The organism is Bradyrhizobium sp. HKCCYLS3070 (assembly GCF_051167575.1).
Classification (GTDB): Bacteria; Pseudomonadota; Alphaproteobacteria; order Rhizobiales; family Xanthobacteraceae; genus Bradyrhizobium.
This window is the reverse complement of the sequence record NZ_JBNPTI010000001.1, coordinates 56648-113548: the sequence shown is the minus strand read 5'-3', so window position 1 is coordinate 113548 and position 56901 is coordinate 56648. Positions and strand designations below refer to the sequence as shown.

At 65.6% G+C, this 56901-nt stretch carries 51 protein-coding genes (1 of these 51 running past the window's edge); 21 read left to right on the top strand and 30 right to left on the bottom strand.

Features of this window, described 5'->3' with window-relative positions; translation table 11 throughout:
* Both ACQR03_RS00500 and ACQR03_RS00495 read right to left on the bottom strand, forming a co-directional pair.
* Positions 1 to 1182: the 5' portion of an amidase gene (locus ACQR03_RS00500; protein ID WP_315749204.1), read on the bottom strand. The gene continues 171 nt to the left of window position 1, outside the view; 1182 of the gene's 1353 nt are visible here — the first part of the coding sequence; it begins with the start codon at positions 1180 to 1182; its stop codon lies off the left edge, out of view.
* 6 nt (positions 1183 to 1188) lie between these two features.
* Positions 1189 to 1512 carry an AtuA-related protein gene (locus ACQR03_RS00495; protein ID WP_315749203.1) on the bottom strand — a complete coding sequence of 108 codons (324 nt, stop codon included), beginning with the start codon at positions 1510 to 1512 and terminating at the stop codon, positions 1189 to 1191.
* A 191-nt stretch (positions 1513 to 1703) separates the two neighbouring features.
* Here ACQR03_RS00495 and ACQR03_RS00490 point away from each other — a divergent pair, with 191 nt between their 5' ends.
* The 4 genes from ACQR03_RS00490 to ACQR03_RS00475 all read left to right on the top strand — a co-directional run bounded on the left by ACQR03_RS00490 (position 1704) and on the right by ACQR03_RS00475 (position 5709).
* Positions 1704 to 2117: a Zn-ribbon domain-containing OB-fold protein gene (locus ACQR03_RS00490; RefSeq protein ID WP_315749201.1), complete on the top strand. Its 414-nt coding sequence runs from the start codon at positions 1704 to 1706 to the stop codon at positions 2115 to 2117.
* Positions 2118 to 2121: 4 nt separating this feature from the next.
* A complete protein-coding gene (locus ACQR03_RS00485; protein ID WP_315749200.1) occupies positions 2122 to 3261 on the top strand; it encodes a thiolase C-terminal domain-containing protein in 1140 nt (379 codons plus the stop codon).
* A gap of 234 nt (positions 3262 to 3495) precedes the next feature.
* Positions 3496 to 4410 (top strand): SDR family oxidoreductase, encoded by a 915-nt coding sequence (locus ACQR03_RS00480; protein WP_315749198.1) that lies wholly within the window; start codon positions 3496 to 3498, stop codon positions 4408 to 4410.
* A 420-nt stretch (positions 4411 to 4830) separates the two neighbouring features.
* Positions 4831 to 5709, top strand: coding sequence for an SMP-30/gluconolactonase/LRE family protein (locus ACQR03_RS00475; protein ID WP_315714998.1), 879 nt, complete (start codon positions 4831 to 4833; stop codon positions 5707 to 5709).
* A gap of 63 nt (positions 5710 to 5772) precedes the next feature.
* On the opposite strand, the gene ppc is transcribed toward ACQR03_RS00475, so the two are convergent.
* The 3 genes from ppc to ACQR03_RS00460 all read right to left on the bottom strand — a co-directional run bounded on the left by ppc (position 5773) and on the right by ACQR03_RS00460 (position 11226).
* Positions 5773 to 8556, bottom strand: a complete 2784-nt coding sequence (gene ppc / locus ACQR03_RS00470) for a phosphoenolpyruvate carboxylase (protein ID WP_315749197.1) — start codon at positions 8554 to 8556, stop codon at positions 5773 to 5775.
* A 138-nt stretch (positions 8557 to 8694) separates the two neighbouring features.
* On the bottom strand, positions 8695 to 10239 hold the full coding sequence (locus tag ACQR03_RS00465; protein WP_315749195.1) for an acyl-CoA synthetase: 1545 nt from the start codon (positions 10237 to 10239) through the stop codon (positions 8695 to 8697).
* Positions 10240 to 10416: 177 nt separating this feature from the next.
* Positions 10417 to 11226, bottom strand: coding sequence for a crotonase/enoyl-CoA hydratase family protein (locus ACQR03_RS00460; RefSeq protein WP_315749194.1), 810 nt, complete (start codon positions 11224 to 11226; stop codon positions 10417 to 10419).
* Between the two features lie 102 nt (positions 11227 to 11328).
* On the opposite strand from ACQR03_RS00460, the gene ACQR03_RS00455 reads away from it, so the two are divergent.
* Together ACQR03_RS00455 and ACQR03_RS00450 are read left to right on the top strand one after the other, a co-directional pair.
* On the top strand, positions 11329 to 12204 hold the full coding sequence (locus ACQR03_RS00455) for an SDR family oxidoreductase (RefSeq protein ID WP_315749193.1): 876 nt from the start codon (positions 11329 to 11331) through the stop codon (positions 12202 to 12204).
* Between the two features lie 132 nt (positions 12205 to 12336).
* The gene (locus ACQR03_RS00450; protein ID WP_434841563.1) at positions 12337 to 13917 is read left to right on the top strand and encodes a fatty acid--CoA ligase; all 1581 of its coding nucleotides are present in this window, start codon (positions 12337 to 12339) and stop codon (positions 13915 to 13917) included.
* Between the two features lie 189 nt (positions 13918 to 14106).
* Here the strand turns inward: ACQR03_RS00450 and ACQR03_RS00445 are convergent, their stop codons facing one another.
* Positions 14107 to 15381 (bottom strand): acyl-CoA dehydrogenase family protein, encoded by a 1275-nt coding sequence (locus ACQR03_RS00445; protein ID WP_434841564.1) that lies wholly within the window; start codon positions 15379 to 15381, stop codon positions 14107 to 14109.
* A 166-nt stretch (positions 15382 to 15547) separates the two neighbouring features.
* Here ACQR03_RS00445 and ACQR03_RS00440 point away from each other — a divergent pair, with 166 nt between their 5' ends.
* On the top strand, positions 15548 to 16327 hold the full coding sequence (locus ACQR03_RS00440) for an enoyl-CoA hydratase-related protein (RefSeq protein ID WP_315749190.1): 780 nt from the start codon (positions 15548 to 15550) through the stop codon (positions 16325 to 16327).
* A 244-nt stretch (positions 16328 to 16571) separates the two neighbouring features.
* Here ACQR03_RS00440 and ACQR03_RS00435 read toward each other — a convergent pair whose 3' ends face one another.
* Genes ACQR03_RS00435 through ACQR03_RS00425 form a run of 3 tightly spaced genes read right to left on the bottom strand, consistent with a single transcriptional unit; the run spans position 16572 to position 18738 of the window.
* Positions 16572 to 16958, bottom strand: a complete 387-nt coding sequence (locus tag ACQR03_RS00435) for a DUF6285 domain-containing protein (protein ID WP_315749189.1) — start codon at positions 16956 to 16958, stop codon at positions 16572 to 16574.
* The gene (locus tag ACQR03_RS00430) at positions 16958 to 17947 is read right to left on the bottom strand and encodes a phosphotransferase family protein (RefSeq protein ID WP_316170574.1); all 990 of its coding nucleotides are present in this window, start codon (positions 17945 to 17947) and stop codon (positions 16958 to 16960) included. Before ACQR03_RS00430 ends, ACQR03_RS00435 begins: the two co-directional genes overlap by 1 nt.
* Positions 17944 to 18738: an enoyl-CoA hydratase/isomerase gene (locus ACQR03_RS00425; protein WP_315749186.1), complete on the bottom strand. Its 795-nt coding sequence runs from the start codon at positions 18736 to 18738 to the stop codon at positions 17944 to 17946. The genes ACQR03_RS00430 and ACQR03_RS00425 overlap by 4 nt, the downstream gene beginning before the upstream one ends.
* Before the next feature lie 178 nt (positions 18739 to 18916).
* Here ACQR03_RS00425 and ACQR03_RS00420 point away from each other — a divergent pair, with 178 nt between their 5' ends.
* Together ACQR03_RS00420 and ACQR03_RS00415 are read left to right on the top strand one after the other, a co-directional pair.
* Entirely contained in the window at positions 18917 to 19696 is a 780-nt protein-coding gene (locus tag ACQR03_RS00420; protein ID WP_315749184.1) for an SDR family NAD(P)-dependent oxidoreductase, read from the top strand.
* A 168-nt stretch (positions 19697 to 19864) separates the two neighbouring features.
* Positions 19865 to 20698 (top strand): alpha/beta hydrolase, encoded by an 834-nt coding sequence (locus ACQR03_RS00415; RefSeq protein ID WP_316202260.1) that lies wholly within the window; start codon positions 19865 to 19867, stop codon positions 20696 to 20698.
* 66 nt (positions 20699 to 20764) lie between these two features.
* Here ACQR03_RS00415 and ACQR03_RS00410 read toward each other — a convergent pair whose 3' ends face one another.
* Positions 20765 to 21055 carry a hypothetical protein gene (locus ACQR03_RS00410; RefSeq protein ID WP_434841565.1) on the bottom strand — a complete coding sequence of 97 codons (291 nt, stop codon included), beginning with the start codon at positions 21053 to 21055 and terminating at the stop codon, positions 20765 to 20767.
* Between the two features lie 177 nt (positions 21056 to 21232).
* On the opposite strand from ACQR03_RS00410, the gene ACQR03_RS00405 reads away from it, so the two are divergent.
* Positions 21233 to 21844, top strand: a complete 612-nt coding sequence (locus ACQR03_RS00405; protein WP_315749182.1) for a flavin reductase family protein — start codon at positions 21233 to 21235, stop codon at positions 21842 to 21844.
* A gap of 30 nt (positions 21845 to 21874) precedes the next feature.
* On the opposite strand, the gene ACQR03_RS00400 is transcribed toward ACQR03_RS00405, so the two are convergent.
* From ACQR03_RS00400 to yghU, 3 genes are all read right to left on the bottom strand, one after another.
* Positions 21875 to 22204: a cytochrome c gene (locus ACQR03_RS00400; protein WP_315749181.1), complete on the bottom strand. Its 330-nt coding sequence runs from the start codon at positions 22202 to 22204 to the stop codon at positions 21875 to 21877.
* 5 nt (positions 22205 to 22209) lie between these two features.
* Positions 22210 to 23409 (bottom strand): molybdopterin-dependent oxidoreductase, encoded by a 1200-nt coding sequence (locus tag ACQR03_RS00395; protein ID WP_434841566.1) that lies wholly within the window; start codon positions 23407 to 23409, stop codon positions 22210 to 22212.
* A 345-nt stretch (positions 23410 to 23754) separates the two neighbouring features.
* Positions 23755 to 24675 (bottom strand): glutathione-dependent disulfide-bond oxidoreductase, encoded by a 921-nt coding sequence (gene yghU / locus ACQR03_RS00390; protein WP_434845293.1) that lies wholly within the window; start codon positions 24673 to 24675, stop codon positions 23755 to 23757.
* Between the two features lie 134 nt (positions 24676 to 24809).
* Between yghU and ACQR03_RS00385 the strand changes: the two genes are divergently transcribed.
* Positions 24810 to 26321 (top strand): acetyl-CoA acetyltransferase, encoded by a 1512-nt coding sequence (locus tag ACQR03_RS00385; RefSeq protein WP_434841568.1) that lies wholly within the window; start codon positions 24810 to 24812, stop codon positions 26319 to 26321.
* 15 nt (positions 26322 to 26336) lie between these two features.
* On the opposite strand, the gene ACQR03_RS00380 is transcribed toward ACQR03_RS00385, so the two are convergent.
* The 11 genes from ACQR03_RS00380 to ltnD all read right to left on the bottom strand — a co-directional run bounded on the left by ACQR03_RS00380 (position 26337) and on the right by ltnD (position 40343).
* Positions 26337 to 26675 carry an antibiotic biosynthesis monooxygenase gene (locus ACQR03_RS00380; protein ID WP_316170581.1) on the bottom strand — a complete coding sequence of 113 codons (339 nt, stop codon included), beginning with the start codon at positions 26673 to 26675 and terminating at the stop codon, positions 26337 to 26339.
* A gap of 113 nt (positions 26676 to 26788) precedes the next feature.
* A complete protein-coding gene (locus ACQR03_RS00375; protein ID WP_316202266.1) occupies positions 26789 to 27889 on the bottom strand; it encodes a tetratricopeptide repeat protein in 1101 nt (366 codons plus the stop codon).
* A gap of 39 nt (positions 27890 to 27928) precedes the next feature.
* Positions 27929 to 28894, bottom strand: a complete 966-nt coding sequence (locus ACQR03_RS00370) for an MBL fold metallo-hydrolase (protein WP_315714948.1) — start codon at positions 28892 to 28894, stop codon at positions 27929 to 27931.
* Positions 28895 to 29239: 345 nt separating this feature from the next.
* Complete coding sequence (locus ACQR03_RS00365; protein WP_434841569.1) at positions 29240 to 30931, bottom strand: methyl-accepting chemotaxis protein; 1692 nt, start codon at positions 30929 to 30931, stop codon at positions 29240 to 29242.
* Between the two features lie 256 nt (positions 30932 to 31187).
* A complete protein-coding gene (locus tag ACQR03_RS00360; protein WP_410052347.1) occupies positions 31188 to 31400 on the bottom strand; it encodes a hypothetical protein in 213 nt (70 codons plus the stop codon).
* 180 nt (positions 31401 to 31580) lie between these two features.
* Positions 31581 to 33095, bottom strand: coding sequence for an ABC transporter substrate-binding protein (locus tag ACQR03_RS00355; protein ID WP_315826483.1), 1515 nt, complete (start codon positions 33093 to 33095; stop codon positions 31581 to 31583).
* Between the two features lie 160 nt (positions 33096 to 33255).
* The gene (locus ACQR03_RS00350; RefSeq protein WP_434888687.1) at positions 33256 to 34779 is read right to left on the bottom strand and encodes a methyl-accepting chemotaxis protein; all 1524 of its coding nucleotides are present in this window, start codon (positions 34777 to 34779) and stop codon (positions 33256 to 33258) included.
* Positions 34780 to 35043: 264 nt separating this feature from the next.
* Positions 35044 to 37071, bottom strand: a complete 2028-nt coding sequence (locus ACQR03_RS00345; protein ID WP_315749165.1) for a methyl-accepting chemotaxis protein — start codon at positions 37069 to 37071, stop codon at positions 35044 to 35046.
* A 278-nt stretch (positions 37072 to 37349) separates the two neighbouring features.
* On the bottom strand, positions 37350 to 38627 hold the full coding sequence (gene otnK / locus ACQR03_RS00340) for a 3-oxo-tetronate kinase (RefSeq protein ID WP_434841570.1): 1278 nt from the start codon (positions 38625 to 38627) through the stop codon (positions 37350 to 37352).
* A complete protein-coding gene (otnI, locus tag ACQR03_RS00335; protein WP_434841571.1) occupies positions 38624 to 39406 on the bottom strand; it encodes a 2-oxo-tetronate isomerase in 783 nt (260 codons plus the stop codon). The genes otnK and otnI overlap by 4 nt, the downstream gene beginning before the upstream one ends.
* A 22-nt stretch (positions 39407 to 39428) precedes the next feature.
* Positions 39429 to 40343: an L-threonate dehydrogenase gene (gene ltnD, locus ACQR03_RS00330; protein ID WP_316188164.1), complete on the bottom strand. Its 915-nt coding sequence runs from the start codon at positions 40341 to 40343 to the stop codon at positions 39429 to 39431.
* Positions 40344 to 40473: 130 nt separating this feature from the next.
* Between ltnD and otnC the strand changes: the two genes are divergently transcribed.
* From otnC to ACQR03_RS00300, 6 genes are all read left to right on the top strand, one after another.
* On the top strand, positions 40474 to 41136 hold the full coding sequence (gene otnC, locus ACQR03_RS00325; RefSeq protein ID WP_316185171.1) for a 3-oxo-tetronate 4-phosphate decarboxylase: 663 nt from the start codon (positions 40474 to 40476) through the stop codon (positions 41134 to 41136).
* A 21-nt stretch (positions 41137 to 41157) separates the two neighbouring features.
* Positions 41158 to 41370, top strand: coding sequence for a hypothetical protein (locus ACQR03_RS00320; protein WP_316185170.1), 213 nt, complete (start codon positions 41158 to 41160; stop codon positions 41368 to 41370).
* Positions 41371 to 41878: 508 nt separating this feature from the next.
* Positions 41879 to 42913 carry an ABC transporter ATP-binding protein gene (locus ACQR03_RS00315; RefSeq protein ID WP_315826484.1) on the top strand — a complete coding sequence of 345 codons (1035 nt, stop codon included), beginning with the start codon at positions 41879 to 41881 and terminating at the stop codon, positions 42911 to 42913.
* A gap of 35 nt (positions 42914 to 42948) precedes the next feature.
* Positions 42949 to 44238: an ABC transporter substrate-binding protein gene (locus ACQR03_RS00310; RefSeq protein ID WP_315714958.1), complete on the top strand. Its 1290-nt coding sequence runs from the start codon at positions 42949 to 42951 to the stop codon at positions 44236 to 44238.
* A gap of 95 nt (positions 44239 to 44333) precedes the next feature.
* Complete coding sequence (locus ACQR03_RS00305; RefSeq protein WP_315749156.1) at positions 44334 to 45269, top strand: ABC transporter permease; 936 nt, start codon at positions 44334 to 44336, stop codon at positions 45267 to 45269.
* 1 nt (position 45270) lies between these two features.
* A complete protein-coding gene (locus ACQR03_RS00300) occupies positions 45271 to 46173 on the top strand; it encodes an ABC transporter permease (protein ID WP_315749155.1) in 903 nt (300 codons plus the stop codon).
* 242 nt (positions 46174 to 46415) lie between these two features.
* Here the strand turns inward: ACQR03_RS00300 and ACQR03_RS00295 are convergent, their stop codons facing one another.
* The 6 genes from ACQR03_RS00295 to ACQR03_RS00270 all read right to left on the bottom strand — a co-directional run bounded on the left by ACQR03_RS00295 (position 46416) and on the right by ACQR03_RS00270 (position 52009).
* Entirely contained in the window at positions 46416 to 47120 is a 705-nt protein-coding gene (locus ACQR03_RS00295; protein ID WP_316164359.1) for an ABC transporter ATP-binding protein, read from the bottom strand.
* Positions 47104 to 47835, bottom strand: a complete 732-nt coding sequence (locus ACQR03_RS00290) for an ABC transporter ATP-binding protein (protein WP_316202273.1) — start codon at positions 47833 to 47835, stop codon at positions 47104 to 47106. The genes ACQR03_RS00295 and ACQR03_RS00290 overlap by 17 nt, the downstream gene beginning before the upstream one ends.
* Positions 47832 to 48836 carry a branched-chain amino acid ABC transporter permease gene (locus ACQR03_RS00285; RefSeq protein ID WP_315715790.1) on the bottom strand — a complete coding sequence of 335 codons (1005 nt, stop codon included), beginning with the start codon at positions 48834 to 48836 and terminating at the stop codon, positions 47832 to 47834. The genes ACQR03_RS00290 and ACQR03_RS00285 overlap by 4 nt, the downstream gene beginning before the upstream one ends.
* Complete coding sequence (locus ACQR03_RS00280; protein ID WP_315715789.1) at positions 48836 to 49714, bottom strand: branched-chain amino acid ABC transporter permease; 879 nt, start codon at positions 49712 to 49714, stop codon at positions 48836 to 48838. The genes ACQR03_RS00285 and ACQR03_RS00280 overlap by 1 nt, the downstream gene beginning before the upstream one ends.
* Before the next feature lie 150 nt (positions 49715 to 49864).
* Positions 49865 to 51109 carry an ABC transporter substrate-binding protein gene (locus ACQR03_RS00275; RefSeq protein WP_315715787.1) on the bottom strand — a complete coding sequence of 415 codons (1245 nt, stop codon included), beginning with the start codon at positions 51107 to 51109 and terminating at the stop codon, positions 49865 to 49867.
* A gap of 81 nt (positions 51110 to 51190) precedes the next feature.
* Positions 51191 to 52009, bottom strand: a complete 819-nt coding sequence (locus tag ACQR03_RS00270; RefSeq protein WP_315749151.1) for a putative hydro-lyase — start codon at positions 52007 to 52009, stop codon at positions 51191 to 51193.
* 113 nt (positions 52010 to 52122) lie between these two features.
* On the opposite strand from ACQR03_RS00270, the gene ACQR03_RS00265 reads away from it, so the two are divergent.
* From ACQR03_RS00265 to ACQR03_RS00250, 4 genes are all read left to right on the top strand, one after another.
* Complete coding sequence (locus ACQR03_RS00265; RefSeq protein WP_315715785.1) at positions 52123 to 53085, top strand: LysR family transcriptional regulator; 963 nt, start codon at positions 52123 to 52125, stop codon at positions 53083 to 53085.
* Positions 53082 to 54332, top strand: coding sequence for a Zn-dependent hydrolase (locus ACQR03_RS00260; RefSeq protein ID WP_434841572.1), 1251 nt, complete (start codon positions 53082 to 53084; stop codon positions 54330 to 54332). Before ACQR03_RS00265 ends, ACQR03_RS00260 begins: the two co-directional genes overlap by 4 nt.
* Before the next feature lie 218 nt (positions 54333 to 54550).
* A complete protein-coding gene (locus ACQR03_RS00255) occupies positions 54551 to 55462 on the top strand; it encodes an NAD(P)-dependent oxidoreductase (RefSeq protein ID WP_315749149.1) in 912 nt (303 codons plus the stop codon).
* 119 nt (positions 55463 to 55581) lie between these two features.
* Positions 55582 to 56739: an IS481 family transposase gene (locus ACQR03_RS00250; protein ID WP_315759740.1), complete on the top strand. Its 1158-nt coding sequence runs from the start codon at positions 55582 to 55584 to the stop codon at positions 56737 to 56739.
* Positions 56740 to 56901: the final 162 nt, after the last annotated feature.

The window sequence follows — 56901 nt, the reverse complement described above, 5'->3', positions numbered from 1 at the left end:
GATGTTCTCGCGGGCGAAGGCCTGGTCGTCGGCGAGATCGGCGATGACAGGCGGCGCGTTGGCCGTGGTCGGCATCGCCAGCGCATCGTAGGGCGCGATGCGTGCAGCGGCGCGCTTCACCAGCGAGCGGCGCGCGTTGAGCATCTCGATGTAATCCGGCACGGTGATCGCCTCGCCGCGCATGATGCGGACGGACACGCGCGGATCGTAGACGTCGCCCTTGGCTGTCAGCAGGAAGCGGTGCCAGGCATAGCTCTCCGCGGCGGCGAAACCGCCCTTCATGCCGATCAGGCCGACGTCGAGGAACTCGGGGAATTCGATACGCTCGATGAGCGCCCCCTGCTTCGCCAGCGTCTGCAGCGCCCGCTCAAAGGTCTCGGCGACCTCGACATCGAGCTCGTCGAGCACGACCGTGGTGGGCACCGCAAGCCGCAAACCCTTCACCGGGCGCGACGCGAGCGGGCGGACCGGCTCGTCGGCCAGCACGGAATCGAGGACGGCACAGCAGGCGACCGTGTTGGCGAGCGGCCCAAAGCTGTCGAGCGTGGTCGACAGCGGCACGCCGCCGTCGAGCGGCACGCGGGCCTGCGTCGGCTTGTAGCCCGTGATGCCGTTGAAGGCCGCGGGAATGCGGCAGGAGCCGCCGGTGTCGGTGCCGAGCGCGCCATAGGCCATGCGATCGACGATCGAGACCGCGGCGCCCGACGACGAGCCGCCGGGCACATGGCCGACGTCGCGCTTCCAGGCGCTCTTCGGCGTGCCGTAATGCGGGTTGATGCCGATGCCGGAATAGGCGAACTCGGTCATGTTGGTGCGGCCGATCACGACGAAGCCGGCCCGGCGCAGCCGCGCCACCGCCGGCGCATCGGCCTCGGCCGGCGCGGAATCCTCCAGCGCCCTCGAGCCGGCGCGGGTGACCTGGCCCTTGATGTCGAACAGGTCCTTGATCGAGACCGGAATGCCGGCGTAGGGCGACGGCGCCGCATTGGCCTTGCGCAGCGCGTCCATGCCGTCGGCCGCCGCCAGCGCGGCCTCCTTGTCGACATGGATGAAGGCGCGCTGGCCCTCACCGGCGGGATCGGCGATCCGGGCGAGACACTCCTCCACCAGCTTGCGGGACGTGGTGCGACCGGCGGCGAGATCGTCGGCCAGCGCGGCCAGGGTCGGATTCGAAACGGTCATGGCATCCTATCGCGTGTCTGCGGCATCGGCCGCGATGTCCAGATCGAGCAGCGCGGAACTCAGCGACTTGCCGTGCGCATCCAGCGCGAGCGACCGGGTGACCCCGCCGCCGAGCGCCCGGCTCATCACGAAATTCAGCGCCGCAATGTTGGGCAGCTCATAGCGGACCACCTCGCCCTGGACAATGCCGGCGAAGTGCGCCTTCACCCGCTCGGCCGTGACTTGTGCGAGCAGCAGCGGGTAATCCTTGGGGTCGTAGGCGATGACCGAGATGTTCGAGGTGTCCCCCTTGTCGCCGGTTCTGGAATGGGCGATGTCACGCAGCTTCATCTCGGCTCCGATCATACTCCCAGCATCAAAGACCAATTTTCATCAGGCGGCAATTGCCGTCCAAACACCTCTGCGCCTCCCGGAGGGCCGCATGCGTGGCGTGATGGACCGTTGACGCGTCTGCGTCAAATGGCGCATCACGGATGCAAAGGAGCGGGCGACGGAGCCCGCCGCAGGGAGGATCAACCGGGATGGCCGAGCCTATGCGTGCACGCCCCAAACCGACACCCGAGACGCAGCATTTCTGGGACGGTACCCGCGCCGGCGAATTGCGGCTGCAGCGCTGCGACGCCTGTGCCCACGTCTACTTCCCGCCGCGCCCATTCTGTCCGGCCTGCGCCAGCCGCAAGGTCAGCGTCTTCAAGGCCACGGGCAAAGGCACGCTCTACAGCTACGTCATCAACCATCGTCCCCCTGCGCCCGGCTTCACGCCGCCCTACGCCATTGCCGTCGTGGCGCTCGAAGAGGGCCCGCGCATGATGAGCAACATCACGGGCTGCCCGCAGACACCGGAGGCATTGGAGCTCGACATGGCCCTCGAAGTCACATTCGAGAAAATGGACGAGCAGATCACCCTGCCCCTGTTCCGGCCGGCGAAAGGATAGCGCCATGCGTCGAAACCAGGTGGCCGTGGTCGGCGCGGCCGAGACCACCGAGCTCGGAATCATCCCGACGATGTCGCAGATCCAGCTGCATGCGGACGCGGCGCTGAATGCCATCGCCGATGCCGGGCTCAAGCTGTCGGACATCGACGGCTTCGCCACCGCGGTCGAGACGCCGCAGCAGATCTGTCATTATCTCGGCATCACGCCGACCTGGGTCGATGGCACCTCGGTCGGCGGCTGCTCCTTCATGCTGCATGTCCGCCACGCCGCGGCTGCGATCGAGGCCGGCCTATGCAAGACCGTGCTGATCACCCACGCCGAGAGCGGCAAATCGATGATCGGCAAGCTGCCGCGCTCGATCCCGCCGGACAGCCTGCAGGGCCAGTTCGAGGCGCCGTTCGGCGTCTACGGGCCGCCCAGCATGTTCCCGATCCCCGTGCTGCGCTACATGAAGACGTACGGCATCACCCATGAGCAGTTGGCGATGGTTGCCGTCGTACAGCGCGAATGGGCGGCAAAGAACCCGCGCGCGATGATGAAGGACCCGATCACCGTCGAGGACGTGCTGAACTCGCGCATGATCGCCTACCCGTTCCGGCTGCTGCAATGCTGCCTCGTCACCGATGGCGGCGGCGCGCTGATCCTGACCTCGGCCGATCGCGCCAAGGATTTTCCGCAGAGGCCAGTCTATGTTCTCGGCACCGGCGAAAGCGTGGAGACGCCGATGGTCAGCCAGATGGAGACGTTCAATTCATCGCGTGCCTTCAAGGTCGCGGGCCCCCTCGCCTTCAAGGAGGCCGGCATCGGCCATGCCGACGTCGACCATCTCATGATCTACGACGCGTTCGCGCATCTGCCGCTGTTCGGTCTCGGTGATCTCGGCTTCATGCCGCATGAGGAGACCGGGCCGTTCATCGCAGCCGGTCACACACGGCCCGGCGGCAAGCTGCCGCTCAACACCAATGGCGGCGGCCTGTCCTACATGCATTCGGGCATGTACGGCATGTATGCGTTGCAGGAGAGCGTGCGCCAGATGCGTGGCATCGCCCCGGCGCAGGTACCCGGAGCCAAGATCTCGGTGTGCCACGGCGTCGGCGGCATGTTCGCCGCGTCGGGGACGATCATCTTCACCAACGAGAGGTAACGACGCTCGCCGTTCCGGTCGCTTTCTTTCGTTTTGTCTTCATGGCCGGGCTTGTCCCGGCCATCCACGTCGTCCGGCGCCCTCGGAACGACGTGGATGCCCGGGACAAGCCCGGGCATGACGGAGCAACATATCGGCAGGCAGCCCGGCTGATCTGAGCTGTCTCGTCAAATGCAATAGCCCTGACGCAAACGGGGCAGGATGAACAGCACATCACGCTAAGGAGAGCCTCTCATGACCAAATCGCTCCAGGACAAAGTCGTCATCGTCACCGGCGCCGGCCGCGGCATCGGCCGCGAGATCGCGCTGCTGTGCGCCGCCGAAGGCGCCAAGGTCGTGGTCAACGATCCCGGCGTCGCCTCCGACGGCTCGGGCACCAGCGCAGCGCCGGCGGAGGAAGTGGTCGAGGAAATCAAGAAGCGCGGCGGCACGGCGGTGGCGAATTTCGAGAGCGTGTCCGAGGCGATCCCGGCCAGCAGGATCGTGAAGGCCGCCACCGACCATTTCGGCAAGCTCGATGGCGTGGTCAACAATGCCGGCATCCTGCGCGACATGATCTTCCACAAGATGAGCATCGAGGCGTTCGAAGCCGTCATCAAGGTCCACCTGATGGGGTCGTTCTATGTCGCTCACTCCGCCGCGCGGCTGTTCCGCGAGCAGGAGAGCGGCTCCTTCGTCCATTTCACCTCGACCTCGGGCCTGATCGGCAATTATGGCCAGGCCAATTACGCCGCGGCGAAGCTCGGCATCGTCGGCCTGTCGAAGTCGATCGCGCTCGACATGGGCCGCTTCAACGTGCGTTCCAATTGCGTCTCGCCGTTTGCCTGGAGCCGAATGATCGGCACCATCCCGGCGGAGACCGAGGCCGAGAAGGAACGCGTCGAACGCATGAAGCGGATGGGGCCCGAGAAGATCGCGCCCGTCGTCGCCTATCTGCTCGGCGATGCCTCGAAAGACGTCACCGGCCAGATCTTCGCCGTTCGCATGAACGAGATCTTCCTGATGAGCCAGTCGCGCCCATTGCGCTCGGTGCACCGCGGCGAAGGCTGGACGCCGCAGACCATTGCGGAGCATGGCATGCCGGCACTGAAGCCGTCGTTCTACAAGCTCGATCGTTCCGCCGACGTGTTCGGCTGGGACCCGATCTGAGATTTGCAGCGCGCAAAGTCCATTCGCAGCGCACACACTCTCAAGTTGTTTTTTATCGAGACGACCCGCACGTCGCCACGATTCTGTCGTATGGTCGCCTCCCAACAAAAAAATGGGAGGACACATATGACGACTCCACGACACGACGTCGCGCAGAACTCGCTGGTCGGAGCAGATGGCTTCGACAGGCGCAGATTGCTGAAAGGAGCCGCGGCATTCGCCGCTGCCGCGGCAACCGTGACGTCAGCATCGGCTGCAACCGTCACGCCCTTCGGCCAGACCGGGGCACCGACAATCTCGACAGATCCGCTGCCTCTCGGTCCCTTGCCGGGCAGCCGCTATCCGGACTCTCACCTGGAGTCGTCGAAAAAACCCAAGCTGTCATTCGGGCCGGCGGAGTTTCCTGCCTTCGCGGGCACGATGGCCGTAGAACGCGTCGCGACCGGAATGCGCTGGGCCGAAGGCCCGGTCTATTTTGCCGCCGGTCGCTATCTGCTGTTCAGCGACATCCCGAACAATCGCATCATGCGGTTCTCCGAGGACGATGGTCACCTCAGCGTCTATCGGCAGCCGTCGATGAATTCCAACGGCAACACCATCGATCGAGAAGGACGGCTGATCACGTGTGAACATAGCGGTCGGCGGGTCACTCGCACCGAGCTCGATGGCTCGATCACGATCATCGCCGACAGCTATAATGGAAAGCGATTGAATTCGCCGAACGATGCAGTGGTCGCGGCCGACGGCGCAATATGGTTCACCGATCCGGTCTACGGCATCGGTGGCTTCTATGAGGGCCTCAAGGCGGCGCCCGAGCAGGACAAGCACAATGTCTATCGGGTCGATCCGAAATCGGGAGAGGTCAAGGTCGTTGCCGACGACTTCGTCGAGCCCAATGGGCTCGCCTTCTCACCCGACGAAACGAAGCTTTACGTCATCGACACTGGCTTCACTGACGGGCCCGACAATCCCGCGCATATCCGCGTGTTCGACGTCGATCACGCCGCCGGCAAGCTGACGAACAGCAAGGTCTTCGCCGAAATGCCTAAGCCCAGCATCTCCGACGGCGTCCGATGTGATCGCGACGGGCGGGTCTGGTGCTCGGTCGGCTGGGGCGATCCGAACGAGGACGGCGTACGTTGCTATGCCCCGGACGGAACGTTGCTGGGCAAGATTCACATTCCGGAAACCGTCGCCAATCTGTGCTTCGGCGGCCAGCAGCGTAATCGGCTCTACATCTGCGGCTCGACGTCGCTCTATGCGGTCTATACGAGTGCGCAGGGTGCGCTGAAGCCCTGAAGATAGCGAATGGCGAATAGGGAGTAGCGAATAGACCCTCTATTCGCTACTCGCCACTCGCCCTCATCCCGTATTTCTCAACCCCGCCGAGATGCCGTTGATCGTTAGTTGAATCCCGCGCAGCACCTGCTCGTCCGGGTTCTGCGCGCGATGCTCCTTGAGCAGCTCGACCTGCACGTGGTTGAGCGGATCGAGATAGGGAAAGCGGTTGCGCACCGAGCGCTCCAGCAGCGGGTTGCCCTGCAGCAGCCGCTCCTGCCCCGTGATGTCGAGCAAAGTCTCGATCACCAGATTCCATTCGCGCCGGATGCGGCCGAAGATCTTTTCGCGCAGGGCCTCGTCCGGGACCAGCTCGGCATAGCGCGAGGCTATGGCGATCGAGCTCTTGGCGAGCACCATGTCCATGTTCGACAGCAGCATGCGGAAGAACGGCCATTCCTGATAAAGTTCGCGCAGGAACGGCATGCCCTGCTCCGGATTTTCCGCGATCCAGGTCTCGACCGCGCTGCCGAAGCCGTACCAGCCCGGCAGCATCAGCCGGCACTGCGCCCAGGAGAACACCCAGGGGATCGCACGCAGGTCCTCGATCGCGCGGGTTTTCTTGCGCGAGGCCGGGCGGCTGCCGATGTTCAAGGTCGCGATCTCGTTGATGACGGTCGAGGCCCAGAAATAGTCGACGAAGCCGTCGGTCTCGTAGACCAGGCCGCGATAGGCCTTGAACGCGAGCTCCGAGAGCCGGTCCATCGCGGTGAGATATTCGCGCTTCGGCGCCGGCTGCCGCGGATGCAGCAGGCTGGCCTCGAGCGTCGCGGCGGCGAGAATTTCCAGATTGTTACGTCCGACCTCGGCGTTGGAATATTTGCTGGAGATGATCTCGCCCTGCTCGGTGATGCGGATCTGGCCGTTCACCGCGCCGCCCGGCTGGGCGATGATGGCGTCGTAGCTCGGTCCGCCGCCGCGGCCGACCGATCCACCGCGGCCGTGGAACAGCCTGAGCCGGATGCCGTGGCGCTCGAAGATGTCGACGAGGCCGATCTCCGCCTTGTAGAGCTCCCAGCCCGAGGTGACGAAACCGCCGTCCTTGTTGCTGTCGGAATAGCCGAGCATGACCTCCTGCACGGCGCCGCGGCTGTCGACCAGGCGGCGGTAATCGTGCAGCGCCAGCATGCGGTCCATGATGCCGCTGGACGCCTGCAGGTCCTCGATCGTCTCGAACAGCGGCACGATGTTGACGGCGCAGCGGCCCGAAGGGTCGATCAGGCCGACCTCCTTGAGCAGCAGTGCCACCTCGAGCATGTCCGACATGCCCTTGCACATCGAGATGATGCACTGGGGAATCACGTCGGCACCGAACGTCGCGTGCGCCTCGGCGGCCGCGCGGAACAGCGCGAGCTCGCCGACGGTCTCGTCGCTGTACTTGACGAATTGCGACACCAGCGGCCGCGCATTGCGCAGCTCGCTGACAAGCAGGCCGACCCTGGCATCCTCGCTCAGCGCCATGTAGGACATGCCCGGCATCGCGGTGTCGATCAGCTCGGCGACGGTGCGCTCGTGCACCGCCGAATTCTGGCGGATGTCGAGCCGGGCCAGATGGAAGCCGAAGCAATCCACTGCACGCCGCAGCAGCCGCAGCCGCCCGCGGGCGATCACCTCGGCATTGTTGGCGATCAGCGAGTGATGCAGCACGTCGAGATCATCCTGCATCTGCTTGACGCTGTCGTAAGGCGCCACCGCCGCCACGGGAAGCCGGCTGATCTGGATACCGAGCTTCTTCGCCGTCGCCGCCAAGCGCGCATAGATGCCGGACACCGCCAGACGATATGGCTCGCCGCGACGATGCGGCGACGTGTCCGGCGAGCGCTCGGCCAGCGCACGCAGCTCCTCGGAGACATCGGCGAGATGCGCGGCGATGGACAGCTCGCTGCCGAGCAGATGCAGTTCCTCGAGATAGTAGTGCAGCGCCAGGCTGGATTGCAGCTTGAGCGTCCCGCGCATCACCTCGGCGGTGACGAACGGATTGCCGTCCCGGTCGCCGCCGATCCAGCTCCCCATTCGCAGGAACGAGGCGAGATCGCCTGCCACCTCCGCTCCGTCATTGAGCCGATCCTCGAGCGAGCACAGCAGACGCGGCACCTCACGCAGAAACGTGTAGTCGTAGAACGACAGGCCGTTGGTGACCTCGTCGAGCACCGTCAGCTTGGTCCGGCGCAGCAGGTTGGTCTGCCACAAGGTCAGCACGGCGCGGCGCAGCGCCTCGTCATTGGCCTCGCGCTCGTCCGGCGTCAACTGCATCCGCTCGCGGCGGTCGAGCAGCATCGCGATCTCCATCTCGCGATCCATCGTGCTCTTGCGCCGCACCTCGGTCGGGTGCGCGGTCAGGACCGGACTGACCAGCGCCGTCGAGAAGAACTTGCGCAGATCGGAAGCCTCGAACCCGGCGGATTTTGCGTGAGCGAGCGTCGCCGCCAGCATGCCGGCCCCGCCATTGGAGTCGCTCCTGGCACGCATGCGTCGGATGTTGTTCTGGTCCTCGGCAATGTTGGCGAGGTGCGAGAAATAGCTGAAGGCGCGGACGATGCGGACCGTCTCAGCCGTCGTCATGCCGTCGAGGATCTGCTCCAGCTCGCGCCGCGCCTGGCGGTCCTCGTCGCGGTGGAAGCGCACCGAGGTCTGGCGGATGCGCTCGACGAGGTCGAACAATTCGGCGCCTTCCTGGTCGCGGACGGTATCGCCGAGGATGCGGCCGAGCAGCCGGATATCGTCCCGGAGCCGCGCGTCCTCCTCCATGGCCTGCGCCTCGGCGGCGCGGTTGGGACGGATTTCCTCTGTCATGGCTTGCGGCGACATGGATGCGCTCTCCAGCAGCTGCCCATTTACGGGTCAGTCTGCCGTATCTATACCGCAGCGCAAGATCAAGAAAGAGGCGTCGCCTGCCCTATTCAATGTCGGTCTCGCCTCCTTTCGCCGCCAAGTGCGGGCCCATCATCATATTTTCCGCCCCGCCTGCTCCCAATGGGGATCGCGCAGCCGCCGCTTGAAGATCTTGCCGGAGTCCTCGCGCGGCAGCTTCTCGTGGATCTCGATGTGCTTGGGCACCTTGTAATCGGCCAGCGACGCTCTCAGCCGGGCCCTCATCTCCCCAATGTCAAGCGTCACGCCCGGCTGCGGCTCGACCACGGCCATCAGGGCTTCTCCGAACTCGGCATCTGGGATGCCGAACACGGCGCAATCATGCACGCCGGGCACGGCATGCAGCACGGCTTCGATCTCGGCGGGATAGATGTTTACGCCGCCAGAGATCACCATGTCGCGCTTGCGGTCGCACAGGAAGACGTAGCCCTCGGCATCCATGTAGCCGACATCGCCCGAGGTGATGAAGCCGTCGCGGTCGATCTCGGCACGCTTCTCCGGCTTGTTGTGATAGGTGAAATCCGGATTGCCCGCGATGCGCGAATAGATCTCGCCGATCTCGCCCTGCGGCAGGATGCGACCGTCCTCGCCGAGAAAGCGCAGCTCCGCGCCCGGCGAGACCTTGCCGACGGTGCCGGGCTTGCGCAGCGCGTCCTCGGAGGTCGCGAAGGTCACGGCACCGGATTCGGTCGAGCCGTAGAACTCGTAGATGACCGGCCCCCACCAGTCGATCATCGCGCGCTTGACGTCGGCCGGGCACGGCGCGGCAGCGTGAATGACATGGCGCAACGACGAGACGTCGTAGCGGCGGCGAACCTCCTCCGGCAGCTTCATCAGCCGGATGAACATGGTCGGCACCATGAAGATGGTATCGATCCGCTCTGTCTGGATGACGTCGAGAAACGCCTCCGGCTCGAAGCGCGGCATCAGCACCAGCGCGCCGCCGAGCCGGCCCGCCCGCAGGCCGAAGGCGTTCGGCGCCGAATGATACAGCGGCCCCGGCAGCAGCGCGCGCGCGTTCGGCTTCAGCCCGTAGATCAACGCGCGCATGCGCTCGGCCGAGGCGGCCTGCTCCACCGTCGGCGCATTGCGGCGGACGCCCTTGGGATGACCGGTCGTGCCGGAGGTGTAGATCATGTTCTGCGGCTGCGGCACCTGCGGCCCTTCGTAAGGGCTCTGCTGTGTCAGCCAGCTTTCCAGGTCGGTCGCGAACTCCGGTGTTGCGAGCAGATCCGCGTCGATCTTGTAGTTGGACAGGATCTCCGGCGGCGTCGGCACGCTGAGCACGGTGCCTCCAGGTGGAATCAGGCCGCGAAGCTGATGCAGCAGATCGGCGTGACCGATCAGCACCTTGGTCGCGGAGTCCTTGAGGATGTAGTCGATCTCCTCCGGCTTGAAGTGCCAGTTCACCGGCACGCCATAGGCGCCCAGCCGCATCGCGCCATAGGCCGCCTCGATGAAGGCGATGTCGTTGCGCATCAGCATGCAGACGCAATCGCCCTGGCGTACGTCGAGCTGCGCGAGGCCGCTGGCGATCCGCGCGGCGCGGTCGGCGATTTCGGCGTGGCTGCGCCGGCGCTCGCCGGAGATGATGCCGCAGAACAGGGAGGACGTTTCCATTTTCTTTGTTATCCGATCTGGCGTCGGTTTGAGTTTCCGCCATCAATCCGGGGCGATGCGCCGCGACAAAACGGCGGTGCCGTTTTGCGCGGAGCATCGAACTCAGGTGCGCAGTTGCGCACCGGAGAATCTCGAGATTCCGGGCCTGCTCCTTCGGAGCATCCCGGAATGACGGACTCAATCCGCAAACTTCGGCGCGCGCTTCTCGATGTTGGCGCGCACCGATTCGAGCTGGTTCGGGCTGCCGATCAGCTTCTGCTGCTCGACCGATTCGGCGAGCAGCGCCGGCCCCGGATCGACCGAGAGATTGTTCAGCATCCGCTTGGCGGCGCGGATCGCATCCGGATTCTTGCCGGCGATCTCACGCGCGGTCTCCAGCGCAGCCGCGCGCGGATCGGCGCAGATGCGGGTGACGAGGCCGTAGGACTGGCCTTCCTCCGGCGAGAACACCCGGCCCGTGTAGGTCAGCTCGCGCAGGATGTCGTCGCGCATCAGGGTGGCCAGGATCGGCGTGCCCGCCATGTCGGGCACCAGACCCCACTTGATCTCCATGATCGACATCTTGGTGTCCGGCGCGACGTAGCGCATGTCGGCGCCGAGTGCGAGCTGGAAGCCGCCGCCATAGGCGACGCCATGCACTGCAGCAATCACCGGCACCGGCAACTGCCGCCAGCCCCATACCGCTTGCTGCGCGAAGTTGGCCTTGCCGTGGGTGCGAATGGTGAGGTCGCGCTTCTCGCCGCCGGGTATGCCGTTGCCGCCGGAATCCTTCATCGCCGCGAAGCGGCCCATGTCGAGGCCAGCGCAGAAGGCCCGGCCCTCGCCGGACAGCACCACCGCCCGCAGGCCCTTCTCCTTCGACAGCCGGTCGGTCGCCGCGACCAGCGCCTCGAACATCTCCATGTCCAACGCATTCATCTTGTCGGCGCGAACCAGGCGAACATCGGCGACGCCGTCCTTGATCTCGATCGCGAGGCGGTTGTCCATCGAGCGGTCTCCCTACGGATGTCTTTGTGACTTTACAGAAGGCTGTCGGAGCGATTTAGTCAATCGACCAATTAACTCACAACATGTCAGGCGGAAACTCCCATGTTCAAGGACAATCTCCTCGAAGGTCGACGCATTCTGGTGACCGGCGGCGGCACGGGCCTTGGCAAAGCGATGGCTGCACGCTTCCTGCAACTCGGCGCCGAAGTGCATATTTGCGGCCGGCGGAAAATCGTCTGCGACGAGACCGCGACCGAACTGATGGACCTCTACGGCGGCCGTGTGACCAGCCATGGCGTCGACATCCGCAATGCCATGGCGGTGGAGGACATGATCGAGGCCATCTTCCAGGAAGGCGGTCTCACCGATCTCATCAACAACGCGGCCGGCAACTTCATTTCCCGCACCGAGGAATTGAGCCCGCGCGGCTTCGATGCCGTCGCCAACATCGTGATGCACGGCACGTTCTACGTGACGCACGCCGTCGGCAAGCGCTGGATCGCCGCGAAGCAGCCGGGCAACGTCGTGTCGATCACGGTGACCTGGGTGCGCAACGGCTCGCCTTACGTGGTGCCCTCGGCGATGAGCAAGTCAGCGATCCACGCCATGACGATGTCGCTCGCGACTGAATGGGGCCGCTACGGCATCCGCCTCAACACCATCGCACCCGGCGAAATCCCGACCGAAGGCATGAGCAAGCGCATCAAGCCCGGTGACGAGGCCGGCGCGCGGACCAAGGCGATGAACCCGATGGGTCGCGTCGGCACCATGGAGGAGCTGCAGAACCTCGCGGTGTTCCTGATCTCCGGCGGCTGCAACTGGATCAACGGCGAGACAATCGCGATGGACGGTGCCCAGGCGCTGGCGATGGGCGGCAACTTCTATCAGCTGCGCGACTGGAGCGACGACGACTGGACCAAGGCCAAGGAGTCGATCAAGGCGCAGAACGAAAAGGATCGCGCGACGCGCACGAGCTGATGGCTCAATCACCCTGTTGATCGGCGACCTGCTCCCTGTAGACTGATCGAGAGATGCTTGCTCCGGCGCAATCCGGGGCGAGGACCACGACAAGACATCGAACAAAGAACAAGACGCAATCGGAGGGGAAACATGTCCGTCACGACGGCAGCGTCGACGCTCGTCGACGTCGTGCGCAGGCAGGCGGAAGCGCTTGGCTCCGCCACCGCCTATGAGTTCGAAGGCCGCCTCACCAGCTTCGCCGCATTCGACCGCAAGACCAACCAGGTTGCCAACGCGCTGAAGGCGATCGGCATCAAGCCGCATGAGCGAATCGCCTATTTCGGCAAGAACAGCGACATCTATTTCGAGCTGCTGGTCGGCGCCATGAAGGCCAACGTCGTCATGGCGCCGGTAAACTGGCGCCTCGCCGGTCCCGAGGTCGCCTTCATCGTCGAGGACTGCAAGGCGCCTGCCCTGTTCGTCGGTCCCGAGTTCGTCACGATGATCCGCAACATCCGCGACCAGATTCCGAGCGTGCGGCACATCATCACCACCGAAGGCGGCGCGCCGGAATGGCAGGACTACACGGCTTGGCGCGACGCGCAGAGCGCCGACGATCCCGGCGAGGCGATCACGCCGCAGGACATCGCGCTGCAGCTCTACACCTCCGGCACCACCGGCAAGCCGAAAGGCGCGATGCTGTCGCACGCCAACTTCCTCAACCTCGTCAACACCGGCAATCCCGAGGAGAAGCCGGACTGGAATAAATGGACGACCGACGACGTCTCGCTGATCGCGATGCCGATCTTCCACATCGGCGGCTCCGGCTGGGGCCTGATGAGCCTCTACCACGGCGCCCGCGGCGTGATCGCGCGCGAGTTCGATCCCACGAAGATCCTCGACTTCTTCGAACAGTCCGGCATCACCAAGCTGTTCATGGTGCCCGCCGCGATGCAGTTCGTGGTCCGGCAGCCGCGAGCGCGGCAGGTCGACTTCTCGCGGCTCAAATACATGCTCTACGGCGCCTCGCCGATCCCGGCGGCGCTGCTGAAGGAATGCATCGAGGTGTTCAAATGCGGCTTCGTGCAGATGTACGGCATGACCGAGACCACGGGCACCATCATCGCGCTGCCGCCCGAGGATCACGTCGAAGGGCTGGAGCGGATGCGCTCGGCCGGCAAGCCGCTGCCGGGCGTCGAAGTCGCGATCATCGATCCCTCGGGCAACCCGCTGCCGCCGCGGCAGGTCGGCGAGATCGCCACCCGCTCCGGCTCCAACATGACCGGCTACTGGAACCTGCCGGAGGCGACCGCACGCACGCTCGGCAAGGACGGCTGGCTGCGCACGGGTGATGCCGGCTACATGGACGAGGACGGCTACGTCTACATCCACGACCGCATCAAGGACATGATCATCTCCGGCGGCGAGAACATCTATCCGGCCGAGGTCGAGAGCGCGATCTGCGACCACCCCGATGTCGCCGAGGCCGCCGTGATCGGCATTCCCGACGACAAATGGGGCGAGGCCGTCAAGGCGATCGTCGTGATGAAGCCCGGCAAGCGCGCCACCGAGACCGACATCATCAATTTCACCCGCACCCGCATCGCCGGCTTCAAGACGCCGAAGAGCGTGGACTTCCTCGACGCCCTGCCGCGCAATCCGTCCGGCAAGATCCTGCGGCGGAATCTGCGCGACCCGTACTGGGCGGGCAAGGATCGGCAGGTGAATTGATCAAGAACGAGGTGCTCGCTGAGACATTCTGGATCGCTTCGCCACGCTCGCGATGGCGTGGAGAGAGGGTACGCTCCTTCCACGCCGTCATTGCGAGGCGCCCTTGCGCCGAAGCAATCCAGGGGCCAAACAACAAGGTCTGGATTGCTGGCTGACGCTCACGATGGCCGCCTTCAAACTACAACCGCCTCACCTCTTGTTCACCCCCATATACCCGAACAGGAAGCCCGCCACCTTGCGCATCTGGATCTCCTCGCTGCCTTCGGTGATGCGGTAGCGGCGGTGGTGGCGGTAGATGTGCTCGAACGGCTTGTGGCGCGAGTAGCCCATACCGCCATGAACCTGGATGGCGCGGTCGGCCGCCTCGCAGCACAGACGGTTAGCCCAGTAGTTGCACATCGAGACCTTGTCGGAGAGTGTGTGCTCGACCTGCGCCTGGGTGAGCTGGTCCATCTCCCAGGCGGTCTTGCGGATCAGCAGCCGCAGCATCTCGGCCTGCGTCGCCAGCTCGACCAGCGGCCACTGGATCGCCTGGTTCTCGGCCAGCGCCTTCCCGAACGGTTTGCGCTCACGCGCGTAGTTCACGCTCTCATTGATGCAGAATACGGCCGCACCGAGCGAGCTCGCCGCCTGCCGGATGCGGTTCTCGTGCACGAAGCACTGCGCCAGCGACAGGCCGCGACCGACTTCGCCGAACTGCGCATCCTCCGGCACGAACACGTCGGTGAAGCTGACCCGCGGATGGTCGGTCGGCATGTTGAAGGTCCAGAGATACTCCTCGACCTTGACGCCCTCGCTCTTGGCCGGCACCAGGAAGCAGGTGATGCCGCGCGCATCGCCGTCATTGCCCGAGGTGCGCGCGAACAGCGCGCAATGGGTGGCGACGTGCATTCCCGTCGTCCACATCTTCTCGCCGTTGATCAGCCAGCCCTTGACGTTGTCGCGGGTGGCTGGGACGGCCTTCGTCTCCATGTGGGTTGCGTCCGAGCCGTGATGCGGCTCGGTGAGACCGAACGTGATGCGGTACTTGCCGGTGATCGAGCCGTCGACCATCGCTTTCTGGTCGTCGCGGCCATAGCGGTCGAGCATGGTGACGATCGGCAGATTGCCGACGATCGAGTGCTCGTTCTGCAGGTCGTTGTGCAGGCCGAGGCCCTTCGAGGCGAAATGCTCGCGGATCACCGCCATCCAGAGGTTCGAGCCGTCCTTGCCGCCGTAGCGCTTCGGGATCGCAAAGCGCAGGTGCCCGGCCGCGTCGGCACGATCCTTGGCCTTGCGCAGCAGCTGCTCCCACTCATGCCGCGGCAGGCCGCCATTCTCGAAATCGGTGCGCGCCCATTCGCGACGATGATCGAAGAAGCGGATGTTGTCGTCGGCCTGCTCCAGCGGCTTGATCTCGGCGGCGATGAAGCGATCGAGCTCGTCGAGGTAGGCGACCAATTCCTTCGGCAAGGAAAAATCCATGGCGTGTCTCCCTGTGCGTTTCGTTGTTGTTCTTGGTCCTGATGGGCGCGACCTCCCGTCGCGCGCTTGTGGCGCGCAGCGCCGTTGCGTATTTGGATGACTGCGACACCTGCGCAGGCGCTAAGTTGATGCGCGACAACCAATCAGAAAACAGGAGGAACGGCCGATGGAGCTGAAGTTTTCGAGAGTGACGCGCAAGGGGCCGATCACGATCGTCACCCTGGCGCGCCCCGAGGTCTACAACGCCCTGCACATCGAGGCGCATTACGAGCTCGAGCGCGTGTTCGACGGCTTCGCCGCCGATCCCGAGCAATGGGTGGCGATCGTCACCGGCGAGGGCGACAAGGCATTCTGCGCCGGCAACGATCTGAAATGGCAGGCGGCCGGCGGCGCGCGTGGCTGGGGCAAAAGCGGCTTCGGTGGACTGACCTCGCGCTTCGATTGCGACAAGCCGCTGATCGCGGCCGTCAACGGCGTTGCGATGGGCGGCGGCTTCGAGATCGCGCTGGCCTGCGACCTGATCATCGCCTCCGAGAACGCGACCTTCGCGTTGCCCGAGCCGCGCGTCGGCCTCGCCGCGCTCGCCGGCGGGCTGCAGCGGCTGCCGCGCCAGATCGGCCTGAAGCGCGCGATGGGCATGATCCTGACCGGCCGCCACGTCGGCGCCCGCGAGGGCCACGAGCTCGGCTTCGTCAACGAGGTCGTACCGCAGGGCGAGGCGCTGGCGGCCGCGGAGCGTTGGGCCGAGACCATCGCCAAGAACTCGCCGATGTCGATCCGCGCCTCCAAACAGGCGATCGAGAAGGGCCTCGCGGTGTCGCTGGAGCAGGCCATCACCGAGCAGCGCGACTACGCGGCGGTGCAGGCGATGATCCACTCGCAGGACTATATTGAGGGGCCGAAGGCGTTTTCCGAGAAGCGACCGCCGAAATGGCTGGGGCGGTAGCGCATCGCCAAGGTGATCATTCCGGGACGCGCGGAGCGCGCGCCCGGAATCGGTGACCACGAACGGGAGTCTGGATTCCAGGCTCGCGACTGCGTCGCGCCCCGGGACGACGGCCGAGGTGATCGCAACGCCTGTCCAGCTCCCGCCGCCGTCATTGCGAGCGAAGCGAAGCAATCCAGAGTCCCACCGCCGAAGCAGTCTGGATTGCTTCGGCGCTGGCGCTCCTCGCAATGACGGCGGAGAGCTAAGCATCGCTGGTGCCCCTCCCCGCCTCGCGCCTGTAGGACGCGTAGTTGGGCTGATCGACAGCGAGCTTGTCGAGCGTGGTCTGCCAGAGGTGGTCCTTCAGTCCCGGCGTGCCGAGATCGACGGCACCACTGGCGATCTGCTCGGAAAGCGCACGATTCAGTTCGAGCAAGTCACCGTCTCGTCTCAATAGCTGTTTCAGCCGCGCGTGCTCCGCGGCATCCGCCGGAGCAGCCTGCGTCAACTGCCGCACCACCAGATCGAGCGCGTTGATTCCCACGCGCAGCTTGAACGCCGGGTGCCCGGAGATCAGCGGCGCGATGTCGGTGCGCAGGAAATCCGCGACCGCCTTCGCCAGCTCCGTCGCCGTCGGTTCGTCCTGCATCAGCCCTCTCCTCTCGGCGCCAGCAGCCGCAGCAGATCGATCTCTGTCTCCGACGCGCGGCGGCCGATCATGGCGCGCTCCATCGAGTGGTCGGGACCCAAGCGAAACCGCTGCATCATGCCGCAACACATCACGCCCCAGCGCAACGTGCCCATGACCTCCCAGAACTTCACCCTGCCGGCATCGACCTTGCGGCCAGCGGCCTCGTAGCCCGCGTACAGCTCCTCACGCGAGCCAAAGCCGCCGACGGGCTTGTCGATCTCGCCGAAGCGCCAGGAGTTGACGCAGATCCAGCCGAGATCCTCCATGGGATCGCCGAGATGGGCGAGCTCCCAGTCGAGCACAGCGCGCACCCCGTCGGGGCCGATGATGAGATTGCCGTTGCGGAAATCGCCATGCACCAGCGTCACCTCCGCCGAGGGGCCGGGATCGTTGTGCGACAGCCAGCGCAGCGCGAGATCGAACACCGGGCGCGGCCAGTCGAAGCTTTGATATTCGCGCGCGAGCTCCGCGATCTCCCTGGTCGCGTTCATCTCGCGCAACGCGGGCAGCGTCTCGCGTCGAATCCCGTGGATGCCGGCAGCGATGCCGCCGAGCTGGCGCGCGAGGCGTGGCCGCGCCTCGGCGAATTCAGCATCGCGCAGGATCTTGCGCGCGATGGTCTCGCCCTCGACGCGGCGCATGATGAAACCGGCGCCGAGATCGTCCTCCGGCCGTAGCACGTGCAGTACCTCGGGCGACGGCACGCCGGCCGCACAAGCGAGCCGCATCAGCGCCGCCTCGTTGTCGAGCCCGGCGGCACGCCCGGGCGCGGCGCCGTAGCCCTTCGGCGAGCGGCGCAGGATGGCGCCGACATCACCACCGGGATGGACGATGTCGAAGCGCCACGTCTCCTGGCTGGCGCCGCCGGAGAGTTTCGCGGCGCCGCGCACGCCGGTCGCCCCCGGCATGAACGAGGCGACGCAGCGCGACAGCTCGGCCTCGATCATTGGCCCTTGAACTTGGCCGGGCGCTTTTCGAGGAACGCGGTGACGCCCTCCTTGAAATCCGACGTGCCGCCCGCGATGCGCTGCGACTGGAATTCGGCGTTGAGCTGCTCCTCGAATGAGTTCTCCGGGCTGTCCCAGTAAAGCTTGCGGATCTGCGCCAGCGCCACCGTCGGCCCGTTGGCGAGCTCGCGCGCGAGCTTCATCGTTTCCTCCTTGAGGGCCGCATCGTCATAGACGCGGTTGACGAGGCCCCATTGCAGCGCCGTCTCGGCCGGCAGCTTCTCGCCGAGCAGCGACAGCTCGATCGCGCGCGCCTTGCCGACGAGGCGCGGCAACAGCCAGGTCGAGCCGCAGTCGGGAACGAGACCGATGCGGCGGAAGGCTTGCAGGAAATACGCGGACTTCGCGCACAGGATCATGTCGCCCATCAGCGCGAAGCTCATGCCAGCACCGGCGGCCGGGCCGTTGACCGACGTCACGATCGGGCAATGCAGATTGCGCAAGCGGCGCAGGAACGGATGAAAGGCCGTCTCGAGCGCGGCGCCCGCATTGCTGCGGCCGGGCTTGGCCTGCGCATTGCGGCCCTGCAGATTGGCACCGGTGCAGAACGCTCGCCCCGCGCCGGTTACGACCAGGCAGCGCACCTCGGCCTTCTTCTCCTCGATCTCGTCGAGCGCCTCGGCGAGCCCGCCAAGCATGTCGATCGAGACCGCGTTCATGACCTCCTGATGATCGAGCGTGAGGACGGCGACGGGCCCGTCGAAATCGAGCGTGACGTGCTTGAACTGCATGTTTTCCTCTCAAGAGCTTTTCGGTCAGTGCATTCTTCGCCGCGGAAATTTGAAGCGCGGCATGGTTCTGTCAGCATATTTGATTTTTGCGCTTCGCTTGTCCATGGTTGGATCATCCCAATAACCGAAGCGGCGCGCAGCGCGCTCACATCATCACGGAAACGCCCAAGAGAACCCCATGAGCATGTTCGACCTCACCGGCCGTGTGGCCGTCGTCACCGGCGGCAATGGAGGCATAGGCCTCGGAATCGCCCAGGCACTTGCGTCCAGTGGCTGCAACGTCTCGATCTGGGGCCGCAACGCCGAGAAGAACAAGGCGGCTGCGGCGTCGATGGCCGCGGGGCCCGGCAGGGTCGATACCCATGTCTGCGACGTGACAAGCCCTGCTTCCGTCAACGAGGCGATGAAGGCGACACTCGACACCTTCGGTCGCGTCGACGGCTGCTTTGCCAACGCCGGCATCGGCGGCGGCGGCCGCAAGCCCTTCATCGAGCGCAGCGAGGAGGAATGGCGCACAATGTTCGCGACCAATCTCGACGGCGTCTTCCATGCCTTCCAGGCCGCCGCCAAGCACATGACCGCGCGCGCCGAAGCCGGCGATCCGTTCGGCCGCCTGGTCGCGACCTCCAGCCTCGCCTCGCTGTTCGGCACCGCGCGGAACGAGCACTATGCGGCAACCAAGGCGGCAATCAATGCGCTGTGCCGCGCGCTCGCCGTCGAACTCGCACGCCACGGCGTCACCGCGAATGCGATCCTGCCTGGCTGGATCAAGAGCGACATGACCGCAGGCATCATGGGAAACGAGAAGTTCGTTGCCAACGTCATGCCGCGTATCCCGGTGCGCCGCTTCGGCGAGCCGTCGGATTTCGGCGGCATCGCCGTCTACCTCATGAGCAAGGCATCGTCCTATCACACCGCCGACTGCCTCGTGATCGACGGCGGCTATACCGCATTCTGACCGGCAGCAGCGACCGGCGGGCCGGTGCTCCGGTCCGCCGACCCCGGATTTGTTCCACATCCGTATTCCAAGATTTCCGAAATTTAATGCTGTCCGGGCTGCCACGCCCTCGTGACCTCGGCGTTGTCCCTCATCACATGACGAGGAGAAGACGAGGGGAAGGAAGCCATGAAGCGCGGCGTGACGGTTTTGGCCTGTGTGTCTGCCCTGACTGTGGCCGGCTATTTCGCCATTGCGAAGTGGGGCATCCAGCACGAGAGCCGTGAATTTTTCGACGCCGAGCGGCAGCGGCCGATCACGGTCGACGTGGCCGTGCGCACGGATTACGAGATGAAGGCCAATGCCGGGCTGTGGCGGCTGCCGGTCGCCATCATCAGCAACGGCAACACAGTGAAAAACACCGAGTACTCCTTCCTCGCGAACGTGTTCGCCGCGCGCGGCTACCTTGTCGCCAGCGTCCAGCAGGACCTTCCGACTGATCCGCCGCTCGTCACCAAGGTCGGGATGCCTTATGTCGGCCGGCTCGACGTCTACCGGAAAGGCGAGGCCAACATCCTCTGCGTGCTGAACGAGATGAAGAAGCGTCATCCGAATGCCGACTACGATCACCTGACCCTGGTCGGCCACTCCAATGGCGGCGATACCGCGATGTATTTCGCCAAGGAGCATCCGAACATCGTCTCGCAGGTGGTGACGCTCGACAATCTGCGCGTTCCTTTCGTTATCAGGGACAAGCTCAAGATCCTGTCGTTCCGCTCGGATGATCCGCAGTTCAAGACCGACCCCGGCGTTCTGCCAACGCATGTCGACAAGAAGAGCGGCATCGACATCATCAAGACCGAGTTCCAGCACACCTGGATGAGCGACCGCGGCCCCTACACGGCGCGGGAACGGATCCAGGCGACGCTCGACAAATATCTCGGCGGCGATGCGACGAGCGAACTGGCCCCGGCAGACACCGACAATCTGATCGTGACCAACGGCGCAGCGGCCCTGCCCTGATCTGACGACACCTCAGCGCTGGCGTGCGATGGCAGCTGCGCAATCGCGCAGCTGCCATCGCAGGCGTCAGTACTGCGGTTTCTTGACCGGTGGGCCGTTCTTATTCCCCGGCATGCCCTTGATGTTCGACGGGTCCTGAGCGCTGACGTCCGGATTATGGCGGTTGATCGTGGACGAGCCGACGGTGCCGCCTTTCGTCTCAGTGCCCGGTCCGTTCTTGTTGCCAGGCGCGCCCTGGATGCCTGCTCCGGAATTCTGCGCACTCGGCGGCGGCGTGGTCTGTGGGCTGCCCTGCGCCAGCGCTGACGTGGCCGAGACGACGAATGCGCAAGCAATCAGACCGATCATTGGCTTCATGGGCGACCTCCATTTGTAGTTGCCGTGCTGTCCGAACGTGGCGCCGGCGGAGCCGTTCCCGGAAACATGGAATTTCCCGCGACGACGCCGAGGTGCGCACCCCTGCCCGCTTTATTGGCTTCCTGATCGCGTCGCGGCCCACTACGGTCGGGGAACCGACGCATCAGAGGCCTCTACATGGAATACCTCGCCACCGATCTCAGCCCGCGCGAGCGCTACAAGATCCTGACCTCCTTCGTGCTGCCACGGCCGATCGCCTGGGTTACGACGAGAGGCGAGACCGGGGTGGTCAACGCCGCACCGTTCTCTTTCTTCAACGTGCTCGGCGAGGACCCGCCGCTGTGCGTGTTCGCGATCAACCTGCGGCCGGACGGCCGGATCAAGGACACGCTGGTCAACATCCGCAGCTCAGGCGAGTTCGTGGTCCACATCACCGACGAGCCCCTGGCGCAGGCGATGCACGAGACCGGCGGCGACTTTCCGCCCGAGATCGGCGAGCCGGATCACCTTGGGCTCAAGCTCACACCGTCCCGGATGATCGGCGTTCCGCGGTTGGCGGAGGCGCCGTTCGCGATGGAGTGCAAGACCTGGCAGCTCATCGACGTCAATGGCGATCGCGTGCTGGTGCTCGGCGAAGGCCTCGCCTTCCACATCCGTGACGAATTGTGGGACACCGAGAAGATGCGGGTCGAGATGGAGTTGTTCCATCCTGTCGGGCGCATGTTCGCCGACCGCTATTGCCGCACCGACGACCGGATGGATTTCCCGCCGGCCAAGGGCGCCAGCTGAGCGTTCGATGGCTTCCGCCGGCGCGAAACGTCAGTAGGTCGCGGCGAGATAGTCGACGATCTTGCCGACATCGGATTCATCGATCGGAGCACCATAGACCTTGATCATCTTGGTGACTTCGGCCTGCCAGAACTCCTTCTTGTTCTGCATCGGCGGCTGCGTCTTGATGTAGTCGGCGGAATGGCAGGCCGCGCAATTGCCCTGCACGACGGCGAGATCGGGCCCCGGCTTGAAGGCCGCCGTCTCCTGCGGAACCTTGTAGTTGACCGGTGCTGCGGTGAGGGAGACGGATGTGCCGGCAAGGCAGCCAAGTCCGACAGCCAGCATGACGAGGAGGAAGGACGTCCGTTGCATGGTCATTCTCCTCAGGCGGCCGTGACGCGGACGGTTTCGACGACATTGCGCAGATAGCCGGCCGGGTTCCAGCGTGGCGTCTCTGGCTGAGTCTCGCCCGAATTGCTGGTGGCCCGCACCTTCAGATCGTGGGACCCCGGGGCAAGCTTCACCGCCAGCTTCCACTCCCGGAAGGAATACTTCCCGAGGTCCTTGCCGAGCTTGGCATCGGTCCAGGTCTGGCCGCCATCGGTCGAGACCGCGATCTGCTTGATCCCGCTTCCGCCGTCGAATGCGATGCCGCGCAGCGTCGCCGTGCCCGCCTTCAGCTTCGCGCCATCGGCCAGGCTGGTGATGAACGAGCGGACCGTAAAGCGATTGATCGGAATCGTCGCCTTCGGCGCGGTCCCGGGCTCGATCGCATTGTTCGGCGTGTCCGGAATCCGATAGGCCGATTTCATCCAGAAGCCGTCGAACACGCTGTCGATGACGGTGATCTCGTTGAGGTGCTTGACCCAGTAGGTGCCGTAATAGCCCGGCACGATCAGGCGCAGCGGAAAGCCGTTGAGGAACGGCAGGTCCTCGCCGTTCATGCCATAGGCGAGCATCACCTCGCCGTTCATGGCGTGATCGAGGTCGAGCGCCTTGACGAAGTCCGGCGTCTTGTCGATCACCGGGCCGTCCATACCGTTGAAGGTGACCTGCTTCGCGCCCGTCTGGACGCCCGCCATCTCGAGCACGGCCTTGAGCGGCACGCCCCGCCAGCGCGCATTGCCCATGGCGCCGTTGCCAAGCTGGCCACCTGCGACGCGCGGCTCGAAGAAGCCGCGGCTGTTGCCGGAGCATTGGTTGACGGCGACGATCTCGGTCGCCTTCATCTTGCGGATGTCCTTGAGCGACAGCTTGAGCGGCTTGTCGACCTTCCCCTTGACCGCGAGCGTGAACTTGTCCGGATCGAGATCGTAAGGCAGGCCCGCCAGATGATAGCGGACGAAGAAGGCATTGTTCGGTGTGATCACGCCGTCATTGAACACCCCGAATGGCGTTTCGAGTTGCGGCGGCCGGCTGGTCAGGCCGATCATCGGCCGCTTCTGCGGATACTTCACCAGCGGGCGCTCGCCGTTGGCGAAGGGCAACGTCACGGTGTCCTCGGCCAGCGCGCGAGTCGCGCCAAACCCGCCCAGCAGCGCCGCCAGCCCTGCTCCCTTGAGCAGATCACGTCTGTCGATCATGGCTCTCCCTCCGGAGTGGTCGTTTGGAACCCGCGGTCATCAGCGCCGGCTCTCATCGAAATCTGGCGGCATGCACGGCCGCTGCGAATTGATCGTTGCACATTCTCTCACTGCGAGAAAAGCCGCGAACGTCCGCAATCATAGCATCGCAGCGCGGCAACGGCCGAGACTTCGCACGTGCAACAAGAGCAATCGTGCATCGAACCGCAGGGGGGCAATCGGGGCCGTCAGGCGGCGCGTGCCCACCGACGGCGCTGGCGAGGGACGACGTTGGGCACGGCGCGCTCCACGGTTGTTGCACGCCGCAATGAGCTCGCCGCTCCTTTGTGCACCCTACACGCGCAACTATGTGCCCTGCCCGATCTTGTCCTGCGTCTTGGTGTCGAAATCGCTGGCGTCGTGGCGCTCGTGGAGCTGGCTTTTGGGATCGCCGGAGACGCGGTTGACCATGCGGCCGCGCTTCACAGCGGAGCGCTGCGCGATTTGGTCGGTCCAGCGCTGGACATTCCTGTAGTCCTGCACCGAGAGGAACTCGCCGCCTTCGTAGAGCAGGCCCTTGGCGAGCGCGCCGTACCACGGCCACACCGCGATGTCGGCGATGGTGTAGTCGGGGCCGGCGAGATACTCGCTTTCGGCCAGGCGGCGGTCGAGCACGTCGAGCTGGCGCTTCACCTCCATCGCGAAGCGGTCGATGGCATACTCGATCTTGGTCGGCGCATAGGCATAGAAATGGCCGAAGCCGCCGCCGAGATAGGGCGCAGCCCCCATCTGCCAGAACAGCCAGGACAGGCATTCGGCGCGCTTGGCCGGCTCGGTCGGCAGGAAGGCGCCGAACTTCTCGGCCAGATGAACCAGGATCGCGCCGGACTCGAACACGCGGATCGGCTCCGGCCCGCTGCGATCCAGCAGCGCCGGGATCTTGGAATTGGGATTGATGGCGACGAAGCCCGAACCGAACTGATCGCCCTCGCCGATCCGGATCAGCCAGGCGTCATATTCGGCGCCGCTGTGGCCGAGCGCCAGCAGCTCCTCGAGCATCACTGTGACCTTTACGCCGTTCGGCGTTCCCAGCGAATAAAGCTGCAAGGGATGACGACCGACAGGCAATTCCTTCTCGTGCGTCGGACCTGCGATCGGCCGGTTGATGTTGGCGAAGCGGCCGCCGCTCGCCTTGTTCCAGGTCCAGACCTTGGGCGGCACATAGCTGTTCTGTTCAGACACGGCAGACTCCGGCGTGAGCGTCAGGAGCGAGCGTTTTAGGCGCATATGCCGTCGAGCGGAAGCCACGCTGCGCGCGGGCGCCATCAGCATTTTCTGCATTGCGCGGTCGAACCTGCGATGACAGAACGGAGACAAGACAACAATGACGGTCCGTCGCGGGCCGGCTCCTGGAAACGCCGATGACTGCAAGTCCCCTGCCCCCCGACCGCATTCCCGTGATCGTCGGCGTGGGCGAGATCGTCGATCGCCCCAAGGACATCGGCGACGGTCTCGAGCCGCTGGCGCTGCTCGAACAGGCGATCCGCCGCGCGGAAAATGACGCGGGCGCCAAGCTCATCCAGGACACCGGCTCGCTCGACGTCGTCAACTTCCTGAGCTGGCGCTACCGCGATCCCGAGCAGCTTCTCGCGCAGCGGCTCGGCGTGAGCCCGGCGCACTGCCACTACGGTCCCGTCGGCGGCGAGAGCCCGATCCGCTTTCTGCACGAGGCCGCCTTGCGCATCGCGCGCGGCGAATGCGAGGTCGCAGTGGTCTGCGGCGCCGAGGCGCAATCGACGGCGACCAAGGCCGAACGCGCCGGCGTGACCCTGCCGTGGACGCCGTTCGCGCATGACGTCGAGGAGCCGAAGCGCGGCGCTGCATTCCAGAAGCCGCTGGCGGTGAAGCTCGGCGTGTTCCGTCCGGTCTCGGTCTATCCGTTCTACGAAGTCGCGAGCGCAGCCAAATGGGGCCAGACGACGCGGCAGGCGCTCGCGGAATCCGGCGAGCTGTGGTCGCGCTTTTCCGCGGTTGCCGCCTACAATCCCAACGCCTGGCTGAAGCGGCACTTCGCGCCCGAGGAGATCACGACGCCGTCGGCCGACAACCGCCCGATCGCCTGGCCCTACACCAAGCTGATGGTCGCCAATCCCATGGTCAACATGGGCGCGGCGCTGATCCTGACCAGCTTGGCCAAGGCGCGTGCGGCAGGCATTGCCGACAGCCGCATGATCTATCCGCTCGGCGGCGCATCGGCGGAGGATCCGCGCGACTACCTCACGCGCGATCAGTTCGCCGAGAGTCATCCGCAGAACGCCGTGTTGCGGGCCGCAATGAACATCGTCGGCGGCAACGGCGCGGCGTTCGACGTCATCGAGCTCTACAGCTGCTTTCCCTGCGTGCCGAAGATGGCGCGGCGGATCCTCGGCCTCGGCGCTGACGTGGAGCCGACCGTCGCCGGCGGGCTGACCTTCTTCGGCGCGCCGCTCAACACCTACATGACGCATGCCGCCTGCGCGATGGTGCGGCGGCTGCGCGGCGGCGCCAGGCGCGGCCTGCTGTACGGCCAGGGCGGCTTCGTCACCAAGCATCATGCGCTGGTGATCTCGCGCGAGCCGCCGTCATCGCTGTCGCAGGAGGTGAGCGTGCAGGCCGAGGCCGATCGGCATCGCGCCGCAACGCCGGAGTTCGTCAGCGAGGCCGGCGGCGGCGGCAGGGTCGAGAGCTTCACCGCGCTGTTCGATCGCAACGGCGAGGTCGAGCATGGCGTGGTGATGCTGCGCACCGAGCAGGACACGCGCACGCTGGCGCGCGTGCCGGCGCAGGACGCAGCCACGCTGGCGCGGCTGATGGATCAGGACCGGTCGCCGGTCGGCGCGCTCGGCACGATCACGATGGCCGCCGATGGTGTGCCGGAGTGGCGGACGAATTAGTTCGCTTCCGTCGACTCACACCTCCCGCGCCTCGTGCTGCCAGCGCGCATGGGCCGTCTCCCAATCGGGATCGCGCTCCGCCGCGAAGCCGAGCGTCCTGCCGCCACCGAGGTCGCGGAAGCCGATCATGGCGCGGCGGTGCGCGCCGCTTCTGACATAGGCGCGCATGCTGGCTTCGTCGGTCCAGACCGTCAGCGTGTGATAGATGCCATTCACCGGACGAAGCTCGACGCGCAGATTCCCGGGAGCCGCACGCGCCTGGCGGACGGCGCGCAGCGTGTGCCACCAGAATCGCGCCCGCCGCGTGAGGCCGCGATGCGGGCGGAAGCCGGTGACGGACACGTAGACGCTCATGGCGCGCTCCTGGATCGCAAACCGCCGCGCGATGGAACGGTCGCGCCGACAGGTGTGAGCACAACGCTGCCCGCCGCGTCCTGGATGTCGGAGTGCGGATCACGGGCCGGCGCTCAGCGCCCACTTCGCCTGGGCTTCACGTTGGCAGGCACCGTGCCCGTGGTCTCCGCAGCCGCCGGAGGCGCGCTGTCGTCGCCCGCCAATTGCTGGTCGCGCTTGCGCGCGAGCGCCTCGTCACGCCGGGCGGCCGCGACCGCCAATTCCGGATCCAGCTTGAGCGCCTGGTTGAAGTCGGCGAGCGCGCGGTCGTAGTGCCCCTTTGCCAGCCACACCGCGCCCCGGTCGCTGTACGTTGCGGCATCGCTGAAGCCCATGCGCACGGCGTGGTCGAGATCGACAAGGGCTTCGTCGAGATCTCCCTTGCGCTGGAACGCAAGTCCACGATCGTGGAACAGCATCGGGTTGTGCGGATCCAGCCGGATCGCCCGCTCATAATCGCCGAGCGCCCGGTCGAAGCGGCCCATGCGGACCAGATCCTTGGCGCGGTAGTGATAGAGATCGGCATTGCGGGGCGCGAGCCGGATTGCTTCGTCGAAATCGGCGACGGCGCCCTCGAGATCGCCCTGTCGGCTGCGGTCCATCGCGCGCTTCACCAAGGATGCGGCGGTCATCGGCGCAGGCGGCACGACCGGCTCTGCCGCTTTCGGCTCTGCCGGCGGAGGCGGCGCCTCCGCCGCCGGAGGCGGCACCGGGAGCACGGCTCCGGTCGCGTCCTGGACGGCAGGCGCCGGGACGGTCTCACCTGCGACCTTGCGCTGCGGCCCCGATCGGGCCTGCGGCGACGGTGTCACGATCGAGCGCGTCGCCTGCCTGCTCATCCAGTCACCGGCGGAGGGCAACAGCAGAATCTCGAGGCCGATCAGGACCGCGCTGAGCACGGCGGTCGCCGCGGTAAACTGCAGGATGGCGTCCCAGCGTTCGCGGCGGACGCGGTCGCGCTCGGAGGCGAGATGGGCGTCGTATTCGGCACGCAGGCCCGCGTCGCGCAGCACGTTGTAGGCGACGATGATCAGCTTGAGCTGATGCTCCGACGCCGCATCGGCGCTGCCCCGGAGGTCGGGATGGTGCGCCTTGGCGGCCTGGCGGAACGCCCGCTTGATCGTGTCGAGATCGGCCCGCGGCGATACGCCGAGCACCTCATAATGCGTCGTCATGGCGCGATCCCGAACCTCTCTTCCGAGGCCGGTCCGGGATCACGCGGGGAGCAGGTCGAGCGCATAATGGGCGCCATCGCGGGTGAGCCGACCGAACGCGGCCCACGGAAAATGAGATCCACAAACCAACATCTTTTCTGCAACGATACGATCGAGCAATCTGCGCCGGCTGACCTCGGCAGCCGCGCCGTCCTGGTCATAGGCGCCGTGCCATTCCGGATGGCGCAGGCACAACGCCGGCACATAGGCGGTGTCGCCGGAGATCATCAGTTGCTCCGCTCCGGAGCCGAGATGAAACGCGGTGTGCCCCGGGGTATGACCGGGGACGCTGACGAAGCGGATGCCGGGCACCACCTCGTCCTCGCCCTCGACCGGCAGCACGTTCTTCCAGCCCGGGATCACGCTCTGGATGCGGCGCGCCAGCGCCTGCCGCCACGGCGGCAGCCGGCTGGTCAGAGATGCATCGGTCCAGAATTTGTACTCGGCCGCAGCCACGATGATCTCGGCGGTGGGAAACACCGGCGCGTCGGTGTTCTCGCCGAGCAGGCCGAAGATATGATCGGGATGGAAGTGCGAGATCAGGATGGTGTCGATGTCTTCCGGGCGAATGCCGGCTGCTTTCAGATTGTCCAGCATGCGACCCGAAACGAAGATCGAGTCGGAATTGTAGCCCTGCACCTGACCACCGCCGCCGGCATCGCAGAGCACGGTCTTGCCCTTCAGCCGCACCACGAAGGTGGAGATCGGGACCGGGACGAAGGCTGGGCTCAGACCAGCGGCGCGCAGTGCGTCCTTCACGTCGCTGATGCTGGCATTGCTGATGAAGCCGGCCTCGTGCGGCTTTTCCCACACGCCGTCGTAGAGGGCGATCACCTCCGCCTCGCCGATCGTGATCCGGCGATAGCCGCGTGCGGGATCCTCAGTGCGGCGGTGCGGCTTGGCGGCAACGACGGCTAGTCCCGCATCGAGACCCAAAGCAGCCGCGGCCGTCGCGGCCGATAGCACCAGGGTCCTTCGCGAAAAACCACCCGCAATCACATTGCCTGCCACTCAAATATACCGTCGGTTGAATAAATGCCTAACACAAGTTAATCTCCGCACCTTAGCGGGATTATGGCGCGACAACGGCCTTTCTGGCCGGGGCGTCAGGTGTGGGGAGTCTGCAACGGTGGGGGATGATCCGGTCGAGCGGGGCGCCGCCTGACGAACGGCGCACGCATGAGCGTCGACGTGGTTCGCGGGGGCATCGTCGGCTCTGTCCGCGGCTATCGTTAGGGCTGTGTCGTTCGACTATCGGATGCGACAGCGGCCAATCTCGGCCGCTGTCCTCCGCTTCGTCAATGTCTTGGGTCAGGCGGCGCGAACCGATTGCAGGAAGCGGCTGACCTCCAGCTTGAGACGCTGGCTATCACCGGAGAGCTGGCGCGCGGCGCTGAGCACCTGCCCCGAGGTGTCGCCGGTCTCGCTGGCGCCGCGCTGGACATTGGAAATGTTGGCGGACACCTGCTGTGTACCTGCGGCGGCGTGCTGGATGTTGCGCGAGATCTCGGCGGTTGCTGCGCCCTGCTCCTCGACCGCGGCCGCCACCGTCGCGGCGATCTCCGACAGCCGCTCGATCGTCGTCGAGATCTCTCTGATGGCGCCGACCGACTCCTGCGTGGCCCCCTGGATGCCAGAAATCTGTTGGCCGATCTCGCCGGTCGCCTTGGCGGTCTGTTCGGCCAGCGCCTTGACCTCGGAGGCGACGACGGCAAAGCCGCGGCCGGCTTCGCCCGCCCGCGCGGCCTCGATAGTGGCATTGAGCGCCAGCAGATTGGTCTGCCCGGCGATCGTGTTGATCAGTTCGACAACGTCGCCAATGCGGGTCGCCGCCTTCGACAGCTCGCCGACACGATCATTGGTGCGGCGTGCCTGCTCGACCGCATCGGAGGCGATGCGCGCGGACTCCTGCACCTGGCGGCTGATCTCACGGACCGACGAAGTGAGCTCCTCGGTCGCCGAGGCGACGGCCTGAACATTGGCCGACGCCTCTTCGGAGGCCGCGGCGACGGTGGTGGAAAGCTCCTGCCCTCGCACGGCGGTGCTCGACAGCGAGTTGGCCGAGCTCTCGAGCTCGCTGGAGGCCGAGGACACCGTATTGACGATGTTGCCGATGGCGCCTTCGAAACTGTTGGCGAGCTCCGACATCTCCCGCTTGCGCGAGGCGGCTGCGCGCCGCTCCTGCTCACCGAGCTCCCTGGCGTTGAACCGCACCATCGTCTGGACGGTCTGCAGGTTACGCAAGGCGCGGCCGATCTCGTCGTCGCGCTCGATGTGCATGCGGGTGTCGAGCTTGCCCTGGGTGATGCTTTCCATCGTCTCGTTCACATGATCGAGCGGCGCCACGATTACGTTCATCGTGCGCAGTCCGACCATGCCACACAGCACGACACCGGTAGCAGCAATCGCCACAGCGGTCATTCCGGCGAGCCCGCCCTCCCCGAACGAGATGACACCAAGCACGAGCAGGAACAGCGTCTGCAATCCGACCAGCGTTCGCAGCCTTGCCGCGATCGTGCCGGTGAACATCGAGAGATGGTCGAACACCGAGCGGCGGCGGACGATGCCGTCGTCGATCTTGTAACCATGTGGCCGCTTTTCGCGGATCGCCGCATAGACCTGCTCGGCCTCTGCGCGCTGGTCGGCGGGCAGCTTGGTGCGCACCGAGGTGTAGCCGACGACTTGGCCGTCTTTGCAGATCGGCGACGCCGTCGCCAGCACCCAGTAATAGTCGCCGTTCTTGCGGCGGTTCTTGACCGCTCCGACCCAGGGACGGCCGGCCTTGAGCGTGGTCCAGAGATTGTCGAAAGCTTCAGGCGGCATGTCCGGATGACGCACGATGTTGTGCGGCTGCCCCATCAGCTCGGCTTCGGTGAAGCCGGCCGCATCGACAAAATCCTGGTTGAAGAAGGTCAACTTGCCCTTCGTGTCGGTCTTGGACACGATCAGCGTGTCATCCGTGATCGGATACTCGACGTTGGTGACGGGCAAATTCTTACGCATGGCGAGTCTTTCAATCGACGATGATGGCCGCGAGTCATGCCGGCATCGGCATGACTAATTTTGCTGCAAACGATGCATCGATTGTCGCAGTCGCCGATTAACCTAAGATAAAATGCCGCAACCGTTGAAATACGGGTCGCTGGACCCCGTTCACGGACGGCCGCAATCTCACAAGACCTGTCGCCGGCGTGTCTCCTCGATACGAGCCAGACAGAACGGCCCAACCATGTTGCCGCCGTTGATGCAGGAAACTGGATCAATCGGTGCGAACCGTTTGCAGGAAGCGCAAGAGCGCCAGCAGGTTGGTTCGGCCGGCGGTGATGTTGATCGGCTCGACGATTTTGCCGATGCGGGTCGCGGCCTTCGACAGCCCGCCGAGGCGATCGGTGGTCCCGCGCGCCTGGCCGGCTGCCTCGCCCGCCGTCCGCGCCGACCGGCCCACGAAAAAAGGGCGCGGCCTCGCGGCCACGCCCTGGTCTGGTCGGGATCTGCGCGCCGGGATCAGGCTGCGCGCACGGTGTCCAGGAAACGTCCAACCTCGAGCTTCAGTCGGTTGCTGTCGCCGGACAGCATTTGCGCCGCCGAGAGCACCTGGGACGACGCCGAGCCGGTCTCGCCGGAGCCGCGCTGCACCCCGGCGATAGCCGCGTCATTCCAGCTCGATCGGCTGATAGGCGCCGGTCTCGTCGAGCGCCGTGCCCCAGATCTTGTGCGAGGCCTGATGTTCGGCGGGGCCGAAGTTGAGCGAGGCGCCAAGACCGAGATCGATGTTGCGCATCGACTCCAGCGTATCGATCAGCCGCTCGGTATCGAGCTGCGGACCGGCCTGCTTCAGGGCCTGAACCAGGATACTCGCCTCGATGTAGCCCTCGAGCGAGGTGTAGTCCGGCGGTTCGCCGGGGAAGTGTCGAGCCAGCGCGGCCTTGTAGTCGAGCACCACGCTCGAATAGCCGGAGACGGCGGGAACGGTCTGGGTCACGACGACCCCGGCCGCGTAGCGCGAACCGAGCAGCATGAGCTCATTGGCAAGCGCCGATGCGCCGACCGCCGACACATTGACGAAGAGGACGCCGGGAAGCGCATCGCGCGCCTTTTCGATGAACTTCGCCGCCGCGCGCGAGGTCGCGACCATGATGACCGCGCGGACGGGCACCTTCTGGGCCTTGAGCTGGTTGATCGCCGGCTCCACATCCACGGTGTTGCGGGTGTAGTTGACGCGCAGGATCGCGGCGTCGCTGAGGCCGAGGACGCGAAACGCCTTTGCCACGCCGGCAAAGCCTGCATCGCCGAACGAATCGTCCTGCGCGAACAGCGCAATCTGGCGTGGCGGCACGCGGCGCAGCTTCACCAGGTAACGGACCAGCGCATCGGCTTCTTCCGAATAGCTCGGACGATAGTTGAAGACGTAGCGGTCCGGCGGATCGTGGCGCGAGACGTTCGCACCGGTATAGGGGCTGAAGAACAGCATCCGGCGCTCGAGCGAATATGGGATCGCGACGGCCGCCGTCGCGGTCCCGAAACTGCCGACGAAGCCGAACACGCGCTCCTTTTCGTAGAGCTGCTTCATGGCGTCGAGCGTGCGGTTCGGATCATAGCCGTCATCGGCGACGACGAGCTTGAGCATCCGGCCATTGACCCCGCCGGCGTCGTTGGCGCGGTTGAAGGCGGCTTCGATGCCGACCTTGAGCAGCCGACCCGATTCCTTGTTCGCGCCCGACAGTGGCAAGACGCTGCCGAACGTGATGTCGCGCTCCGTGACGCCGCGAACCGATGGAGCAGGCACGGCGCTCGTCGCACCAGCCGCAGCGATGGAGGGCGCAGAGTCCGGCAGCGCGCCGGCCGCCGTTGCGGGCGCGCCGATCGATCGCTCGATGTCTGCGAGCTGAAGCTCGGCCCGCCGGCAGTCCTGACGGCCACTCGCCACGGCCGCGCGACCGTCGGCGATGGAGCGGTCGAACTCGCGCGTCAGCTCGTTGCGATCGCCGTCGTCGCTCGACGCCTCCCGGATGACGGCCTGGAACTTGCCGATGATGGCCTGGATCCGCGGCCGAGGGATCTCGCTGCAGGCAAGGGCCGCTCCGATGGCGGGACCGATCCTGCCGCCGAGGTCGCGCACGACGGCGAGGTTGTCGCCGGGCGCGGCACCGACCGAGGTCGTGAGCATGAGGGTGAGGATGATCACCGAGGAAGTCGCGAGCGATCGGATCCGGTTCACCACCTCGTGGCGGGGCCGGAGGTCAAGGAAGGCCATCATGACGGGATTTGAACTCGTTGAGACACGCTGGTCGGATCGTTGATTGAGCTAGTGAGATTGCCGCGGCCTGTCAGGCCGCGCGGACCGTCTGCAGGAAGCGGCTGACCTCGCGCTTGAGGCGGTTGCTGTCTGTCGACAGCCCCTGGGCCGCCTCCAGCACCTGGGTCGAGGCCGAGCCGGTCTCGGTGGCGCCGCGCTGCACGTCGGTGATGTTGACGGAGACCTGCTGCGTGCCGTGCGCCGCCTGCTGCACGTTGCGCGAGATCTCCTTGGTCGCGGCGTTCTGCTCTTCGACAGCGGCTGCAATCGTCGAGGAAACCTCCGACAGCCGCTCGATGCTGCCGGAGATCAGCCTGATCGCCGCAACCGATTCCTGTGTCGCCGCCTGGATGCCGGCCACCTGCTGGCCGATCTCATCGGTCGCCTTGGCGGTCTGCTCCGCCAGCGCCTTGACCTCAGCGGCGACCACGGCGAAGCCCCGCCCCGCCTCGCCGGCACGCGCCGCCTCGATCGTGGCGTTCAGCGCCAGCAGATTGGTCTGCCCGGCAATGCTGTTGATCAGCTCGACCACGTCGCCGATGCGGCTCGCCGCGCGCGACAGCTCGCTCACCCGCTCGTTGGTCTTCTTCGCCTGCTCGACCGCTTCGTTGGCCATGCGCGCCGATTCATGCACCTGGCGGCCGATCTCGGTGACCGAGGACGTCATCTCCTCGGTGGCCGAGGCGACGGATTGCACGTTGGTCGACGCTTCCTCCGACGCAGCCGCCACCGTGGTTGCGAGCTCGCCAGCGCGGACCGCCGTCTTGCTCAAGGTATCCGCCGAGACTTCCAGTCTGGACGAAGCCGACGAGACCGTCTCGACGATCTCGCCAACGGCGCTTTCGAAGTCGTCGGCCATCTTGTGCATGTCGGCCTTGCGGCGGGCCAGCGCCCGCTGCTCGGCTTCCTTCTGCTCCGCTTCCAGCGCGTGACGTGCGACCGCATTGCTCTTGAACACCTCGACGGCGCCGGCCATCTCGCCGATCTCGTCGCCGCGTCCTAAGCCGGGGACCTCGACGTCGAGACGGCCGCCGGCGAGGCTCTTCATCGCGCTGGTCATGCGATGCAGAGGGCTGGTGATGCCGCGCCCGACGAGCGTCGACACGACGAGCAGGATCAGCAGCACGATCCCGGCCGCCATCAACGACTGCCGCGTCGAGGCCCAGGCCTGAGCCGAGAGGTCATCGATATAGACGCCGGTCCCGACCAGCCAATTCCAGGGTGCGAAGCCTGCGACATGGGTGAGCTTGGGCTGCGGCGTCTCGGAGCCGGGCTTCGGCCAATCGTAGTCGACGAAGCCGCGGCCATGCTGGCGAACCACGTCGATCATCTCTTGGAACAGCTTCTTGCCGTTCGGATCCTTCATGTCCGCGACGTCCTGCCCGATCAGCTTGGTCGAGATCGGATGCATCAGCATCTTCGCGGTCATGTCCGTGACGAAGAAATACTCGTTGCCGCCATAGCGGAGCTGGGAGGCGCGCTCCAGAGCGCGCTTCTGCGCGTCGGCGACCGAGATCGTCCCCTTCTGCGCGGCAGCATGCTCCTCGGCGAAGATGGCGAGCGCGAGCTCGGTCAGATGCCGCAGCTCGAGCTGCTTCTGCTGCTTGAGGCCGGCAGCGAGCTCACGGGAATTGAAGGCAGTCAGGCCGATCAGACCCTACGCGCCGATTCTTAACACAAGTTAAAAACGCAGATTGACTACGCAGGTTAGTTTGCCGGCGTCGATGCAACGCGAGACAACGCAAAAGGCCGGAGCGTTCGATGCTCCGGCCTTTTAATCCCCTGCGCAATCCGAGTTGGCCGCTTCCGCGTCTCGGCGTTACGCCGCCCGCACCGAACCGAGGAAGCTCGCGACCTCCTGCTTGAGACGGTTGCTGTCGCCGGACAGCGCCTGTGCCGCTGAGAGCACCTGGGCCGAGGCCGACCCGGTCTCGGCCGCACCGCGCTCGACGTCGGCGATGTTGGACGAGACCTGCTGCGTGCCATGCGCCGCCTGCTGGACGTTGCGCGAGATCTCCTGCGTCGCCGCGCCCTGCTCTTCGACGGCGGCTGCGATGGTCGAGGAGATTTCCGACAGCTTCTCGATCGTGGAGGAGATCTCCTTGATCGCGCTGACCGACTCCTGCGTTGCGACCTGGATGCTCGAGATCTGCTGGCCGATCTCGCCAGTCGCCCGCGCGGTCTGCTCCGCCAGCGCCTTGACCTCCGAGGCGACGACCGCGAAGCCGCGGCCGGCGTCGCCGGCGCGTGCGGCCTCGATGGTGGCGTTGAGCGCCAGCAGGTTGGTCTGGCCGGCAATCGTGTTGATCAGTTCGACGACGTCGCCGATGCGGGTGGCAGCCTTGGACAGCTCGCTGACGCGCCCGGTCGTGGTGCGGGCCTGGCCGACGGCGTCGTTGGCGATGCGCGCCGATTCCTGCACCTGGCGGCTGATCTCGGTGACCGACGAGGCCATCTGCTCGGTCGCAGACGCCACCGACTGGACGTTGGTCGTGGCTTCCTCCGAGGCGGACGCAACCGCCGTCGTCAAGCCTTGCGAGCGCGTCGCGGCCTGGGTCAGCGTGGTGGCGGACTGCTCGAGCTGGCTCGAGGCCGACGAGACGGTGTTCACGATCTCGCCGACCGCGGCTTCGAACTGCTCGGCCAGCCGCTGCATGTCGGCCTTGCGCTGGCGCGCCGTGATCGCGTCCTGCGCGCTCTTTTCCTCGGCCTCGGCGCGCGCCTTCTCCTCCGCATTGCCACGGATCACCGTTACGGTCTTGGCGAGATCGCCGATTTCGTCACCCCGCGATGCGCCGGGAATGGCGATGTCGAGCCGGCCGCGCGCCATCTCGCCGAGCGCCGCGTTCAGCCGCGTCAACGGCCGCGCGATCCCGAGGAACGAGAACACGACCGAACCGATCACCGACAACAGAACCGCCAATCCGACAAACAGCGTGATATAGCTCGCCTGCGCGGCGACCTGGTCTGCCTCGAACCGCGCGCTCGCGTTGCGCGCGCGCGCGTCCTGGATCGCAGAGGACATCAGCTCGCCGGCCTCGCCGAGATAGATGAGCGTGCGGTCGCGCAGCACGGCCTCCTTGATCCCCTCGGTCTTCACCACCTCGTCGTTCGCGGCGACGAAGTCCGAGGCGAGGCCATTGAGCTTGGTGATCGTGGCCTGGATCTCGCGGTCGTCGGCCAGCATGCGGGCATCGGTCAGCGAGCTCTTCAGCCCCGGCACCGTCTGCTTCACCGTCAGGATCGTCGCGGCATCGCCAGTCATACCGAACCGCCAGGCCTGCGACCGCATGTAGTTCAACTTGGCATCGGCGGCGTGAAGCTGGCGCTCGACCCGCTCGCGGAAGGCGAGCTTCGGCAGCGACGGCGAGGCGAGCAGCGCCTTCAGGCTGGTGTTCCAGTCGTTGGAGACGGCACTGCGCTTCTCGATCTGCGTCAGCAACTTCTTCTGCGCCTCGGCGAGATCGACCGCTCCTGCGGCATAGCTCGTCATCAGCTCCTTGATCCGGGTCAGCCGGGCGCGATTGTCGGCGGTCGACACGTTGGCGAGTGCGGCGTCGATGTCCGTCACCATCCCGGTCGAGAACTGCTGAATGTCGGCGGCGGCCTTCTCTGCCTCGGCCGGCGCACGCGCCAGCCGTGCCGAACGGCCACCGAGCTGGGTCTGCTGCATGTTGATGCTGGCCGACAGCACGCTCTCGACGACGCGCCGCGCGCGCTCGGCCTGCTGATTGGCGTGGTTGACCGCTCTTTCCGCCATCAACTGGTTAGCGATCATGCCGACGGCGAGAGATGCGCCGATGGCGCCAGCGAGCCCGAGTTTGTAGCCGATCCGATTCAGTTTCATTGCCCTACCCACAGATGAACGCGTCACGCGACGGTCCGTACTGGAGGTATAGCGGTGAGGTCCCTAGAGACCGTTAATTTACGGGAGTTATCGGGCATTACACGCAAAAAACTTCTGCTTTTTCAGTGTGCGTCCCGATGCTTATGGCGGCACGACGGCGCTGCCGCGCCGAGCGACGGCTCACAAACTAAGCAGATGATGAGATCGGGACCGAGGCCAAGCACGTCGTTCCAAAATCCGGCACGGGCCGACGCAGCCGGGAGTCGGCTGACGCGCAGTTAGCGCATCAGCCCGAGCGCGTCGGCGAAAAACTGCGGCCCACCGAAATTGCCGGACTTCAGCGCCAGCAGCATGTCGCCTGCGTCGGCGCCGATCGTGCGAAGCACGGGCACGCCGGCCGCGATCTCCGGACCGACGAGGAAGCCGGGAATCCCCAGCCGGTCAACGACAGCGCCCGAGGTCTCGCCGCCGGCGACGATCAACCGCCGGACGCCGGCCTGGATCAGCCCCTCGGCGAGATCGGCCATCGCCTGCTCGATGGCGTGCCCCGCCGCCTCGCGGCCGTGCCTGGATTGCAGCGCGCTGACCTGATCCGGCGTCGCGCTGGAGGCAATCAGCACGGGCCCCTTGGCGATGCGCTCACGCGCCCAGGCGAGCGCGCGCTGCGCCTCATCCGGACCGGCGACCAGGCCCGCCGCATCGAGATGCAGCGCCGGCATGATGGTCTCGGCCTGCGCGATCTGCTGCAAGGTCGCCTGCGAGCAGCTGCCGGCGAGGCAGGCGGCCAAGCCGCCGACGGGGGCATCGGCGTGATGCGCCAAGCCGTGGGAATGCACGCGCCCGGCCTCGACCAAAGCGCGCGCCAGACCGAGCCCGATGCCGGACGCGCCGACGGAGACCCGGCTCTTCAAGGCGGCCGCACCGATCGCGGTCAGGTCCGCATCGAACACGGCGTCGACGATCGCGGCACCGATGCCCTGCCCGGCCAGTTCCTGCAGCCGGTGGCTGATCGCCTCGGGCCCATGCACCACGGTGGCGAGATCGACCAGACCGATCTTCCGTCGGCTCTGCCGGCCGAGCACGCGCACCAGATTGGCGTCATGCATCGGGTTGAGCGGATGATCCTTGAGCGGGCTCTCATTGAGCGGCACGCCGCCGACGAACAGGTTGCCCTGATAGACGGTCCGCCTGGTTTCCGGGAACGCCGGCGTCACCAGCACGATCGTTTCACCGGCATCGCCCGCCAGCGCGTCCATGACAGGACCGATATTGCCGGCGTCGGTGGAATCGAACGTCGAGCAGATCTTGAACAGCACGTGGTCGGCGCCTCGTGCGCGCAGCCATGTGTCGGCCTCGCGTGAGCGGGCCACGGCAAGCGACGCCTCGATCGAGCGGCTCTTCAGCGACACCACGACGGCATCGACCTCGGGCAGCGTGAGGTCATCAGCCGGTACGCCGATGGTCTGCACCGTGCGCAGGCCGGCGCGGGTCAGGGTGTTGGCGAGATCGGAGGCGCCGGTGTAGTCATCGGCGATGCAGCCGAGCTTCAGGCTCACGGCTTCACTCCCTTGTAGGGCGCGAACCAGCCGAGCCCGTCCTCGGTGCGGCCGCGCGGATTGTACTCGCAGCCGACGAAGCCGGCATAGCCGAGCCGGTCAAGTTCCGCGAACAGGAACGGATAGTTGAGCTCCTCGCCGTCGGGCTCGTTGCGCGAGGGAATGCTGGCGATCTGGATGTGGCCGATGATGTCCATCATCTCGCGCAGCCGCATCGTGACGTCGCCATGGATGATCTGGCAATGATAGATGTCGAACTGCAGCTTCAGGTTCGGAATCTTCAGCTCGCGGACCAGATCGCGGGCGAAGCCGAAATCGTTGAGGAAGTAGCCGGGCACGTTGCGCGGATTGATCGGCTCGATCACGACGTCGAGGCCGTGGGGCGCGAAGAACTCGGCCGCCCATGCGACCGATTTGTAGTACGCCTCCACCGCCTTCGGATCGCTGCGCTCGGCGATCCCCGCCATCATGTGCAGCCGCTTCACGCCGGTCGCCATGGCATAGGGCAGCGCGGTCTCGAGGCTCGCCTTCAGATCGTCGAAGCGCTCCGGCAGCGCCGCAAAGCCCCTCTCGCCGGCATCCCAATTGCCGGGCGGCAGGTTGAACAGCGCCTGGGTCAGGCCGTTGCCGTGCAGCCGTTGGCCGACCTCCTCGGCCGGATGGTCATACGGAAACAGGAATTCGACCGCAGTGAAGCCGGCCTTGGCGGCGGCCGCGAAGCGGTCGAGGAACGGATGCTCGGTGAACATCATCGAGAGATTGGCGGCGAAGCGGGGCATGGCGTGAAGACTCGTCGTGCTGCTACTTGGAGGGGCCCGGCAGCGTCGTGCCGGTGACCTGCGCATACATCCGCGCCACAGAGGCGTCGTCGTCGCGGCCCATGCCGGCGGCCGACGTCATCAGGAACATCTGCAGCGCGGCGGCCGAGACCGGCACCGGAAAACGATGGCTGCGTGCCATGTCCTGGATGATGCCGAGGTCCTTGACGAAGATCTCGACCGCGCTGCGCGGCGTGTAGTCGCCGTCGAGCACGTGCGGCATGCGGTTCTCGAACATCCAGGAATTGCCGGCCGAGGCGGTGATGACCTCATAGACCTTTCTGATATCGAGACCCTGCTTGGCGGCGAAGGCGATGGCCTCGCTGGCGGCAGCGATGTGAACGCCGGCGAGAAGCTGGTTGATCATCTTGAACGCAGCGCCCTGCCCGGCGGCATCGCCGAGCTCATAGAGCTTGGCCGCCATCGCATCGAGCGCCGGCCGCGCCTTGGCAAACGCCGCCGCGCTGCCCGAGGCCAGGATCGTCAGCTCGCCTTGCGCGGCGCGCTGCGCGCCGCCGGAGATCGGCGCGTCGAGGTAGTGCCGGCCGGTGGCTTCGAGCTGCTTCGCCAGCCGCCGCGCAACGTCAGGATCCATGGTCGCGGAGGAGACGAACACGGCGTCCTTCGGCATGGTTTCGGCAGCACCGCCCGGGCCGAACAGGATGGCTTCCGTCTGCGCCGCATTGACCACGACGCTGACCACGATATCGGCGCCATCAGCCGCCTCGGCGGGAGTCGTCGCGCCCTTGCCGCCGTCGGCCACGAAACGCGCCACCGCGTCCGCCGAGACGTCGCATCCGGTCACCTCGAAGCCTGCGCGCTTCAGCGAGGTCGCCATGCCGAATCCCATCGAGCCAAGCCCGATCACGGCGACGTTCAATTGCGATGGCGACGGCATGCGGCAGATCCCTGAAGCGTTTCCCGGAGAATGTCCGGTTGCCCCGGACTGCACCCTGGGTATCACGGCTTGGCCGCGTTGCCAAAGCGTGAGACAAAGCGGCAAAACAGCGACATGCGAGGAAAGACCCGTGGCGGAAACTGCGATTCGCGAGGCCATCTGCCGGTTCGGCCGCTCGCTGTTCGAGCGCGGACTGACGCCGGGCTCGTCCGGCAACATCAGCGTGCGGCTCGATGATGGCGGCTGGCTGGTGACGCCGACCAATGCCTCGCTCGGCTTCCTCGATCCGGCCCGTTTGTCGCGGCTCGATGCCGAAGGGCGACTGGTCTCGGGCGATGCACCGACCAAGGAGGTGCCGCTGCACACGGCGCTGTACCAGACGCGCGACGCCGCGCGCGCCGTCGTGCATCTGCACTCGACCCATTCGGTCGCGATCTCGATGCTGCCGGAGATCGATCCGCGCGCAGCGCTGCCGCCGCTGACACCTTATTACTTGATGCGCTGCGGCCAGACCGCGCTGGTGCCCTATCATCGTCCGGGCGATTCCGCGGTAGCCGATGCCATCAAGGGTCTCGCCGGCAAATACGCCTCGGTGCTGCTCGCAAATCACGGGCCCGTCGTGTCCGGTGACACGCTGGAAGCCGCCGTGTTCGCGATGGAGGAGCTCGAGGAGACCGCAAAGCTCTATCTGCTGCTGCGCGGGCTCAACCCGCGTCATCTTTCGCCGCAGCAGGTCGACGATCTGGTCAAAGTCTTCGGCCTCACCCTGCCCGATCACAACGATCATCACTGATCCGCCGGCGGATGGATGGGCATGCAATATTTCGCAACAACGCCGGCCGAAATCGATGCCGCTGTCCGGGTGCTCTACGAGGAGGCCTGCTTCTATCGCTGGTTTCCGATCGCAGCCGACTCCTATGACGCGTTCGCCGCCTCTGATCCGATCGCGGTCAGCGAGCTGCGCGGCATTGCCGAGCGCATGCTGGTGGCCGCCGCGCAGGCGAGATCGCGGGCACGGCGGATCTAGCGTCCCGCCAGCCCGGCCTGCATGCGAGGTAGCCTGCGCCGCCTTGTCGCTCATCAAGCTGCCTTGCCTCGGGAGGACAACGATGCCTAATATTCAGGCAAAGTGCGACTTCGGCAGCAATCAGGGACGGATCGGTCGAGCAAGGACAACACCGGCAGCTCATCGCTGCCGCGGCGCGAGGATGCGCCCCGCTCTTCCACCATCGATTGTAGCCTATCGCTGAGCACGCCCGGAGCACGAAAGGACAGGGCAAAATGCCTCCACATCGGCGTGGGCGCGGCTGTTTGGCCGGATCGGCGGCCCATCTGAGCGGACTGACGCCGGGACCGGGGAATGCCCTTTCGAGCGTTGCATACGCATCTCATCCAGCGCGCAATCTTCACGCGCTGCTCCGCGCCCACGGCGACCCTTGGCATATCCGTTGCAGACATCAGACGGGCCGGATCGCGGGCGCCCGACGGAGCGAGCTGCGATCATGACCGACACGGGACAGGACGACGGAGGGCGGATGGCGGCGGGCGCGAGCTTGGAACTGGTGAAGGTGACGAAGATGTACGGTCACGTCACCGCCGTCGACGCAATCGACCTGCGGATTCCCGCCGGCTCCTATTGCTGTCTGCTCGGCCCGTCCGGCTGCGGCAAGACCTCCACCCTGCGCATGATCGCCGGCCACGAATCCGCGACGTCGGGCGACATCATCGTCGGCGCCAGGAACGTGACCGAGCTGCCGCCCGCAGGACGCGGCACCGCGATGATGTTCCAGTCCTATGCGCTGTTTCCGCATCTGTCGGTGATCGACAACGTCGCGTTTGCATTGAAGATGAAAGGCGTGTCCAAGCCCGAGCGCCACGCCAAGGCACGCGAGCTGCTCGAGCTGGTGGACATGCAGAGCTATGCTGGCCGCCTGCCGGCGCAGCTTTCCGGCGGCCAGCAGCAGCGCGTGGCGCTGGCCCGTGCGCTGATCACCTCGCCGCAGATCCTGCTGCTCGACGAGCCGCTGTCGGCGCTCGACCCGTTCCTGCGCCTGCGCATGCGCGCCGAGCTGAAGCGACTGCAGCGCGAGCTCGGGCTCACCTTCGTTCACGTCACCCATGGCCAGGACGAGGCCATGGCGCTGTCCGACCTCGTGGTGCTGATGAATGGCGGCCGCATCGAGCAGCAGGGCAGCCCGCGCGACATCTTCAATCATCCGCGCACCGAATTCGCCGCCCGCTTCATCGGCGGCCACAACGTGATCCCGCTGAACGGCGAGACCTTCGCCGTGCGCGTCGACCGCATCCAGCTCAAGGCGCCGAATGCGGCGATCGACGGCCCGGTGGTGCCCGGCACCATCAGCAAGATCGAATATCAGGGCACCTATGTGCTGGTCGCGGTCGCGACCGACGGTGGCCCCGAGATCTCGGCGCAGCTCAGCGACGATCAGTTCGATGCACAGACCCACAGCATCGGCGAGCGCGTCGTCGTCACCTGGAACATGGCCTTCGCTGACGCACTGACGCCCCGCCCTGCCGCAGCCGCTCCGGCTGCGGAGCTGGTCACCTGATTTTCGTTTGCTCGTTCTTTCCCAAGGAGATGATCATGACTGATCGATCGAAGACGACATCCATCAGCCGCCGCTCGCTGCTCAAGGGCGCGGCGGGCGTTGCCGGTCTCGCCGGCTCCGGCACGCTGCTCAGCGCGCCCTACGTCCACGCCGCCGACGCCAAGGTGCTGCGCTATCTCGGCACCGCCGTGAACGAGGGCGACGAGATCTCCAAGAAGTGCCTCGCCGACACCGGCATCAAGATCGAATACATCACGGCGACGACCGACGACGTCACCAAGCGCGTCATCACCCAGCCGAACTCCTTCGACGTGCTCGACACCGAATATTTCTCGCTCAAGAAGCTGGTGCCGTCGGGCAACATCTTCCCGCTCGACGCGCGCAAGATCAAGGAATTCGACAACATCACGCCCGTCTTCACCAAGGGCGAGCTGCCGAACGGCAAGAAGATCGGCGGCCAGGGCACCGCGCCCTGGAAGGTGCTCTATCTCGACGGCGCAAACTCCAAGACCTTCTCGGCAACCCCGACCGAATGGGTCACGCTGATCCCGACCGTCTACAACGCCGACACGCTCGGCATCCGCCCCGACCTGATCAAGCGCCCGATCAACTCCTGGGCCGAGCTGCTCAACCCCGAATTCAAGGGCAAGGCCTCGATCCTCAACATTCCCTCGATTGGCATCATGGATGCCGCCCTCGTCGTCGAGGCGACCGGCCAATACAAATATGCCGACAAGGGCAACATGACCAAGGCCGAGATCGACCTGACGATGAAGGTGCTGACCGAGGCCAAGAAGGCCGGCCAGTTCCGCGCGTTCTGGAAGGACTTCAACGAGTCCGTCAACCTGATGGCCTCGGGTGAGACCGTGATCCAGTCGATGTGGTCGCCGGCCGTCACCAAGGTGCGCTCGATGGGCATCCCCTGCGTGTTCCAGCCGCTCAAGGAAGGCTATCGCTCCTGGGCCTCGGGCTTCTGCGTCTCCAAGGCGGTGGGCGGCAGCCCGAAGCTCGACTGGGCCTATGAGTTCGTCAACTGGTATCTGTCCGGCTGGGCCGGCGCCTATCTCAACCGCCAGGGCTACTACTCGGCCGTGCTCTCCACCGCCAAGGCCAACATGACCGAGGACGAGTGGGGCTACTGGATGGAAGGCAAGCCGGCGAAGAACGACATCAAGGCCCCCGACGGCACCCTGATGGAGAAGGCCGGCGCCGTGCGCGACGGCGGCTCCTACGAGGACCGCATGGGCAACGTCGTCTGCTGGAACGCCGTCATGGACGAGAACGACTACATGGTCCGCAAGTGGAACGAGTTCATCGCCGCCTGATGTGACCGCCATTGCTGCCGCGCCCGCGACGTCGTGGGCGCGGCAGCTCGTCTCAGACGTTTCGAAACATCCGCACCGGACGACAGGTTTCCCACGTGGCCGTGACGATCGACAATTCGCCCGACACCGTAGCGCCCGCGGAGAGCACCTTCCGCAAGCTGACCCAGCGCTCGATCGCGTGGCTGCAGGCCGGCCCGATGATGCTGGTATTCGCGCTGTTCTTCCTGTTGCCGCTGGTGCTCGTCGTCGTCGTCAGCGCCTGGGACTACAACGAATATGAGATGATCCCGGCGTTCAGCTTCCGCGGCTATACCGACACCTTCGAAGGCTGCGTCGCCAACCTGCCCGAACTGTGCACGATCCTGAAGACCTATCTGAAGACGCTGAAGCTGTGCCTGCTGACCTGGGGCCTGACGTTGATGATCGGCTTCTGGGTCGCCTATTTCCTCGCCTTCCACGTTCGCAGCAAGACCTGGCAGATCGTGCTGTCGCTGTTGTGCACGATCCCGTTCTGGACCTCCAACGTGATCCGGATGATCGCCTGGATCCCGCTGCTGGGACGCAACGGCCTCGTCAATCAGGGCCTGCAAGGTGTGGGCATCGTCAACAAGCCGATCGAATGGCTGCTGTTCTCCGAATTTTCGGTGGTGCTGGCGCTGGTGCACCTGTTCACGTTCTTCATGGTGGTGCCGATCTTCAATTCGATGATCCGCATCGACAAGCGCCTGATCGAGGCCGCCTATGATGCCGGCGCATCGGGCTGGCAGACACTGGTCAACATCGTCATTCCGCTGTCGAAGCCCGGCATCGTGATCGGCTCGATCTTTGTCATCACCATCGTGATGGGCGACTTCGTCACCGTCGGCGTGATGGGCGGCCAGCAGATCGCCTCCGCCGGCAAGATCATCGAGTCCCGGCTGTCGGCACTGCAATTCCCGGCCGCCGCGGCCAATGCCGTGATCCTGCTCGGCATCACCATCATCATCATCTCCGCGCTGACGCGGATCGTCGACGTGCGCAAGGAGCTCTGAGATGGGAGACAAGCGCCCCCGCTCCTTCTACATCCTTGCGGCCTTCTTCGCAGCCTATGTGCTGTTCCTGTACGGGCCGATGATCGCGATCTACATCCTGTCGTTCCAGGGACCGGACGGCGGCCTGACGTTTCCAATGAACGGGGTGTCGCTGACCTGGTTCGGCAAGGTGTTCTCCGGCGGAGGCATCGTCGACATCGGTGCCGCCTTCAAGCGCTCGCTGGCGCTCGGCCTCGTGGTGATGGTGATCACCGTCGTGCTCTCGGTCGCCGCCGGCATGGCGTTCCGCAAGCCGTTCCGTGGCGCCTCGATCCTGTTCTACACCGCGATCGCCAGCCTGATCATGCCCTCGATCATCACCTCGCTCGGCATCGCGCTGGAGTTCCGGCTGATCGACGACTTCATCAACAAGCACGGCGCCGATGTCGGGCTCGGCTGGCTCGCAGACGGCTACACCACTGCGATGGGCCTGTTCACCTCGGGCCTCGGCGCGCATCTGACCTGGACCTTGCCGTTCGGACTCCTGATCATGTTCGCGATCTTCAACCGCTTCGACGGCCGGCTGGAGGAAGCCGCACGCGACCTCGGCGCCACGCCCTGGCAGACCTTCCGCCACGTCGTGCTGCCGATCATCCTGCCATCCGTGGTCGGCATCGGCCTGTTCGGCTTCACCCTGTCCTGGGACGAACTCGCCCGCTCCAGCCAGGCGATCGGCTCGGTGAATACGCTTCCGCTGGAATTGCAGGGCCTGACGACGACCGTCACCAAGCCTGACATCTACGCGCTGGGCACGCTGACATCGGCGGTGTCCTTCGTCGTGATCTTCGCCGCGCTGTCGGTGATCCTGATGCTGCAGGCGCGGCAGCGCCGCCAGGGGTCCGACGCCGGCAAGGGGATGGTGTAGCCGCGGCGGCTGACCGAACAGTCGCCGCTGTTGCTCGACATCTTAGCCAAAGAGAACTTTGCCTTGGCCCCTGGATTGCTTCGCTGCGCTCGCAATGACGGTTGTGGCGGACACCGCGCCTTCCACGAACGCTGTCATCGCGAGCGCAGCGACGCGATCCAGGGGCCTCGGACGGGACTCTAGATGGCTTCGCTACGCGCCGCGAACACAACGACGCAGAGCAGGCAATTGAACATATCGCCTCACAGCCCCAAATACGCCTTCCGCACATCCTTGTTGCCGCTGATCTCCGCTGCCGTGCCCTGCATCAGCACGCGGCCGGTCTGGAGGATGTAGGCGCGGTCGGCGATCTCCAGGCATTCGGCCATGCGTTGCTCGACGATCAGCACGGTCATGCCGGCGTCGCGGATGCGCTTGACGGCCTGGAAGATCTCGTCGACCAGCTTCGGCATGATGCCCTGCGACGGCTCGTCGAGCATCAGAAGCCGCGGCCGGGTCATCAGAGCGCGGCCGATCGCCAGCATCTGCTGCTCGCCGCCGGACAAGGTCTCGGCGCGCTGCTCGAGCCGCTCGGACAGCCGCGGAAACAGTGTGAATACGAAGTCGAGCGGCTCCTCGCGGTTGGCCTCGCCGCGATAGAGATAGCTGCCGAGCCGCAGATTGTCGCGCACCGAGAGCCGCGGGAACAGCCGGCGGTTCTCCGGCACATAGGCGATGCCCCTGGCCGTGATCAGGTGCTGCGCCATGCCGTCGATGCGGCTGCCGTCGAAGGTGATGCTGCCCGCACGCGGCCGCTCGGCCCCGGCGATCGACTTCAACAAGGTCGACTTGCCCGCGCCATTGGCGCCGGCGACGCAGACGATCTCGCCCTTCTCGACATCGATCGAGATATTCGAGATCGCAACCAGGCCCTGATAGGCGGTGGTGATGTCACGCACCGACAGCATGGCGGTCTCCGAGATAGGCGGAAATGACTTTGGGATCGCGGACGACGTCCGTGGGCTTGCCTTCGATCAGCACCTTGCCGAGATCGAGCACGATGGCGCGATCGACCAGCGGCATCACGATCTCCATGACATGCTCGACCATCAGCACCGTGATGCCGGTGTCGCGCACGCGGCGCACGAGCTCGACGCCCTTCTGTGACTCGACCGGCGTCAGGCCGGTCAGGACCTCGTCGAGCAGCAGCAGCTTCGGCTCAGTGGCGAGCGCACGCGCCACTTCCAGGCGCCGCTTCTCCGAAGGCACGAGATCGCTGGCGAGCACATCGGCGCGGGCGCCGAGGCCACAGAACTCCAAGACCTCATGCGCCTTCCGCCGCGCCTCGCGCATGTTGGTGGTGCGGACGAGCGCGCCGACGATGACGTTCTCGATCACCGTCATGCTTTCGAAGCTTTTCACCACCTGGAAGGTGCGGCCGATGCCGCGCTGGCAGCGCTCGGCGGCCGGCAGCGCGGTGACGTCCTCGCCGTTGAAGATGATGGCGCCTTCGGTCGGCTTGAACGCACCGGCGATCAGATTGAACAAGGTCGACTTTCCGGCGCCGTTCGGCCCGATCAGGCCAACGATCTCGCCGCGCCCGACCGAGATCGAGACGTCGGAGTTCGCGGTCAGGCCCGAGAAGCGCTGGGTGATGTTGCGGGTTTCCAGCAGCGCGGTCATGATGCCACCGCCTCTCTCGCCGGCTGAACGGCCGGCTTCGGCTTGCGGGAGAACAGGCTGACCAGACCCTGCGGCCGCGCCAGCGAGATCGCAACGATCAGGCCGCCATACACGATCAGGTCGACGCCGCGGCCGGAGCCGCCGATGAAGGAGCGGGTCAACTCGGTCAGCGGGATCAGGATAACCGCGCCCAGCATCGGTCCCCACAGCGTGCCGATGCCGCCGAGCACGGCCGGGAGCGCCATCAAGAGCGAGAACTGGAATCCCATCACGCTTTCAGGATCGATGTAGGACACGAACTGCGCATAGAAGCTGCCGCCGATCGCGACCAGGAAGGCCGAGACGGCCGCCGCGCCCATCTTGGAGTTGAACACGTCGACGCCGAGGCTCTCGGCGGCGACCGGGTTGTCCTTCACCGCGCGCCACCAATAGCCCCACTTCGAATCCTCCAGCCACCAGGTCACGAACCAGGCGACGCAGGCGAGCACGAGTGCAAAGTAGAAGTACGGCAGCTTGGAGCGGGTGAACTGGAAGGTCAGCCAGGAGTCACGCCGCACCGGAATGTCGATGCCGAGTGCCGCCCCCGCCCAATCCCAGTTCTGGAATAAGAGCAGCGTGATCTCGGCGATGACGATGGTTGCGATGACGAAGTAATGGCCGCCGAGCCGGAAGCAGGGATAGCCGAGCGCCATGGCGATCAGCGCCGAGATCAGACCGCCGGCGAGCATGCCGAACCACGGCAGCACGCCGAACTTGGTAAACAGAATTGCGGTGGTGTAGGCCCCGAGCCCGAAATACAGCGCGTGCCCGAGCGAGATCTGGCCGCAATAGCCGGACAGGATGTTCCAGCTCTGCGACAGCGCCGCGTACATCAGGGTGAGCACCATGATGTTCTGGACGTAGACGTCCTTGACGAAGAACGGCACGACGGCGGCGATGGCCGCAAGGAAGGCGGCGAGGACGAGGTCGCGCCGACGGCGTTGGATGAATGCCTTGTCCATCAGATCGATCCGAACAGGCCGCGCGGGCGGATGAAGACGACGAGGAGATAGACCCCGTAGATTCCGACAGTCTTCAGCGACGGCGGCAGGATCAGCGTGGTGATGGCCTCGACGAGGCCCACCACGATGCCGCCGGCAAAGGCGCCGAATACGCTGCCGAAGCCGCCGAGCGCCACCGTCACATAGGCGATGGTCGCAAACGACGCGCCGACGTCGGGAAAGACATAAAAGAAGATCGCCATGACCGCACCGGCAAGGCCGACCAGCGCCGCACCAAGGCCCCAGCCGAGTGCGAACACCTTGTTCTTGTCGATGCCGACCAGCGCCACCGCGCCGGCATCCTCACGCGTCGCCTCCAGCGCGCGGCCGAAATCGGTGCGGTGGATGAAGAAGTACAGGCCGGCGAAGGCGGCGATCGCAATGAGGGCACCGACCAGCTGCGGCTGCGGCAGATAGATGCCGGCGATCGAGATCGTCTTGCCGCCCAGCCAGGAGTGCGGAATGCTGCGATAGTCAGGGGTGAAGAAGTACTGCGCGACACCGCGCATCAGCACGGCGAGACCGAAAGTGGAGAAGATCTGCACCATGCCGGTATTGGCCTTCGCCCTGACCGCAAATCTGACAATCAGAAGATAGACCACCGCGCCGAACACGAAGAGAGCAGCGGCGACGATCGGCGCCGACAGCAGCGGATCGAGCGCGAAATAGGCGAACAGGAAGAAGGTCGCGTACATCGCGATCATCAGGAACTCGCCGTGGGCGAAGTTCACGACGTCCATCAGGCCGAAGATGAGCGCCAGGCCGACGGCGATCAGCCCGTAGAGCAGGCCCATCAACAGGCCGCTGGCGAGACTTTGGATGATTGTTTCTGCTGTCACTTCACTTGCTCCCCCGTCATTGCGAGCGAAGCGAAGCAATCCAGACCTTCTTTGCGGCCCCTGGATTGCTTCGTCGCTACGCTCCTCGCAATGACGGAGCACGACAGATGCTCCGCCATGGTCTCCCCCGCCACTTCGGGCGGGAGTTCGTTACTTCATCGGCCAGGTGGCTTGGGCCACCGCGGCCTGGGTCGGGAAGATGGTGACGAACTTGCCGCCGACATATTGCAGCAGCACCGGATCGGCGTCGTTGTTCTGGCCGTTCTCGTCGAACTTCACCCGCTTCCACGGCATGATGGTCTGCTCGCCTGGCATGTCGGTCGCGGCCAGCGCGTCGCGGATCTTCTCGCCGTCGGTGGACTTGGCGCGGTTGATGGCGTCGGCCATCACGATCAGGCCCATGAACTGGCGCGACGAGTAGTCGTTGAAGTCCTTGCCCGACTTGGCCTTGAACATGTCGTTGATCTTGCCGACCATCGGCCGCTTGGCGGCGAGGTCGAGCGAGAACGAGCCGCGCGAGATCACGCCTTCGAGCTTGTCGCCGACCGCGTCATAAAGCGCCTTCTCGGAGAAGCCGGCGTCCTGCGCCACGATCGCATTCGGCTTGTAGCCGAGCTCGGCCATGGTCTTGACCAGCAGGATGCCGTCGGTGGTGTAGCTCGACGGCATCAGCACGTCGGCATTGGCGGCCTTGAGCTGCTGCACCTCGGCCGACAGCGACGGCGAGTTGGCGCGGTACTTGATGTCGGCGACGATCTTGTAGCCGCGCTCGTTGGCGAGCTTGAGCTGAGCATTGCTCGAATCGGTGCCGAAGATGGTGTCCTCGTGGAACAGGGCCAGCGTGTCGATCTTGGTGCCCTTCTTCTTCATCGCGTCGAAGAAGTCGAACATCGCCTGCGAGAACATCTCGTCATGCGGGGCGGCGCGGAAATAATACTTCAGGCCGCGGCGATGCAGGCTCGGCGAGGAATTGTCGGCCGACAGATACGGAATCTGGTAACGCTCGCAGATCTGGCTCGCCGTCACCGCGACGGCGCTCTGATAGGAGCCGATGACGGCTGCGACCTTCTCCTGGGTGATCAGGCGCTCGGCCTCCGCGCGGCCCTTCTGCGGGTCGGCCTGGTGATCGGCGAACACCAGCTTGATCTTGGCGCCGCCGAGGCCCGGCAGACCCTCGGTACGGGCCAGCGGCAGGTCGTAGTCGAACTTGCCGTTGATGATCTCGGCCGCCGTCTCGAACGCCCGCTGCGCGTCGACGCCGATCTGGGCGCTGGCGCCGGAGAACGGATAGATGACGCCGATCTTCACTTCCGACGTCTGGGCGCGGGCGGCGATCGGACCGAGCGCAGCGGCGGCGGTGGCTCCAAGCAGGACGTTTCGGCGCGTGATGGTCATGGCAAGATCCTCTGATGAAAGCGCATCGATGAAGCGGTTGAGGTCGACGGTAAAGGCTCAATGAGCAGCATGGCTGCCTGATTAGAGGACGGCGAGATCCTTGTTCCTGAGATCGGTGATCAGCATCAGGCCCGGTGCGTGGGTGATGGCGAAGGGCAGCCTGGCCGCAGCGATGACCGCCTGCGGCGTCACCCCGCAGGCCCAGAAGACAGGAATTTCGTCGGCGCCAACCGGCACCGGGTCACCGTAGTCCGGCTTGCTGATGTCGGCGATGCCGATCTGGTCGGGATGGCCGAGATGCACCGGCGCGCCGTGCACGGCGGGAAAGCGCGTCGTGATCTGCACCGCGCGGATCGCCTGCGCCGGCTTGAACGGACGCATCGACACCACCATCGGCCCCGCGAACGGCCCCGACGGCGTGCAGGCGATGTTGGTGCGATACATCGGCACGCGGCAGCCCTGCTCGATGTGGCGGATCGGCAGGCCGTCGGCCATCAGCGCCTCCTCGAAGGAAAACGAGCAGCCGAGCACGAAGGCGACGAGGTCGTCGCGCCAATGCGCCATGAGATCGGTCGGCTCCTCGACCATCTCGCCATCGCGCCAGACGCGATAGCGCGGCACGTCGGTGCGGATGTCGAGATCGGCGCCGAGCGCCGGAATGAAAGGATTGCCCGGATCGGACATGCCGATGATCGGGCACGGCTTCGGGTTGAGCTGGCAGAAGCGGTGGAAGGCGCCGGCGTACTGCTCGGGGATAACAGCCAGATTGCCCTGGACGAAGCCGTTGGCGACGCCCGCCGTGCTCCAGCCCCTGCCCGCGCGATAGTCCAGGCGGGCCCGATGGCTCGGGAGAAGATCCGTCTCGCCGGCTGATTGCTGCACTGCCGCAGAAACAGTCATTTGTGCCACTTGCCTAATATCTCGACAAACTCACTGAACATCAGCCATGCTATAAAGTCTAATCTTCGTTTTTAATCAGGATCGATAAGACGAATTGATCCGAGCGGGGCGCGATGCTGGATTTCCGTTCCATCGAGACCTTCCTCTGGGTCGTGAAGCTTGGCAGCTTCCGCGGCGCGGCGCAGCGCCTCAATACGACCCAGCCCGCCATCTCCCAGCGCATCGCCCAGCTCGAGCGCGAGCTCGGCGTCAAGCTGCTCAACCGCGATCATCGCGTGGCGTCCCCGACCGCGAGCGGCCGGCAGATGCTGGTCTATGCCGAGAAGCTGATCGGCCTGCGCGCGGAGATGCTGGCCGAGGTCGGCGACCGCTCGGCGATGCGCGGCGTGCTCCGGCTCGGCGTCGCCGAGACCATCGTGCACGACTGGCTGCCGCGGCTGATCAAGAGCGTCAACGAGAGCTATCCGAATCTGTCGCTGGAGATCGAGGTCGACGTCACGCCCCATCTGCACGCGCGGCTGCTGGCGCAGGAGATCGAGCTCGCCTTCGCGCTGGGCGCGCCCTCCGAGTCCGGCATCCGCAGCCGCGTGCTGTGCGACTATCCGATCAGCTTCCTCGCCAGCCCTGCCCTCGGCTTCGGCACGGGCGTGGTCACCGCCGAGCAGATGGCGCGGTTTCCGATCATCACCTTTCCGCGCAACACCCAGCCCTATGACAATGTGCGTTCGCTGTTCAACCGCCCGCATCTGCCGCCGATGCGGCTGCACGCCAGCGCCTCGCTGGCGACCGTGATCCACATGGCGGTCGAGGGGCTCGGCGTCGCCGTCATTCCGGCCGCGATCGTCGCCAACGAGATCGAGAGCGGCCGCCTGCAGGAGTTGAAGACGGACCTGAGGATTCCACCGCTGACCTTCACCGCGAGCTGGCTGTCGTCGCCCGAGATGATCGCGATCGAGCGCGTCGCCGAGCTCGCAGTCCGGACGGCGCAGACGGCCAGCCATCCCTCTGCATCGGTTGACGGGCTCGTCGCGGCGCGCGATGGACAGGATGCCGGAGTACAGGGAATTCAAGCATGAGCCGCGCCGTCACCAATCTGCAGATCGATTCCGCCCGCCTCTGGGACAGCATCCACGAGACCGCCAGGTTCGGCGCCACGCCGAAGGGCGGCGTGCGGCGGCTGACCCTGAGCCAGGAGGACAAGCAGGTCCGCGACTGGTTCCGGAAAGCCTGCGAGGATGCCGGGCTCGACGTGCGCGTCGACACGCTCGGCTCGATGTTTGCACTTCGCAAGGGGCGCGACATGGCGAAGCCGCCGGTCGGGCTCGGCTCGCATCTCGACACCCAGCCCACGGGCGGCAAGTTCGACGGCATTCTGGGCACGCTCGGCGCGCTGGAGGTGATCCGCACCCTCAACGACGCCGGCATCGAGACCGACGCGCCGCTGTGCATCGTCAACTGGACCAATGAGGAAGGCTCGCGCTTCGCGCCGGCCATGATGGCCTCGGCCGCCTATGTCGGCGACTTCACGGTCGAGGACATTTTGTCGCGGACAGATGCCGCAGGCATGACCGTGGGCGCGGCGCTGGACGAGATCGGCTATCGCGGCGCGACGGCCGTCGGCACGCAGAAATTCTCCGGTTTCGTCGAGCTGCACATCGAGCAGGGTCCGATCCTGGAGGCCGAGAACAAGACCATCGGCGTGGTCGACCACGGCCAGGGCGTGTTCTGGTACGACGGCAAGGTCACGGGCTTCGAGAGCCATGCCGGCTCGACGCCGATGCCGCTGCGCCGCGACGCGCTGCTGACGCTGTCGGAGTTTGCGCTGACCCTGGAGCAGATCGCGATCAAGCTCGGGCCGAACGCGGTCGCGACCATCGGCGAGGCCGTCATCGCCAATCCCTCGCGCAACGTGATCCCCGGCGAGATCGCCTTCACCATCGATTGCCGCAGCGCCAATGCCGATACGCTGGACGCACTCGATGCCAGCCTGCGCGCGGCCGCGGGTGAAATTGCGAAGAAGCGCCGCGTCGAGATCGCGATCGACCAGGTCTGGCGCAAGCCGCCGACGCATTTCGATCCGAAGCTGGTCGATGCCGTCGAGCGCGCCGCCGGCACGCTCGGCTATTCGCACCGGCGCATCACGTCGGGAGCGGGCCACGACGCCTGCAATCTGAACACGATCATGCCGGCCGCCATGGTGTTCGTGCCCTGCAAGGACGGCATCAGCCACAACGAGCTCGAGGACGCGACGCAATCCGACTGCGCCGCCGGCGCGAATGTCCTGCTGCACACCGTCCTGTCGCTGGCGGGCGTGGCGTCGTGATCTACTGCTTCAATCTACTCCAATATCAATGATCAATCACAAGCCTGAATAGCGCGGGCACGCTGGGCTCCCCTCCCCCTTGCGGGGAGGGGTCGGGGGTGGGGGTCCACAACGGCGGTGTCGCCCGGGGCTACCCCCTCCCCAACCCTCCCCCACAAGGGGGGAGGGAGTTCGCCTCTGTTGCCGCACTAGCCAGGCAGGACAACTAGGAGGTATCCGTGCGCGGAGTATTCATCGACGCCAACGACTCGCTGGCCGAGATCTTCGAGCGGCAGCGCAAATCGGGCGATCCCGAGATGCGCGTGCATCTCAACCCCGACATCAAGCCGGAGGACTGGCCGGCGATCCTCGACGGCGCCGAGATCGGCGTGGTCGATCACACCGCCCTGCCCACCGAGGTCGCGAAGCAGTGCAAGGGCCTCAAGCACGTCGTCTTTCTCGGCACCGGCGCGCGCAGCTACATGAACCCCGAGGAGCTTAGCCAGCTCGGCATCACCGTGCATTTGATCAAGGGCTATGGCGACACGGCGGTTGCCGAAGCCGCCATTGCGCTGATGTGGGCCTCGGCGCGCGGCATCGCGCAGATGGACCGCGAGATGCGCGCCGGCAACTGGCTGCGCGACGACGGCATGCAGCTGACCGGCAAGACGCTCGGCCTGATCGGCTTCGGCGGCATCGCCGCCGAGGTCGCGCGCATCGCGTCGGGCAGCGGCATGAAGGTGATCGCCTGGAACCGCTCGCCGAAGAGCCATCCGGGCGTCGACTTCGTCAACCTCGACACGCTGCTGCAGCAGAGCCATGTCGTCTCGCTGCACCTCCTGCTCAACGACGAGACCCGCGGCTTCCTGTCGCGCGAGCGCATCGCGCAGATGCGCAAGGGCGTGATCTTCGTGAACACCGCCCGCGCCGCCATCATCGACGAGGCCGCGATGATCGACGCCCTGCGTTCCGGCCACATCCGCCACGCCGGCCTCGACGTCTTCAACACCGAGCCGCTGCCCGCCGGTCACGTGCTGACCACGATCCCGAACGTGACGCTGTCCGCGCACTCGGCCTTCCGCACCCCGGAGGCGAGCGAAAACCTGATCCACGCCGCGTGGGAGCACTGCCGGCGGGTGGCGACAGAGTAAACGCTCTCTCCTCCGTCATTGCGAGCGCAGTGTTCAGCCCGGGGACATAGCTGACGGGTGTTCGGGGAGATGGTTGACACTTCAAAATCGGCTCGATTCGTCAAGCAGAGGGGCGAGCGATGCCGTGGCGAGAGGTGTCTGTCATGGACCAGCGACGAGAGTTTGTGATGCTTGCCAAGCAGGAAGGGGCGAACCGGCGGGAGCTGTGTCGGCGGTTCGGCATCAGCCCTCAGACGGGCTACAAATGGATCCAGCGGCATGACGCTGGGGACACGGCGCTGGCGGATCGGTCGCGGCGGCCTCATCGAAGTCCGGAGCGCACCGCGGCTGCGACCGAGCAGCAGATTGTCGCATTGCGCGATGCTCACCCGGCCTGGGGCGCGCGCAAGCTCGCACGGTGTCTTGAGCGTGATGGTCAAGCTGTCCCGGCGATATCCACCGTGCACACCATCCTGCGCCGCTACGATCGAGTGGTCGAGCCTGCAGGCACGCCCGGACAGCCCTACACGCGGTTCGAGAAGGATGCGCCCAATCAGCTGTGGCAGATGGACTTCAAGGGGCACAGTGCGCTGGAGAACGGTGTGTCCTGTCATCCGCTGACAGCGTTGGACGATCACTCCCGCTTCTCGTTGTGCCTGGCGGCTTGTGACAACGAGCGCGGCTCTACGGTCAAAGGACATTTGGAGACGACGTTCCGCCGTTATGGACTGCCGGATGCGATGTTCGTCGACAATGGTGGCCCCTGGGGATTTACCCTCGAAGACCCCTGGACCGCGTTGACGGTCTGGCTTCTGAAGCTCGGCGTTCGAACGATCCACAGCCGGCCCTACCATCCTCAGAGCCGCGGCAAGAACGAACGCTTCCACCGTAGTCTGAAGGCCGAGGTGTTTGCCTTCAGGCGCTACCGTGATCTTCCCGATGTCCAGCGGGCACTCGACGGATGGCGCTCCGTCTACAATCTCGACCGGCCGCACGAGGCCTTGAACTTCGACGTGCCGGCAAGCCGCTATCAACCGAGCCAACGTGCGATGCCAGACCGGCTTCCGATCGTCGAATACGACGAGGGTGAGAGCATCCGTTCCGTGTCGAGCACGAAGGCCTACGTCAGTTTCGAGGGGCGGCTCTGGAAAGTCCCGCAAGCCTTCCGAGGTGAGCGGCTGGCTATCCGGCCACTCAGTGCCGACGGAAAGTTCGGAATTTTCTTTGCCGCACATCAGATCGCAGCGATTGATCTGCGCGACCCCAAAACTGTCAACTATGTCCCCGAACAGGTGTAAGCTATGTCTCCGGGCTGAACAGCAGCGAAGCAATCCAGAGTCCCGCGGCGACCCTGATTGCTTCGTCGCTGCGCTCCTCGCAATGACGTTGTTGGTCGAGCTGTCGCCTAAACTACCACTGTCGTCCCGGCGAATGCCGGGATCATACCGCGTGATTGATCG

Excerpts from the sequence above, each read along its gene's own strand:
- ACQR03_RS00425 (WP_315749186.1), bottom strand. The coding sequence starts at position 18,738 with ATGCAGTTCAAGCACGTCACGCTCGATTTCGACGGGCCCGTCGCCGTC.
- ACQR03_RS00465 (WP_315749195.1), bottom strand. The coding sequence starts at position 10,239 with ATGGAAACGTCCTCCCTGTTCTGCGGCATCATCTCCGGCGAGCGCCGG.
- ACQR03_RS00440 (WP_315749190.1), top strand. The coding sequence starts at position 15,548 with ATGGAGCTGAAGTTTTCGAGAGTGACGCGCAAGGGGCCGATCACGATC.
- ACQR03_RS00295 (WP_316164359.1), bottom strand. The coding sequence starts at position 47,120 with ATGCTGTCGGTGCGTGACATCACCACCGCCTATCAGGGCCTGGTTGCG.
- ACQR03_RS00345 (WP_315749165.1), bottom strand. The coding sequence starts at position 37,071 with ATGAAACTGAATCGGATCGGCTACAAACTCGGGCTCGCTGGCGCCATC.
- ACQR03_RS00290 (WP_316202273.1), bottom strand. The coding sequence starts at position 47,835 with ATGACCGCGCTGCTGGAAACCCGCAACATCACCCAGCGCTTCTCGGGC.
- ACQR03_RS00430 (WP_316170574.1), bottom strand. The coding sequence starts at position 17,947 with ATGATCGAGGCCGAGCTGTCGCGCTGCGTCGCCTCGTTCATGCCGGGG.
- ACQR03_RS00415 (WP_316202260.1), top strand. The coding sequence starts at position 19,865 with ATGAAGCGCGGCGTGACGGTTTTGGCCTGTGTGTCTGCCCTGACTGTG.
- ACQR03_RS00475 (WP_315714998.1), top strand. The coding sequence starts at position 4,831 with ATGGCCGTAGAACGCGTCGCGACCGGAATGCGCTGGGCCGAAGGCCCG.
- ACQR03_RS00375 (WP_316202266.1), bottom strand. The coding sequence starts at position 27,889 with ATGACGACGCATTATGAGGTGCTCGGCGTATCGCCGCGGGCCGATCTC.
- ACQR03_RS00445 (WP_434841564.1), bottom strand. The coding sequence starts at position 15,381 with ATGGATTTTTCCTTGCCGAAGGAATTGGTCGCCTACCTCGACGAGCTC.
- ltnD (WP_316188164.1), bottom strand. The coding sequence starts at position 40,343 with ATGCCGTCGCCATCGCAATTGAACGTCGCCGTGATCGGGCTTGGCTCG.
- ACQR03_RS00435 (WP_315749189.1), bottom strand. The coding sequence starts at position 16,958 with ATGCAGGACGAACCGACGGCGACGGAGCTGGCGAAGGCGGTCGCGGAT.
- ACQR03_RS00250 (WP_315759740.1), top strand. The coding sequence starts at position 55,582 with ATGCCGTGGCGAGAGGTGTCTGTCATGGACCAGCGACGAGAGTTTGTG.
- ACQR03_RS00460 (WP_315749194.1), bottom strand. The coding sequence starts at position 11,226 with ATGGACAACCGCCTCGCGATCGAGATCAAGGACGGCGTCGCCGATGTT.
- otnI (WP_434841571.1), bottom strand. The coding sequence starts at position 39,406 with ATGCCCCGCTTCGCCGCCAATCTCTCGATGATGTTCACCGAGCATCCG.
- ACQR03_RS00315 (WP_315826484.1), top strand. The coding sequence starts at position 41,879 with ATGGCGGCGGGCGCGAGCTTGGAACTGGTGAAGGTGACGAAGATGTAC.
- ACQR03_RS00270 (WP_315749151.1), bottom strand. The coding sequence starts at position 52,009 with ATGACTGTTTCTGCGGCAGTGCAGCAATCAGCCGGCGAGACGGATCTT.
- ACQR03_RS00405 (WP_315749182.1), top strand. The coding sequence starts at position 21,233 with ATGGAATACCTCGCCACCGATCTCAGCCCGCGCGAGCGCTACAAGATC.
- ACQR03_RS00380 (WP_316170581.1), bottom strand. The coding sequence starts at position 26,675 with ATGAGCGTCTACGTGTCCGTCACCGGCTTCCGCCCGCATCGCGGCCTC.
- ACQR03_RS00420 (WP_315749184.1), top strand. The coding sequence starts at position 18,917 with ATGAGCATGTTCGACCTCACCGGCCGTGTGGCCGTCGTCACCGGCGGC.
- ACQR03_RS00320 (WP_316185170.1), top strand. The coding sequence starts at position 41,158 with ATGCAATATTTCGCAACAACGCCGGCCGAAATCGATGCCGCTGTCCGG.
- ACQR03_RS00410 (WP_434841565.1), bottom strand. The coding sequence starts at position 21,055 with ATGAAGCCAATGATCGGTCTGATTGCTTGCGCATTCGTCGTCTCGGCC.
- ACQR03_RS00400 (WP_315749181.1), bottom strand. The coding sequence starts at position 22,204 with ATGACCATGCAACGGACGTCCTTCCTCCTCGTCATGCTGGCTGTCGGA.
- ACQR03_RS00480 (WP_315749198.1), top strand. The coding sequence starts at position 3,496 with ATGACCAAATCGCTCCAGGACAAAGTCGTCATCGTCACCGGCGCCGGC.
- yghU (WP_434845293.1), bottom strand. The coding sequence starts at position 24,675 with ATGCGCCTAAAACGCTCGCTCCTGACGCTCACGCCGGAGTCTGCCGTG.
- ACQR03_RS00300 (WP_315749155.1), top strand. The coding sequence starts at position 45,271 with ATGGGAGACAAGCGCCCCCGCTCCTTCTACATCCTTGCGGCCTTCTTC.
- ACQR03_RS00285 (WP_315715790.1), bottom strand. The coding sequence starts at position 48,836 with ATGGACAAGGCATTCATCCAACGCCGTCGGCGCGACCTCGTCCTCGCC.
- ACQR03_RS00260 (WP_434841572.1), top strand. The coding sequence starts at position 53,082 with ATGAGCCGCGCCGTCACCAATCTGCAGATCGATTCCGCCCGCCTCTGG.
- ACQR03_RS00385 (WP_434841568.1), top strand. The coding sequence starts at position 24,810 with ATGACTGCAAGTCCCCTGCCCCCCGACCGCATTCCCGTGATCGTCGGC.
- ACQR03_RS00275 (WP_315715787.1), bottom strand. The coding sequence starts at position 51,109 with ATGACCATCACGCGCCGAAACGTCCTGCTTGGAGCCACCGCCGCCGCT.
- ppc (WP_315749197.1), bottom strand. The coding sequence starts at position 8,556 with ATGTCGCCGCAAGCCATGACAGAGGAAATCCGTCCCAACCGCGCCGCC.
- ACQR03_RS00450 (WP_434841563.1), top strand. The coding sequence starts at position 12,337 with ATGTCCGTCACGACGGCAGCGTCGACGCTCGTCGACGTCGTGCGCAGG.
- ACQR03_RS00310 (WP_315714958.1), top strand. The coding sequence starts at position 42,949 with ATGACTGATCGATCGAAGACGACATCCATCAGCCGCCGCTCGCTGCTC.
- ACQR03_RS00455 (WP_315749193.1), top strand. The coding sequence starts at position 11,329 with ATGTTCAAGGACAATCTCCTCGAAGGTCGACGCATTCTGGTGACCGGC.
- ACQR03_RS00265 (WP_315715785.1), top strand. The coding sequence starts at position 52,123 with ATGCTGGATTTCCGTTCCATCGAGACCTTCCTCTGGGTCGTGAAGCTT.
- ACQR03_RS00355 (WP_315826483.1), bottom strand. The coding sequence starts at position 33,095 with ATGCTCACGACCTCGGTCGGTGCCGCGCCCGGCGACAACCTCGCCGTC.
- ACQR03_RS00365 (WP_434841569.1), bottom strand. The coding sequence starts at position 30,931 with ATGCGTAAGAATTTGCCCGTCACCAACGTCGAGTATCCGATCACGGAT.
- ACQR03_RS00495 (WP_315749203.1), bottom strand. The coding sequence starts at position 1,512 with ATGAAGCTGCGTGACATCGCCCATTCCAGAACCGGCGACAAGGGGGAC.
- ACQR03_RS00485 (WP_315749200.1), top strand. The coding sequence starts at position 2,122 with ATGCGTCGAAACCAGGTGGCCGTGGTCGGCGCGGCCGAGACCACCGAG.
- ACQR03_RS00490 (WP_315749201.1), top strand. The coding sequence starts at position 1,704 with ATGGCCGAGCCTATGCGTGCACGCCCCAAACCGACACCCGAGACGCAG.
- ACQR03_RS00395 (WP_434841566.1), bottom strand. The coding sequence starts at position 23,409 with ATGATCGACAGACGTGATCTGCTCAAGGGAGCAGGGCTGGCGGCGCTG.